49 protein-coding genes and 1 pseudogene (2 of these 50 cut by a window edge) are annotated in these 57671 nt (G+C 59.2%); 8 read left to right on the top strand and 42 right to left on the bottom strand.

All coding sequences use genetic code 11. The features are described from left to right. From gmd to leuS, 28 genes are all read right to left on the bottom strand, one after another. Positions 1-455, bottom strand: partial view of a GDP-mannose 4,6-dehydratase gene (gene gmd, locus K0F86_RS00775; protein WP_219132508.1) — the start only. The gene continues 664 nt to the left of window position 1, outside the view; the window shows 455 of its 1119 coding nt (coding positions 1-455); it begins with the start codon at positions 453-455; its stop codon lies off the left edge, out of view. Between the two features lie 169 nt (positions 456-624). Continuing rightward, complete coding sequence (locus K0F86_RS00770; protein ID WP_219132507.1) at positions 625-1551, bottom strand: transketolase family protein; 927 nt, start codon at positions 1549-1551, stop codon at positions 625-627. Continuing rightward, the gene (locus K0F86_RS00765) at positions 1548-2357 is read right to left on the bottom strand and encodes a transketolase (protein ID WP_257571926.1); all 810 of its coding nucleotides are present in this window, start codon (positions 2355-2357) and stop codon (positions 1548-1550) included. Before K0F86_RS00765 ends, K0F86_RS00770 begins: the two co-directional genes overlap by 4 nt. Positions 2358-2368: 11 nt before the next feature. Next, positions 2369-3454, bottom strand: coding sequence for an NAD(P)-dependent oxidoreductase (locus K0F86_RS00760; RefSeq protein ID WP_219132506.1), 1086 nt, complete (start codon positions 3452-3454; stop codon positions 2369-2371). A 10-nt stretch (positions 3455-3464) separates the two neighbouring features. Continuing rightward, complete coding sequence (rfbH, locus tag K0F86_RS00755; protein ID WP_219132505.1) at positions 3465-4790, bottom strand: lipopolysaccharide biosynthesis protein RfbH; 1326 nt, start codon at positions 4788-4790, stop codon at positions 3465-3467. Between the two features lie 18 nt (positions 4791-4808). Then, on the bottom strand, positions 4809-5876 hold the full coding sequence (rfbG, locus tag K0F86_RS00750) for a CDP-glucose 4,6-dehydratase (RefSeq protein WP_219132504.1): 1068 nt from the start codon (positions 5874-5876) through the stop codon (positions 4809-4811). Next, complete coding sequence (gene rfbF, locus K0F86_RS00745) at positions 5876-6646, bottom strand: glucose-1-phosphate cytidylyltransferase (RefSeq protein WP_219132503.1); 771 nt, start codon at positions 6644-6646, stop codon at positions 5876-5878. Before rfbF ends, rfbG begins: the two co-directional genes overlap by 1 nt. 567 nt (positions 6647-7213) lie before the next feature. Beyond that, entirely contained in the window at positions 7214-8392 is a 1179-nt protein-coding gene (locus tag K0F86_RS00740) for a glycosyltransferase family 4 protein (protein ID WP_219132502.1), read from the bottom strand. A 36-nt stretch (positions 8393-8428) separates the two neighbouring features. Further along, complete coding sequence (locus K0F86_RS00735) at positions 8429-9472, bottom strand: acyltransferase (RefSeq protein WP_219132501.1); 1044 nt, start codon at positions 9470-9472, stop codon at positions 8429-8431. Between the two features lie 50 nt (positions 9473-9522). Further along, positions 9523-10797 carry an oligosaccharide repeat unit polymerase gene (locus K0F86_RS00730; protein ID WP_219132500.1) on the bottom strand — a complete coding sequence of 425 codons (1275 nt, stop codon included), beginning with the start codon at positions 10795-10797 and terminating at the stop codon, positions 9523-9525. A gap of 44 nt (positions 10798-10841) precedes the next feature. After that, complete coding sequence (locus tag K0F86_RS00725) at positions 10842-11606, bottom strand: glycosyltransferase family 2 protein (RefSeq protein WP_219132499.1); 765 nt, start codon at positions 11604-11606, stop codon at positions 10842-10844. Positions 11607-11785: 179 nt separating this feature from the next. Beyond that, positions 11786-13024 (bottom strand): Wzz/FepE/Etk N-terminal domain-containing protein, encoded by a 1239-nt coding sequence (locus K0F86_RS00720; protein ID WP_219132498.1) that lies wholly within the window; start codon positions 13022-13024, stop codon positions 11786-11788. Between the two features lie 171 nt (positions 13025-13195). After that, entirely contained in the window at positions 13196-14956 is a 1761-nt protein-coding gene (locus K0F86_RS00715; protein WP_219132497.1) for an SLBB domain-containing protein, read from the bottom strand. A 173-nt stretch (positions 14957-15129) separates the two neighbouring features. Next, complete coding sequence (locus K0F86_RS00710) at positions 15130-18006, bottom strand: YjbH domain-containing protein (RefSeq protein ID WP_219132496.1); 2877 nt, start codon at positions 18004-18006, stop codon at positions 15130-15132. A 424-nt stretch (positions 18007-18430) separates the two neighbouring features. Continuing rightward, entirely contained in the window at positions 18431-19135 is a 705-nt protein-coding gene (locus tag K0F86_RS00705; protein WP_219132495.1) for a DUF4197 domain-containing protein, read from the bottom strand. A 181-nt stretch (positions 19136-19316) separates the two neighbouring features. Continuing rightward, complete coding sequence (locus K0F86_RS00700) at positions 19317-20921, bottom strand: SEL1-like repeat protein (RefSeq protein ID WP_219132494.1); 1605 nt, start codon at positions 20919-20921, stop codon at positions 19317-19319. A gap of 3 nt (positions 20922-20924) precedes the next feature. Next, a complete protein-coding gene (locus tag K0F86_RS00695; RefSeq protein WP_219132493.1) occupies positions 20925-23129 on the bottom strand; it encodes an EAL domain-containing protein in 2205 nt (734 codons plus the stop codon). Positions 23130-23134: 5 nt separating this feature from the next. Next, positions 23135-25288: an HDOD domain-containing protein gene (locus tag K0F86_RS00690; protein WP_257571924.1), complete on the bottom strand. Its 2154-nt coding sequence runs from the start codon at positions 25286-25288 to the stop codon at positions 23135-23137. A gap of 202 nt (positions 25289-25490) precedes the next feature. Next, positions 25491-26771 carry a multidrug effflux MFS transporter gene (locus K0F86_RS00685; RefSeq protein ID WP_219132491.1) on the bottom strand — a complete coding sequence of 427 codons (1281 nt, stop codon included), beginning with the start codon at positions 26769-26771 and terminating at the stop codon, positions 25491-25493. Between the two features lie 151 nt (positions 26772-26922). Next, positions 26923-28125, bottom strand: coding sequence for a class I SAM-dependent RNA methyltransferase (locus K0F86_RS00680; protein WP_374197251.1), 1203 nt, complete (start codon positions 28123-28125; stop codon positions 26923-26925). A gap of 84 nt (positions 28126-28209) precedes the next feature. Continuing rightward, a complete protein-coding gene (locus K0F86_RS00675; RefSeq protein ID WP_219132490.1) occupies positions 28210-28827 on the bottom strand; it encodes a 2-hydroxychromene-2-carboxylate isomerase in 618 nt (205 codons plus the stop codon). Positions 28828-28837: 10 nt separating this feature from the next. Beyond that, positions 28838-29269, bottom strand: a complete 432-nt coding sequence (locus K0F86_RS00670) for a CopD family protein (RefSeq protein ID WP_219132489.1) — start codon at positions 29267-29269, stop codon at positions 28838-28840. Between the two features lies 1 nt (position 29270). Next, positions 29271-29882: a hypothetical protein gene (locus K0F86_RS00665; protein ID WP_219132488.1), complete on the bottom strand. Its 612-nt coding sequence runs from the start codon at positions 29880-29882 to the stop codon at positions 29271-29273. A gap of 6 nt (positions 29883-29888) precedes the next feature. Then, positions 29889-31295, bottom strand: coding sequence for an AAA family ATPase (locus K0F86_RS00660; protein ID WP_219132487.1), 1407 nt, complete (start codon positions 31293-31295; stop codon positions 29889-29891). Between the two features lie 9 nt (positions 31296-31304). Further along, the gene (locus tag K0F86_RS00655; protein ID WP_219132486.1) at positions 31305-32576 is read right to left on the bottom strand and encodes a glutamate-5-semialdehyde dehydrogenase; all 1272 of its coding nucleotides are present in this window, start codon (positions 32574-32576) and stop codon (positions 31305-31307) included. A gap of 17 nt (positions 32577-32593) precedes the next feature. After that, entirely contained in the window at positions 32594-33610 is a 1017-nt protein-coding gene (gene holA, locus K0F86_RS00650; protein WP_219132485.1) for a DNA polymerase III subunit delta, read from the bottom strand. Positions 33611-33620: 10 nt separating this feature from the next. Beyond that, on the bottom strand, positions 33621-34211 hold the full coding sequence (gene lptE, locus K0F86_RS00645) for an LPS assembly lipoprotein LptE (RefSeq protein ID WP_219132484.1): 591 nt from the start codon (positions 34209-34211) through the stop codon (positions 33621-33623). Positions 34212-34213: 2 nt separating this feature from the next. Next, complete coding sequence (gene leuS / locus K0F86_RS00640; RefSeq protein WP_219132483.1) at positions 34214-36853, bottom strand: leucine--tRNA ligase; 2640 nt, start codon at positions 36851-36853, stop codon at positions 34214-34216. Positions 36854-37009: 156 nt separating this feature from the next. On the opposite strand from leuS, the gene K0F86_RS00635 reads away from it, so the two are divergent. Together K0F86_RS00635 and K0F86_RS00630 are read left to right on the top strand one after the other, a co-directional pair. Further along, positions 37010-37774, top strand: a complete 765-nt coding sequence (locus tag K0F86_RS00635) for a helix-turn-helix domain-containing protein (protein WP_257571923.1) — start codon at positions 37010-37012, stop codon at positions 37772-37774. Positions 37775-37851: 77 nt separating this feature from the next. Next, positions 37852-38217: a VOC family protein gene (locus K0F86_RS00630; protein ID WP_219132482.1), complete on the top strand. Its 366-nt coding sequence runs from the start codon at positions 37852-37854 to the stop codon at positions 38215-38217. A gap of 157 nt (positions 38218-38374) precedes the next feature. Here K0F86_RS00630 and K0F86_RS00625 read toward each other — a convergent pair whose 3' ends face one another. Then, positions 38375-39271 (bottom strand): LysR substrate-binding domain-containing protein, encoded by an 897-nt coding sequence (locus K0F86_RS00625; RefSeq protein ID WP_219132481.1) that lies wholly within the window; start codon positions 39269-39271, stop codon positions 38375-38377. A 159-nt stretch (positions 39272-39430) separates the two neighbouring features. Between K0F86_RS00625 and K0F86_RS00620 the strand changes: the two genes are divergently transcribed. Next, entirely contained in the window at positions 39431-40612 is a 1182-nt protein-coding gene (locus K0F86_RS00620) for an acyl-CoA dehydrogenase (protein ID WP_219132480.1), read from the top strand. Then, a complete protein-coding gene (locus K0F86_RS00615; RefSeq protein WP_219132479.1) occupies positions 40612-41859 on the top strand; it encodes a CaiB/BaiF CoA-transferase family protein in 1248 nt (415 codons plus the stop codon). The genes K0F86_RS00620 and K0F86_RS00615 overlap by 1 nt, the downstream gene beginning before the upstream one ends. 113 nt (positions 41860-41972) lie before the next feature. Here K0F86_RS00615 and K0F86_RS00610 read toward each other — a convergent pair whose 3' ends face one another. Genes K0F86_RS00610 through K0F86_RS00600 form a run of 3 tightly spaced genes read right to left on the bottom strand, consistent with a single transcriptional unit; the run spans position 41973 to position 43754 of the window. Beyond that, positions 41973-42299, bottom strand: coding sequence for a barstar family protein (locus K0F86_RS00610; protein ID WP_219132478.1), 327 nt, complete (start codon positions 42297-42299; stop codon positions 41973-41975). An 8-nt stretch (positions 42300-42307) separates the two neighbouring features. After that, the gene (gene dapB / locus K0F86_RS00605) at positions 42308-43117 is read right to left on the bottom strand and encodes a 4-hydroxy-tetrahydrodipicolinate reductase (protein ID WP_219132477.1); all 810 of its coding nucleotides are present in this window, start codon (positions 43115-43117) and stop codon (positions 42308-42310) included. A gap of 19 nt (positions 43118-43136) precedes the next feature. Then, entirely contained in the window at positions 43137-43754 is a 618-nt protein-coding gene (locus K0F86_RS00600; protein ID WP_219132919.1) for an outer membrane protein assembly factor BamE, read from the bottom strand. Positions 43755-43949: 195 nt separating this feature from the next. On the opposite strand from K0F86_RS00600, the gene fur reads away from it, so the two are divergent. Continuing rightward, positions 43950-44381, top strand: a complete 432-nt coding sequence (gene fur / locus K0F86_RS00595) for a ferric iron uptake transcriptional regulator (protein WP_099761922.1) — start codon at positions 43950-43952, stop codon at positions 44379-44381. Between the two features lie 51 nt (positions 44382-44432). On the opposite strand, the gene hrcA is transcribed toward fur, so the two are convergent. Continuing rightward, the gene (hrcA, locus tag K0F86_RS00590) at positions 44433-45449 is read right to left on the bottom strand and encodes a heat-inducible transcriptional repressor HrcA (RefSeq protein ID WP_035822689.1); all 1017 of its coding nucleotides are present in this window, start codon (positions 45447-45449) and stop codon (positions 44433-44435) included. A gap of 114 nt (positions 45450-45563) precedes the next feature. Then, complete coding sequence (locus tag K0F86_RS00585) at positions 45564-46289, bottom strand: HAD family hydrolase (RefSeq protein WP_219132476.1); 726 nt, start codon at positions 46287-46289, stop codon at positions 45564-45566. A gap of 244 nt (positions 46290-46533) precedes the next feature. Between K0F86_RS00585 and K0F86_RS00580 the strand changes: the two genes are divergently transcribed. Next, complete coding sequence (locus tag K0F86_RS00580) at positions 46534-47136, top strand: hypothetical protein (protein WP_219132475.1); 603 nt, start codon at positions 46534-46536, stop codon at positions 47134-47136. A 36-nt stretch (positions 47137-47172) separates the two neighbouring features. Next, positions 47173-47778, top strand: coding sequence for a hypothetical protein (locus tag K0F86_RS00575; RefSeq protein ID WP_219132474.1), 606 nt, complete (start codon positions 47173-47175; stop codon positions 47776-47778). A 179-nt stretch (positions 47779-47957) separates the two neighbouring features. On the opposite strand, the pseudogene mmsB reads toward K0F86_RS00575, so the two are convergent. The 5 genes and pseudogenes from mmsB to K0F86_RS00550 form a co-directional block, all read right to left on the bottom strand. Next, positions 47958-48869, bottom strand: a pseudogene (gene mmsB / locus K0F86_RS00570) (3-hydroxyisobutyrate dehydrogenase); the annotation flags it as partial. A 17-nt stretch (positions 48870-48886) separates the two neighbouring features. Beyond that, complete coding sequence (locus K0F86_RS00565) at positions 48887-50017, bottom strand: enoyl-CoA hydratase/isomerase family protein (protein ID WP_219132472.1); 1131 nt, start codon at positions 50015-50017, stop codon at positions 48887-48889. Then, on the bottom strand, positions 50010-50795 hold the full coding sequence (locus tag K0F86_RS00560; protein WP_219132471.1) for an enoyl-CoA hydratase: 786 nt from the start codon (positions 50793-50795) through the stop codon (positions 50010-50012). Before K0F86_RS00560 ends, K0F86_RS00565 begins: the two co-directional genes overlap by 8 nt. Further along, entirely contained in the window at positions 50792-51952 is a 1161-nt protein-coding gene (locus K0F86_RS00555) for an acyl-CoA dehydrogenase family protein (protein WP_219132470.1), read from the bottom strand. The genes K0F86_RS00560 and K0F86_RS00555 overlap by 4 nt, the downstream gene beginning before the upstream one ends. 9 nt (positions 51953-51961) lie before the next feature. Further along, positions 51962-53506, bottom strand: coding sequence for a CoA-acylating methylmalonate-semialdehyde dehydrogenase (locus K0F86_RS00550; protein WP_219132469.1), 1545 nt, complete (start codon positions 53504-53506; stop codon positions 51962-51964). Between the two features lie 120 nt (positions 53507-53626). Between K0F86_RS00550 and K0F86_RS00545 the strand changes: the two genes are divergently transcribed. Next, positions 53627-55009: a short-chain fatty acyl-CoA regulator family protein gene (locus K0F86_RS00545; RefSeq protein WP_219132468.1), complete on the top strand. Its 1383-nt coding sequence runs from the start codon at positions 53627-53629 to the stop codon at positions 55007-55009. Between the two features lies 1 nt (position 55010). Here K0F86_RS00545 and K0F86_RS00540 read toward each other — a convergent pair whose 3' ends face one another. The 3 genes in view from K0F86_RS00540 to K0F86_RS00530 are tightly spaced (at most 25 nt apart) and all read right to left on the bottom strand, a layout consistent with a single transcriptional unit that may run on beyond the window. After that, positions 55011-56066: an adenosine deaminase gene (locus K0F86_RS00540; protein WP_219132467.1), complete on the bottom strand. Its 1056-nt coding sequence runs from the start codon at positions 56064-56066 to the stop codon at positions 55011-55013. Between the two features lie 25 nt (positions 56067-56091). Next, positions 56092-57036 (bottom strand): nucleoside hydrolase, encoded by a 945-nt coding sequence (locus tag K0F86_RS00535; protein WP_257571921.1) that lies wholly within the window; start codon positions 57034-57036, stop codon positions 56092-56094. A gap of 19 nt (positions 57037-57055) precedes the next feature. Further along, positions 57056-57671: the 3' portion of an ABC transporter ATP-binding protein gene (locus K0F86_RS00530; RefSeq protein WP_219132466.1), read on the bottom strand. The gene runs 416 nt beyond the window's last position; 616 of the gene's 1032 nt are visible here — the last part of the coding sequence; its start codon lies off the right edge, out of view; its stop codon occupies positions 57056-57058.

Here is a 57671-nt window from a genome sequence, read left to right as displayed (position 1 = left end):
GGATAAAAAGGTGTGGTTTCGCGCTGCGGTGTTTCCTGTACCAGACCATACAATTCCGACGTCGAAGCCTGGTAGAAACGGGTTTTCTTTTCCAGGCCCAGCAGACGGATGGCTTCCAGCAGACGCAAGGTTCCCATACCGTCGACATCGGCCGTATATTCAGGCGACTCGAAGCTGACCGCTACATGGCTTTGCGCACCAAGGTTGTAGACTTCATCGGGCTGAACTTCCTGCAGGATGCGCGTCAGGTTTGACGAGTCCGACAGATCGCCATAATGCAGCTTGAAGCGTGAATTTTCCACATGCGGATCCTGGTAAATATGATCAATCCGCTGGGTATTGAATTGCGATGCACGCCGCTTGATGCCATGTACTTCATAGCCTTTTTCAAGCAGGAATTCTGCCAAATACGATCCATCTTGGCCGGTGACACCGGTAATTAAGGCTTTTTTCATTTTATGCAGAATTCAATAAGGAAATTAAAAAATATTCAAAAATCGAAAAATATTCAATTCTTTTCGAGAAAAATAACTGAACGTCCAAAAGTTATTTGGACATGTCAGGAGCGTGCAATACGGTACACATATCAAAACCATGAAGGTGCCGATGGCACTTTCATGGTTTCTATTTTTTTTCAGTTTGTAATACTTCTTTCAATTGCGACAGTAAGGCCACATCGTCGAGCTGGTGTTCGCGTATCAGGTAGGGATAGCTGCCACATTTTTCCGAAAACCGATCTTGCATGCCGTGGCGGATGACCCTGGCCCTGACACCCGATTTGGAGGCGATCAGTTCGGAAACCAGGCCGCCAATCCCGCCGTAAATGCTGTGTTCTTCCAATACCACCAGATTATCCATTTCTGCAGCAAGCTCCAGCAATTGTGCGCCATTGAAAGGTTTGATAGTCGGCATGCTCCACACTGTGCAATCACCAAGTTGCCGGGCCAGCTTCACGGCGGTATTGACCATCGAGCCGGTGGCAATGAAGGCCGTGGTTTTGTTGCTGCCGGCAACGACCGATAACAGATCGCCGATCGGCGCAGTCGGTACGGCCTGGTGCACGCCGCCGACATCCGACTTGCCGATGCGAACATATACCGGCTCCTTGAACTGCAGCGCATGCTTGAGCGCATATTCCATTTCGTGGGCATCCGAAGGCGACAGAATGGTGATGTTGGGCAGCGGGCGCAGCATGGCGATGTCTTCGGTCGACTGGTGGCTACTCCCCAGGCTGCTGTAGACGACGCCTGCGCCATCGCCGATGAAAACCACCGGCAGGTTTTCGTAACAAACATCCATTTTGATCTGTTCCAGCACCCGCACTGGCACGAAGGCGCTCAGGCCATAGACGATAGGCTTGAAGCCGGCCTTGGCCAAGCCGGCAGCCACGCCCACCATATTTTGCTCGGCAATGCCGGCATTGATGAACTGCGCCGGGAAAAGCTTGCGAAACTCGTCGAACAAGGCGTAGCCATGGTCGCCAGTCAATAACAATACTTTTGGGTCGACCTTGGCGGCATCGACAATTGCTTTCGAGAATGCGGATCTCATTGTGCTTGCTCCAACTCGGCCATCGATGCGCCAAATGTGTCTTCGTTCAGACGCGTGTAATGCCAGATGTTTTGATGCTCCATGAAAGAAACGCCCTTGCCTTTAACGGTCTTCGCCACGATGGCCTTCGGTGCGCCATTTTTATTGGCCTTCAACTGTATCAAAGCCTGATCCAGCGCCGCTTCGTCATGGCCATCCACCGTGACGGCGTCGAAGCCAAACGCTTCGAATTTGGCTTGCAGGCTACCCAATTGCATGACGTCCGCAGTGGCGCCCATTGCCTGGAAGCCGTTTTCGTCGACGATCACGACCAGGTTATCGAGCTTCCAATGTTTAGCAAAGAGCATCGCTTCCCATATCGGGCCTTCATTCATTTCGCCGTCGCCAACCACTGCGTAGCAATACTGGTCCGTGTTGGCCAGTTTTGCCGCCAGCGCCATGCCCGTGCCGACCGACAAGCCGTGTCCCAGTGAACCCGAAGTGACTTCGCAACCGGTGATGTGCGCATCCGACAAGCCCTTCAAGCGTGAACCATCGCTGAAATAGTTCTCAAGATCACTTTTCGGCAACCAGCCTTTTTCATACAGGCACGCATATTGCGCCATCACGCCGTGCCCTTTGCTCAGCACCATATAGTCGCGTTGCGCCGACTCCGGATCGTTATCCGGATAGCGCAAATGATTACGATAAAGAACGGCCAAAATCTCGATGATCGAGAAAGCGCAGCCGATGTGCACAGTTGACCCCGCATATGCCATCTTGAGCACGGTTGCTCGGAGTGTAGAAGCGTTAAATTCAGACATCATGAATTTCCGGATTAAGTACGACTGGCGGTCGATTGCATGATCGTCCAGTCAACGGTTTTACGTATGGCCGACGGTAAATCGGTATGAACAAACAGGTTCAAGTCCTTGCAGGCCTTGTCGATATTCGGAATATAGCGCTGCGCCGGCGCGTTTTCAACGGACTCGGCGGCGACGCTGAAACGTTCTTCGCCGAGCACCACGCGTGAAACGGTGGCGGCAAGCTGGCGTATCGTCAACGCCTGGTCCGAACCCAGGTTGTATGCTTGGCCAGGCTCACCCACGACGAGGATGGTCAGCAGCCAGACCACCATATCGGCGGCATATAGATAAGAACGGAAAGCCGTTCCGTCGCCACTAACTTTGATTTCCTGGCCCGCCATGGCATCGCGGATAAAGTTTCCCGCTGCAAAGTGGGCGTCGAGCGGCAAATAAGGTCCAAGCAGCGCGAACACCCTGGCGATACGGGTATCGATCCCATGCCGGGACGCGGCGCATTGCACCAGCCATTCGGAAACGCGCTTGGCCTGGCCATATGCGGTGTTTGGCTGCAGCGTGTCCGGCGCGCCGGCATAATCCTCGAGAATATGTGTCATTTTGCCCGGTTGGCGACCATACACGGCCCCCGAACTAGTCAGCAAGTAACGCTGTGCCTTGCACCTGATGGCCAGGGCCAGCGTTTCCTTGGTGCCATCGACGATATCGTCGAAGACCTGACACGGATCACTGCCGGCATTGGCGACATCGGTTGCAGCATGCAGCACGATATCGACCGGCTCGTTGAAGCCGCCCAAGGCATTGACATTGCCCATGATCAGGCGCACCGCTGGATGTTGCGCCAGGTGCGGCGCCTTGGCAACGAACGCCGCAGGGCGGCGCGTCAGTACCATCAGCTGCAACTCCAGCTGAAAATGCTGGTCGGCCCAAAGCAGCGCCTCCAGCAACCAGCAACCGATAAAGCCGGTTCCACCGGTGATAAAGATACGCTTGCCACGCAAGGCATGCCACACCACCGGTGCGGTTTTTTCAATGATCAGGCGCAAATCGTCTGGCGCGATGCCAGGCGAGTACGGACTCATTGACGTCGGTTCTTGAAACATGGACCGTTTTTTAGAAGTTGACGCCAAAAAACTCTTCGATCTTGCTGATCGAGAAGTCCATCATTTCCTTGGTCAAGCCAGGGAACACGCCAATCCACAGGGTATCGTGCATGATGCGGTCGGTGTTGGTCAGTTCGCCCGATACGCGATAGTTGCGGCCGATCATGTACGGCTGGCGCGTCAAATTGCCGGCAAACAGCAAACGCGTACCGATCTTGTGTTGATCGAGGAAGGTCAACAGGTTGACCCGGTCCACATTGGCCTCTGGACGCAAGGTGATCGGGAAGCCGAACCAGGATGGATCCGAGTTTGGTGTCGCTTCTGGCAGAATCAGGAATTCCTCGCAGCTTTTCAGCCCGTCTTTCATGTACGCGAAGTTGTCCTTGCGCGCCTGTACAAAACCGGCCGCGCGGTCCATCTGCGCCAAACCGCATGCCGCTTGCATGTCGGTGATCTTCAGGTTGTAGCCAAGGTGGCTGTAAGTGTACTTGTGATCGTAGCCTTCCGGCAGCGTGCCCAGCTTGCAGCAGAAACGCTGACCGCAAGTATTGTCCTTACCCGGTGCGCAGTAGCAGTCGCGGCCCCAGTCGCGGAACGATTCGGCAATCGCTTTCAGTTCCGGATTATTGGTAAATACAGCGCCGCCCTCACCCATGGTGATGTGGTGCGCAGGGTAGAAACTCATGGTGCCGATATCGCCGAAGGTACCGCACATCTGACCGTTATACGTGGCGCCCAGGGCGTCACAGCAATCCTCCACCAGCCACAGATTGTACTTTTTGCACAGTGCGACGATGACTTCCAGATTGAACGGATTGCCCAAGGTGTGGGCCAGCATGATGGCCTTGGTCTTGTCGGTAATGGCCGCTTCGATTTTGCTGGCGTCAATATTGTACGTTCCCAGTTCGACGTCGACGAAGACGGGCACGGCACCATATTGCAAAATCGGATTGACGGTGGTCGGGAAGCCGGCCGCCACACCGATGACTTCGTCACCGGGCTGAATCGCGCGCGCACCCAGTTTCGGCGACGTCAGGGCGGAAAAAGCGACCAGGTTGGCGGATGAACCGGAGTTCACCGTGATCAGAAATTCGACGCCGATGAACTTGGCCAGGCGTTTTTCAAATTCGTCATTAAAACGCCCCGTCGTCAGCCAGGCGTCCAGCGACGCTTCGACCATCAGGCCCATTTCAGGAGCGCCGACGACTTTGCCAGCCGGAGGAATCACGGTCACGCCAGGTTCGAAAGGTTTCGGCACGCTGGCCAGCGCACCGTATTGCACCACCAGGGCGGCGATCTGGTCGCGGATTTGTTGTTGGGTCAGTTGTTCGCTCATGATACAGCCTTCAATTTGTTAGGTATTTTGATAAGTCGTGATTTGTGCCAGGCTCAGCTCGCGCATGTCCAGGCCCTCGTCGAAGGCCTTGTGCCATTCAACGATTTTGGCGATCGTCTGCCCGATGTCCCAGCGCGGATGCCAGCCCAGCTGGCCACGCGCCTTGGAGCAATCAAGCTTCAAATAAGTCGCCTCATGCGGATGGTTCTGTCCGTCGAGCGACCAGGACGCGCCGGCGCCCCACTCTTGCGTCATGCGTTCGATAATCCACTCGACCGGCTTGGCATCGGTGTCATGCGGACCAAAATTCCAGCCTTCGGCATGCACAGGACCTTCGGTGTACAGCTTTTCTGCCAGTGTCAGATAGCCGCTCAGCGGTTCGAGCACATGCTGCCACGGCCGGATCGAGTGCGGATTGCGTATCATCACCGGCTGGCCGGCGCCAATGGCGCGCAGCATGTCGGGAATCAGTCTATCCATGGCCCAGTCACCGCCGCCGATCACATTGCCGGCGCGGCCACTGCCTAATGCAATGCCATGTTCCGCATACTTTTCGGCATTGAAGAAGGAACTGCGGTAGCCTGCCGTCACCAGTTCGGCACAACCCTTGCTGTTGCTATAGGGGTCGTAGCCACCCATCGCTTCGTTTTCGCGGTAGCCCCAAGGCCACTCGCGGTTTTCATAGCATTTGTCACTGGTCACATTGACCACCGAACGCACGCCGGGCGTGGCGCGCACGGCTTCGAGCAGATTGACCACGCCCATCACATTGGTCGCGTAGGTTTCCACCGGATTCACGTACGAATAACGCACCAGCGGCTGGGCCGCCATATGGATCACGATTTCCGGCCGCGCTTGTGCCATGGCGCGCTTGAGCGCTTCACCATCGCGCACGTCGCCGATAATCGACACCATGCCGCGCGCCACGCCCGCCACTTCAAACAGGCTGGGGGTGGTGGGTGCTTCCAGCGCATAGCCGGTCACGTCGGCACCCAGTTGCTGCAGCCAAAGACTCAGCCAGCCGCCCTTGAAGCCCGTATGGCCGGTCAGGAAAACCCGCTTGCCTTGCCAGAATGCTGCGTTCATCAGCAAGCCTTCCAGGGAGCTTTACCCGATTGCCACAGCTCTTCCAGCTGCACCTTGTCGCGCAGGGTATCCATCGGCTGCCAGAAACCGCGGTGAAAAAAGGCGTCCAGCTGACCTTCGGCGGCCAGGCGTTCGAGCGGCTGCTTTTCCCAGGTGGTGCTGTCGTCCGCGATGTAATCGATGACTTTCGGCGACAGCACGAAATAGCCGCCGTTGATCCACGCGCCATCGCCTTGCGGCTTTTCCTGGAAGCTATTGATTTTCTGGCCATCCAAAATCAATGCGCCGAAACGGCCCGGAGGCTGGGTGGCGGTCAGCGTTGCCATTTTGCCGTGCGCCTTGTGGAACGCGATCGATTCGGTGATATTGACATCACTGACACCGTCGCCATAGGTGAAACAGAACGCTTCTTCGCCTTCCAGGTATTGCTTGACGCGCTTCAAGCGGCCGCCGGTCATGGTTTCGTCACCGGTATCGACCAGCGTGACTTTCCAAGGTTCCGCATTGCGCGCATGAACTTCCATCTGATTATTCTGCATGTCGAACGTCACGTCCGAGGTGTGCAGAAAATAGTTGGCAAAGTATTCCTTGATGACATAACCTTTATAACCGCAGCAGATGATGAAATCATTCACGCCATGAGCGGAGTAAGATTTCATAATATGCCATAGAATCGGCTTGCCACCGATTTCAACCATCGGCTTTGGTTTGGTGGAAGTTTCTTCACTAATTCTCGTACCCAGACCACCAGCTAAAATAACTGCCTTCATTTCACACAACCTTAAAATTTAATGTATGCCCAAAAAAATGGCGAAATTAATAAATTGAAATAATTTTGAAGTTTATTCTCCATGTGCAAAACATTTTAAATTTCTAAACTTTTCAAATTTTGGCGAAATAAAATTATAATATTGCAATTTTTCTTTTCTTCGAATTCTCTTTACGCTGTATTTTTTTAACAGAGCATATAATTTTATCCGAAATTTTCGTTCACAAATATCGTCGCAAGAAAAATAATTACATGCTCGTCAATTCAATATCGTTGATTTCAAGTACCCTCACGTCCGGCGCTTCAAGAATAGCTTGCACTACCGTCCGGCAAAGCCCCTGCTGTGCCAAACGTTGCACGGCGAAAGTACTCGCAAGACAATCTTTCCACGTCAGCTAGCCAGAAGTCCGGTGCAACAGCGGCGGGCGCGCACTATACCGCAATTGTTGTTGTATTCATGCAAATGCATGCCGGGATCGACATCATCGGCGTTGTCATGATGAGCAGGCCGGCACCGCCAGCAGCACCGGTTGCACTACATGGCATGGGCCAGTCGCTGCATCGAAGCTCAACGCAGCGCCGAGCGTGCGCCAGACTCGAACTGTAGCGCTTTCACCGGCTGCACGCCATTTTTTCGATATACGTCAAGGTGCGACCGAATAAAAATCTCGAACGAAAATAATTTGTTCAGTCGCTCATTTCCACGCTCCCCCATTTGCTTGCACAGAGCGACATCCTCCAGTAGTCTGTCGATATTTTTTGCCAGCTGACCGGCATTTTCATTATCGGATAACAGGCCGCACACGCCATCCTCAACCACCTCCGGAATGGCTTGGGTCTTGGTCGACAAGATAGGCAAGTGATAATTCATCGCTTCCAGGAAGACCAGGCCGAACGATTCCCAGCGGCTAGGCATCAGGTAAACATCGGCTGCGGCATAAAATTCGGCGATCTCGGACTGCCATCCAAGCCAGACGATATGCTGCTCGATCCCCAGCGTTGCCGCTTGACGGTGCAGTTCATCACGCAATTCACCATCGCCGCAGACCAGCACCTTGAATGGCTTGCCGGACTTGACCGCCGCCACGGCATCGAGCATGACGTCGACGCCCTTTTGACGCTCAAGGCGGCCGCAAAACAAAAAGACGGTTTCTGCCTGCGTCAATCCCAAGCGGCTGCGTACATTTTCCCGTTGCGTCGCTTTTTCGCTTCCAGGCGTACGCAACGGCAGCGAGTTATAAATGACCACGGCTTTTTTCGCATTAATGAGATGAATCCGCTTGCCATACTCGACCATGTATCCAGACGGCGAGATATAAGTATCGGTGACCAGGTCGAGAAACTTCTCGATCAGCCAATATACCCATTTCTGCGGACTGGGCGTGAATTCATCGGCGCCATAAGCATGGATGGTATGAATGACCTTGACATCAGTTCCCGACAAAAAAGCTCCCAACCTGCCCATGAAACCGCCAAGGCTGGTATGAGTGTGTACGATCTTGTACTTTCCCGTAAGCAATAATTTTCTGACCTGGAGAACATTTTTAATCAAGCTCAGCGGATTGAAGGACGGCCGCTTCGAAAAGTGATGCACGTCGTCAAAACCACTTTCCACTTCCTTGTCCTGCGACACACCCGACGGATAAAACACAATCTCGCGCGGAACGGATTTGATGCCATTGGACAGCGCGGAAATATATTTACCGGAGCCACCCAGGCTTTTTGAGGTAACAAATAAGATAGACACAACAAGATTCCATAAATTAAAAAAAACTTGACCAGATTAATGAGCGGGCTGTGCTTCGAAATTTCTTTTCAGCGATCTTTTTACAGCGGCGCATAGCGGGATTTCCACCAGCTTGTAAAAAATAATCGCGATCGATATCACCACAAGCAGGGAAGAAAAATACAAGAAAAATAACGGAACATGCTCGAAATAATGCCAATTATAAGCAAGGCGGAATGCGCCATATACAAAGGGGTGAATCAGGTACAACGAGTAAGAAGAGTCCCCCAGCAGCGAAAACAGCTTGATTTCCCGGATCTGTCCCATCATATCCATGCCCGCGAGGGCAAACACCAGCATCGCCGCAGGAATACCGGCACAGACAACGCGGCCAAACTGCTCGTAATAGTCCAGCATGAAGACGAACATCAGTACAGCGCTCAAGACCAGAAGCAGTTGCGCCGGCAAGCCGATATCGATTTTTTTTTCAATATACAAATGCGCGATTACCACACCCATGAAAAACTCCAAGATAATCGGACTGGAAAAGAACGTAATCAGAGCAAAATCATGGTTGAACCGCAGGATCAGGTTGGCGCCGACAACGAAGGATGCAAGGAACAAAAATAGCTTGAGTAGCAGATTCTTTTTTACAGCTAGGAATAACATGAAGGAAAGATAAAAAAACCATTCATACATCAATGTCCAGCCGATCGCATAAATCGGAAAAATGCTGGTCGTTGAATTGGGCGCCCAATGTGGGAAAAATGCCAGACTCAACAGGAAATGCGGAATCGTAAACTGGGCACTTTTAAACACCCCGGGGGAAAGTACAAGGATAAAAGCCAAAAAAAACGTCATTATCCAGTAAGTAGGAACAACACGCGACACGCGATTGATCAGATACTGCTTCGGTGACGGACTGTGACGAGTCGACAGATATAGTACAAAACCACTGATAACAAAAAACAAATCAACACCCATCCCCCCCCACCAAGAGTGAAAGTCATTCAGCACTATTTCGTAGAAATGGCAGTGCACCACCATCAATGATGCCAGTGCTCTGAGATATTGGATTGAATTAAATTTTTGCTTGAGCATGACTATTGAAATATGTACCATGAAATCTGAAGGTGGCGTGGGTCGCCAGTTCAGCCAAATTTAACCTCTGTATTGGCGACTTCACGGCCCCAGGTTTTCCAACCCAACATACGCAAAAGTATCAATGCAATGATAAACATTTGAATCGGAGCTTCATTCATATAGCCGACAATGAATCCGTAAAAATATGTTGAAACTGCAAGAACATAGATAATGGCCGCATTGCCATCCCTCGTAGCCTTGATGAAATAACCATAAGTGACGCTGAGTATCCAGCCGAAAAAAATGCCTCCAATGACAGGACCGAAATCGCCGAGGTACAACACGAATTCGCTCAGATAGCCGAAATTGATACTGACGCCGATGAGCTTCAATTCCGGATAGGTCAGATTGGTCAGGAAGGTGGAAAAATTCGGCGGCTTTTCCGCATAAAACAATCGTGGCACAGGTTGCAGAAGAGCATCAAATATTTTCCATGGATCCATGTAAATTCTTGAGAAATAAGATCCCAGTACCTGATTATCAAAATAATCAAATCGGTTATAAACAATCTTCAACGGATCTTCTAGGAATCTTTCAACAAACAAATTGTAGATCAGCGAAATGTCTGCGGTACCGAACATCAACTGTTCACGGATGATCGTGTATAACGGCGTAAATATCAGTAACGCAAAAAAGACAAAAACGGTCGAAAAGCGCATGATCCTGACCGAATAGCGGATGTTCAGGAAGGACAGGCCGGCGACGAAGAAAAAGACAAACAGTGAGGCGAATCCTGTCGTGAAACAAAAAGCGATAACCATAAACATCACAGCGTGATCGAAGAAACGGGTTTTTTTAAGATAAACCTTGTTGAAATAAGCTATACCCTTGAACTTGAAAAAGAATAAGAAAGTCAGAAAAAAATAAGCCGCGCCACCGCCCTGAATCGACTGACGAAAACCCAGCGGATTGGAAAATGGATTGCCGACCGATAAAAACCCGATCAATATCAAAATTCCAATTAGAGAAAAAAGAATATAATTTAGCTTCTTTTCCAGATGCGCATCAAAGACAAAAATTCTATTTTTGTGTGCATTTTTTTCAGGTTCACCATTCTTGTTCTTTTTATTCGCAACCCACATCCGATGGAAAAAATAGGTAGATAATGCGAAAAATAGGGCAACCATCGAGTCGCCAAACCAGAGTTCCCAATGCGGTGGCATCTGGTTGGTGACATATCGATAATAAAATTTCCCATATATAAAAAACGAGGTAAATGCTATATAAGCAAACCACGGCGAAGATGCTCTTAGCCAGAGAAAGTATTTGTCTTTAAAATTCATAATTCTCTTAAATTTTCTTCATCTTCAATACACGAGTTTCACGACTACTTGAATTTTGCAAGAAACGCACTCAACTTGAAAATAACTATTTTCATATGCACATAGGTGTCATAAAAAATATCGCCTTTTATCTTGTTTTTTCTTCTAGCCGCCAGCATTTCGTTGAGCAGGACAATTTTTGTTTTCGGCGTTCTGGACAAGCCTTCATTTCCCATCGAAACATGGTATTGCTCACAGAATCCGATAGCGGACAACTTGCTCAGCCTGAGCACGAATTCATAATCGCCGGCGATACGGAAATTCGGGCTGAATTTCCCCAGTTCCTTGAAGGTCGACATCCTGTGCAACGAACCGCAATGCGTGAACGGCATCTTCTTGCGCAATCTTCCGATGACATCGCTGATCGGATAGTTTTCCAGCTCGACAAAATTGCCGGCACCATCGACCAAATTGATGCGTGGATAGACCAATCCCAGACTCGCATCTTTTCCTGCAAACGTGAGGCCGCGCGACAGGCTGCCTGGGTCAGAAAAATAATCATCGGAGCCAATGAACGTCACCCATTCCCCGGTTACTCGCTCAAGGCCCTTATTCCAGGCGTCATAAACGCCGCGATCCGGCTCGGAGATAAAATAGGCAATCTTGTCGATAAAATTATTAACAATAAGTTGCGTGCCATCGGTCGAACCGCCGTCAATGACAATAACTTCTGGCCGATTGGTCTGTTCGAATATACTGGCCAGACATTTTTGTAATGTCTTGGCGCTATTGTAGGTGGCGATTACTACCGTGCAGCTGGGGATACTCAATTAAATTTCCTTGAAAAGATGGAACGAATCTGGAAAAAGCATTCAGTCAATCGCTGAGTTGGAAGTCTCATTCAGGCATGCTCTGTCAAATAGAGTTGCATATTGATTGACGGCAATATAAAAAACTTACCGCAGATTTCCTGCGGTAAGTTTTATTAACGAATCGTTGGCAGATAGTCTTACGACGATTTCAGACTGTCAGACAGCTTTCTCAAACGCCTTAACTGGGCCGGATTTTGTTTCATTTTTCGTAAAAACTCGCTGGCAAGTATCCAGAACATCGTCAAAATACCAACAAACAGGATAGTACTGACGACGATCACGCCGCGATTAGGTTTGGATTTCTTGTCCGGTACGATCGCAACATCGAGCGCCTGGATAATCGAGCTATCCTTGGCTTCATCAAGTTTTGCAATCTCGAACTGTTTTGACATCAATTCAAATATCGTTTCCGCATATTTCACATCGCGAACGCGACGCACATATTCCAGTCCAGCTTCAGGTATGCGTCCCGAACCAACCAACAGATCGCCGCTGCCCTGATTCAAGCCGGACTCCATCTTCTTCAACTGCTCGCGCAAGCCCACCAGTTCTTGCCGCGCTCGCATGTATTCCGGATTTGAACCCGTCGCAAATGTCTGCATGGCGCTCAAAGCGACTTCCTTGGATGCAATTTGCGCACGCAAGTCGGCAGACGATTTGATCAACGCTTCAGCCTGACCATTCAGTTGAATCAGGCCCGACTTCTCTTGCATGACCTTCAGACTCACCTCGGCATCAGCCAATAACTGCTTGGACTGCATCAATTGTTTTTCAAAAAAAAGGCGTCGCCGCGAAGCTTCGGTAATCGCCAGTGTCTGCGTCAATCTTTGTAGCTCTTCCACGTAGCCGTTGGCCAGCGCCGCGGCGCGCTTCGGGTCCTTGTCCTTGACATCAATGGCAATGATGCCTTCTTTGCCCGAACCGATGGTGCTGGAACTGGACAGTGTCAGACGGGTATCGGTCAGCGTTTTGGTGCCATACACTGACTGCAACTTGAAGCGTTCAATGATGCGATCAGCGACAGTCCGACTATTGAGCATGCCAATATACAAGTCACTTGGATTTTTCAGCCCTAACGCACTACCCGACATCCCGCCTAGCGCACCCAACTGCCCCAGAATTGCGGAGGAGCCCGATTGCGATTGCTGCGGCGGCAATACGGATGCCGTACCTGTATAAATGTTCGGCATCAGCAAAGACAGTCCGCCAGCGATGATACCGGCCAATAGTGGTATGCCGACGATATAGAATTTTTTTCGTACAATAATCGTCAACAAGTCCAATGAATTCACTTCCTCATCGTCATGCTTGAGTGTCGTGTTACCGTCTGCCAGAACACCGGGGCGTACCGCCTTATCTTCCATTGTTTTATCCATGCCTGTAATTGAAACTATAACTTTACGATTCACAACACCTGACAAACACCTGGCAAGCAAAGCGGTGAAGTGGCCGCGAAGCGCAGCTGTACCAGATGGACAGCAAGCATCGCAGGCACCTGTACCGACGCGCGGCAGGTTTTATCCTATGTTTTTCATATATTCAGGAAATTAATTCTTCAACACTTTCAAACCAGCCGCACCCAAACCAAACTGGTAAAAGATCGACGTCCATTCCTTCAAGCTCTGCATAAACGTGCTGCGATCGATTTTTTCCGGCACCACCACGGTATCACCAGGATTCAAAGCTGTGCCGCCAATACCGCTGAACCAGCCTGTACTTTGTCCGCTCTGCGCCGTGCCGTCTGCGCGTATCACGTACATCTCGGATTTATCCGCAGTGATGGTCAGACCACCGGCTTGCTGGACATAATCGTTCACCGTGCGCTGTGGGCGGTAGACAAAGGCGTTTTGCTGGAATACCGAGCCAAGCACATCCACCGTGCCCGGGCGGCGCGGGATCATGATCGTATCGCCATCCTGCAAGGGCAAGTCGGGTAAATTCTTGATTTGCGTCTCAACTCCTGGCAAATCGAGCACGATGCGGCCTTCCGCCTTGATGCCGCGCAGTTTTTGCACGATGCGACGCTGTTGCTCAATTTCCGCCGTCAGTTTAGCCGCGTTAGCCTGATCGGCTGAGGCGCCCATGCGCTGGGTGGCATTCGACTCCAGATCGCGTTCAAAACGGTCCGCCACTTCATTCAACTTGGCTTGCTGGGCACGCCGTACCGAATCGCGGTTCAACTGGGTGGCGTACAGATAGCCGTTTTCATTCGCACCTCCCACGCGGGCGATCAACTCGCGCAGGGTCTCGCCTTTCTTCAGCAGAAAGATGCCGCTTTGTTTGGCTTCACCGGCCACGCGCACGTATTCATTCTGGATTTGTGCCTGCACCGGCACGGCACCCGGCGCAAATACGCGCAGCACATCGGTCGGTTTTACGGGGATACTCGCCAGCTGGGTGCTGGTGACGGTTTTATCGGCGATCAGTTCCACCACCGTCTTGTATTGATTGTCGACGTTCTTTTCAACGATCACTTGCTTCGTTTCCGCTGCGGAATCGAAGCCGCCGGCCCAGCTCAACACATCGGCCAGGCTGGCATTGCCTTTCAATTCGAAAATGGCGGGCTGCTTCACATTGCCCGTCAAGGCCACCAGGGGACCGACTTCCGGAATGTAAATCACGTCGCCGTCGCGCAGGGTCATGTCGCTGCTCTTGTCGCCTTTGGCCAGCATGTCGTACAAGTCGAAGGTGCTGACGGTTTGTGCGCCACGCTTCAATTGGATGTTGCGCATGCTACCCGTGGCGTCCGGGCCGCCCGAGGTGAACAAGGCGTTCAACAGCGTGCTCATGGCGCTCAGGGTATAGGTGCCGGGACGCACGGCGTGGCCGACCACATACACTTGCACGGCGCGTGTCTGGGCGATGCTGGCCGTCAATTCAAAGTTGTTGTAAATCTTGCCGACGGCTTTCTTCAGGTAACCCTGCAAATCCTTGTACTGCACGCCGCTGACCTTGACGGAGCCGACGCGGGGAATGAAGATCGCGCCGCTGCGGTCGACCGTGGCGCTGACGTCGATATCGACCATGCCCCAGCCGCGCACCTGCAGCTCGTCGCCCGTGCCGATGACATAGTCTTGATTGACCTGGGCCGCATCAAACGGCGCGAAGGTGGACGGCACGTCGCTGAACAGGTCCTTGCCAAAAATGGCCAGGTTTTGTCCTGTGACGCCTGCCGCATAGGCTTGAAACGGCCCTACTTCGGCGGCGGCACGCTTGGCCGGACGGCTGGCGGGCGGGTTCTGCGCCTGGCGCTGTTCGCCGCGGCTGCGAATGGCCGGCAGGCCGCTGCCCGTCTCCATCGATTGCATTTTGGGAATGTCACTCGCCCCAAGGTCTTGTGCAACGGCGGAACCCATTCCCATCAGGCAAGCCGAGAAAATCATGTGTTTAACGAACGGTGAGGAAGTACGAAGTTGCTTTTTCATGCTGGTCTTTGTCTGGATGAATGATGTTGTATGAGTAAAGGGGGCACCATGAGCGCCTAATACTTGCCCTGCCAGGTCACGCTGATTTCTTTCGGTCCCGGATTGATCGACAAACCCGATTTGCTCTGGTCGCGCTGCGCGTGCCACAGCCAGCTGCCCATGGCGTAGCCGACGATGCCGCCGGCGACCGTGTCGGACACCCAGTGCTTGCGGCCAAATACGCGGCCGGCGGAACCCACGGCAGCCACGCTGTACAGCCATGGCGCATCGTATTCCTTGGCAAACGGCGTCACGGCGGCAAAGCCGATGGCGGCATGCGCGGAAGGGAAGGATGAATTCGAACGGGAACTGCCGCTGCCGACACGGCTCCACGCTCCGAGGTCTTCCTCCGGACGGGCGCGGCCAAACGCATATTTGCCGGCCACCGCCACGCCCGTTGCCGCGGCAACCGATTGCAGGGAAATGAGTCCCGTATTTTGCATGCGCTCATCGCCCAGAGCGAAGGCCGCCGCCGCCGCTCCCACTGCCGCGTATGGCATGGCCTTGCCCAGCTTGTCCCAGTTGCGGTAAACCTTGGAATCTTCATGTTTCTTCACGAAACGGTCGACGGGCTTGTCGCTGAGGGCTGACGCCAGCACCACGCCCCCGACCACCGCCGTCGCCTTGAGCCATTCAGGGGCGCTCGGCGTAGCGGATGCGGATTGCTCCAGGCGCGCGCGCATGGCGGGCCATGGGCTGACAAACGGCCGGTCTGGCGGATTGACGGCAGGCAGGTGCTGTTCGTCCGGGCGCTCGGCAAAGTTACCCAGTCCATCGTAGCTGTGCATGTCGGCGCGCGGACGCTCGAGCATGTCGTACAGGTCGCCCGGCGAGGCCACCATCTGCCCCACGTCGCGCGTCCATGGCGCAATGGCGAAGCCGGCCGTCGACTGCGTGTCCATCGGCAACATGCTGTTCAACGGCACGGACAGGAAGATGCCACGGTCCTGGTATGGCTTCGATGGCGTGCCGGGACTGGTGATATCGTTGCCGTTCGTATGCGTGTACCAGGCGCCCACTTCGATGCCGGACTGGAAGCGGCGCTTGAATTCCACGCGCACGCCCGTGTCTTTCGCCAGGAAGCGGCCGGCGCGCGCCGTGACGGTAATGTCGTGCGGCAAGCGGTAGTGCAGGGAGCCGATCGCCGTCACCGTCTTGTAGTCGCGCGAGTCGAGCAAGCCCTTGAAACCACGCTGCTGCAAGGCATCGACGGCCACGTCGGCCGCCCAGCGGCTGTCCTTCGGCAGGTACAGCACCTGGCCGCCCACACCGCGGAACATGTCTTCATACAGGCCGGCCGACAGGCGGGTATATACGCGCTCGGCGGGATTGTCGTATTTGTTCAGCAAGACGCGGCTCAGCGAGAAACGTCCGCCGCGCAAGTATTCCGCGATATCGGTACGCACGTGCGGCAAATTGCTGTTCGATGGCTGCTTGACGCCCGACACCGTTTCCAGCAGCTGCAGGCTGGCGGCGCTATTCAGGTACAGGCCATCGCCCAGGCGGCGGTCATAGTTGGCCACGGCCGAAATCGAATAGCGGAAGGCGCCGCTCGGATCATTGAAGAAGAAGCCCACCTTGGGAGCGATTTTGAAACGGTTCGCCTCCCGGTCCAGCGATTTGATCTGCACCACGTCGCCATCGACGCCGACACCGACGGCCAGCTTGCCATCATCCTTGAGGACATCGGCTGCGGGCGCGGGCACCGCCGGTGCAAGGACAGGCGCAGTGGGTGCAATGGCGAGAGCCGGTGCGGTGGCAACGACCGGTGCCGGAGCCGGAGCAGCGGCCACGACGGGCGCTGGCTTGTCGAGGAATTCTTTCAGCCAGCTTTGCTGATCATCCCGGATGACATCGCTTTTCTCCGGATAGCGCAGCAGCACGACGTCGAGGAAGGCCTTGCGGTCGATCTTGCCTGCCAAATAGTCGTTCAGTTTTGGCAAATCAAAGAATTCGTAGGTGGCGATCGGCTGGTCCAGCTTGGTGTACGTGATGCGCAGGGTCGTCACGCCCTTCGGCATGAAGGCGACGGCAGTGCGCGCGGCGCGGCCAACGGCGCGGCCCATGTTCGAAATACGGCTGTTGGTCAGGCTCAGGCTGAGGGTATTGCCTTCCTGCTCGACACGGATATTCTTGTAGTCCTGCTTCACCAGCGCCTTCACCAGATCGGCGCCGTACACGGCGTCGCGGTGCCACTCTTCCTTGCTCGGCAGCGGTGGTGGATTCTTGTCGTCGACGAAATACGCCGGTTCGTACACCTTGGGCACGAACTCGCGCTCGCCAAACGGAATGCTGACAAAAGCATTCAGGCTGAACTGGTCGCGGTTGCGTGCCGCTTGCAGGGCAAGCCAGCCCCAGCGGTACTCCAGGCCCACGGAGGCGCCCTTGCGGCGCTTGCCCGCATTCGTTTCGCTGGCGCGGAAGTCGCGCAGGTAATTCGTTGTATCGTATTCGGCCACCACCGACCAGCGCGGCAGCGCGGCCGGGGTCCAGCGCGCGCCGGCAAACACGCCGTCCGGGCGTTTATGGGCATAGCCCAGGCTCGCTTCGATATTCTTGCTGGCGCCAAAAGTCTTGGTGGCAACCACGTATTGCCCCTTGAACAGCTCGGTACCGAACAGATCCGTCATGCCGACGGCGACCGACGGCATCCACTCCGTTTCCGTCCACAGGCGCAATTTGCCGTCGACGACTTTATCCTTGTAGCGGCCATAGCCACTGCCATACTCACCGGGCACGTTGGTAAAACCAGGAATGCCCGAGATCGACACATAACGTCCCGTCATTTGCAGGAAAGGCAGGATACTCGCCGTGGCCCACAACTGGCCATACGGGCTGTCGTAGCTATAGCCGACGCTGAAGGTACCGTCCGTTTCCACCACGGCGCTGGGCATATTGATATACCCGGATTGACCGCCATGATTCGACGTCGCGGCAATCGCCGAAGGCGCGCCAAGCACCAAGCAGCCACACCAGGTATATTTAATTGATTTTCTGAGTACGCTTAACAAATCTGGCTACCTAAAATATCCTGCACCTGGAATTCCTGACTATGTCTTCAGAAAATCAATGAGCTTGGGGAAACGTGAATAAAACGAAAAAAGGCCAACCGACGGGCATCTTGCAATGCCACACATCAGTTCGCCACTAAAACTCGGCATTTCCGGGAAATTGCGCGTTGCTTGACCATGCCCAGGAATGTATGTCGCAGAATTTTAACATTGTTTTCTTGTAGCAAATGCTTAACTTGTTTCCCTAGCGCTACACCTGTCAGTGCGGCGCACACGCCGCCTGCGGCTTCGCAGCACGCATCAATACTCACTTCAAACTGCCAAACACTTTGCCGATAATCTTGCTGCCATAAGCGAGCGGATTACTGCGGATGGCTTTTTCTTCCTCGCCTATCATCAGATACAGGCCGTCAAGCGCCCGGTCGGTCACGTAAGCTTCCACCGTCGATTGTTGCTGCGGCACCAGTCCCGTCTTGCCGATCTGGCTCATGGTGCTGTTGTATTTGCCGGCCAGGCCGGAACGGTCGGTCACGGATTTCACGATGGGCAGGAATTTGACGGCCAGCGGTGCCGAGGTCTTCTGGCGGAAAAAGTCAGTCACCGACGTGTCGCCACCGGACAGGATATTTTTCGCATCGGTCACGCTCATCGACTTCACCGCATCGAGCAGCAAAGGCTTGGCCATGGGCACGGCCGACTCGGCGGCACGGTTCATCGCCACCACCAGATCGTCCAGTTGCTGGCCACGGCCCGTCATTTTCAGCAAAGGCTGGGCTTGCTCCAGGATGCGGGGCAGCTTGATTTTGACCTTGTCGTTGTTCAGGAAACCATTCTCGACACCCAGTTTCGATACGGCGGCAGCGGAACCGGCTTGCAGCGCCGCTTTCAAGCCATTGCTGGCGTCCTGGTTGCTGAGGGCATCCAGGGGACTGGCGGCGCCTGCGCCGGACGACAGCAGCGCCAGCGCGCACAGAATGGCAGCCGGACGGCCAGGGAAAGGGTTCAGGCGCATGGTTTTCCTTTTCTAAAGAATAGTCAGACCACCTTCTTCTGGAACATTAGCACATCAAAACTGCAAATACTGCAGCAATTTGTTGTGTCCAGGGCAAACAAGGGGGTCCGCAGACGGCGGAGGGAAAGGACTATACAGCACCTGCTGTTGTATCCGCGCACGCTAACGCCGGCGGCGCAGCTCAGCCTGCTATCGCCGCCAGATGTTCGCGCACCCGCGCCAGATCTGTCTCGCGCATGCGCGCCGCTGTCTGGCGCAAGGATTTTTCCGCACCGGCCACGCCGGCTGCCGCCGCCATCGACAGCCAGATATACGCCTGTTGCAAATCAAGCGGGCCACCCTGGCCGCTGGCCGCCATCAAGCCCAGGTTCATTTGCGCCCGCGCATGGCCCTGGCGCGCGGCCAGCGCGTACCAGTCCCAGGCGGCGGCATAATCCTGCGGCACATCCTGGCCATTGTCGTGCCGCAGGCCCAGCGCAAACTGGGCCAGGCTGTGGCCCTGCGCGGCGGCGCGGCAGTAACAGGCGCAGGCCTGCTGGCTGTCGGGTGCCGGGCCATCGTCGCGGTCGTGCAAGACGCCCTGCATGTATTGCGCCGGCGCGTAATCCTGCTCGGCGGCGCGGCGGTACCACTCCAGCGCCAGCGACAGATCCTGCGGCACGCCCTGGCCATGTTCATAACGCAGGCCCAGGTCGAATTGCGCCCGCACATGTCCCTGGTCGGCCGCCTTGCGGTACCAGAAGATGGCTTCCTGCGCATCGACAGGCATGCCCTGTCCATGCTCATGCAGGAGTCCCAGCTGATACTGCGCGGCGGGAAAACCCTGCCCGGCCGCCTGGCGGTAGAACACCTGCGCCTGGGTATAGTCCTGCGCGCCATGTTCATGGTGCAGGCCCAGGTTGTGCTGGGCCGCCGCGTGGCCCTGCCCTGCCGCCTTCACGTACCACGCCAGCGCCGTCTGTTTATCGCAGGGCACGCCCTGGCCATTGTCGTAGATCAGGCCCAGGTTGAACTGCGAACTGGCATGGCCCTGCTCGGCCGCGCGCCGGTACCAGCTGATCGCCTGCCCGCTGTCCTGCGGCAGCACGTCGCCGTTTTCATAGCGCAGCGCCAGGTTGAACTGGGCCGGCGCATAGCCCTGCTCGGCCGCCTTGCGCATCCAGGCGGTCGCCTGCTGGCGGTCCTGCCGCACGCCCTGGCCATTGTCGTAGCGCAGGCCCAGGTTGAACTGCGCGCGCGCATAGCCCTGTGCGGCCGCCTTGCGATACCAATTGATGGCTTGCACGAAATCCTGTGGCACGCCCTTGCCATTGTCATACATCATGCCCAGATTGTTTTGCGCACCCGCGTCGCCCTGCTCAGCCGCGCGGCTGAACCACAGCATGGCTAGCCCGCTATCTTGCGCGAGTCCCTGGCCCTTGGCATACAGCCAGCCCAGGTTGTACTGCGCCGCCGCGTAACCCTGCTCGGCCGCCTGCTGGTACCAGTGCGCGGCCTGCACAAAATCCTGCGCCACGCCCTGCCCTTTCTGGCACATCACGCCCAGGTTGTATTGCGCGTGCTCGAGCCCCTGCGCGGCGGCCAGGCCATACCAGTGCAGCGCCAGCGCATAGCTTTGCCCGATACCCTGGCCGTTGAAATACATGAAGCCGAGGCTGTGCTGGGCATTCGCATTGCCCTTCTCGGCCAGCCCTTTCAGGCGCAGGAAATCAGCCGTGTAATGAGCCGCCGTGGAATGAGCAGCCGTGAAATGCGCGGCCGTGGAGCGGGGAGCGGCAGGCGGCATGGCTCAGGCCTCGATGGCCAGGGTCTGCGACAGCGCGGGGGCGGCATCGGCGATCAGGCGGTTCTGCTCCTGCAGCACGCCGATGAAGCTGCCCAGCGAAATGGGCCGGTGGTACAAATAGCCCTGCATCGTGGTGCAACCCTTGTCTTGCAGGTAGCGCGCCTGGCCTTCCGTTTCCACGCCTTCGGAGATCAGGTGCAGGCCCAGCCCGCGCGCAATCGAAATGATGGCCAGGATCACGGGATAGTGTCCGTGCTCGTCGTGGATTTCCTTCACAAACGACTGGTCGATCTTGATGGTGTGGATGGGAAAGCGGTGCAGATACGACAGCGAAGAATAGCCGGTGCCGAAATCGTCGATGGCGACCGACACGCCCAACTGGCACAGCTTGTTCAACTGCTCGATCGCATATTGCGGATTGCGGATGCAGATGTTTTCCGTGATTTCCACTTCGATCTTTTCCGGCGCGATGCCGTAGCGCGTCAGCGCGCCGCGCATCTTTTCGAAAAAGTCGCCCCGGTCCAGGTACTGCGGCGACAGATTCAGCGACAGGCGCACGGCTTCGCCGCCGGCCGCGTTCCACTGCACCAGGTCGCGGCACAGGGCGCCCAGCATCCAGTCCGAGATCGGTAGCATCAAGCCGTTTTCCTCGGCAAACGGCAGGAATTCGCCGGCCGTCAGCAAGCCCCTCTGCGGGTGGTTCCAGCGCATCAGCCCTTCGGCGCCGACGATGCGGCCCGTCATCACGTCCACCTGCGGCTGGTAATACATTTCCAGCTGGTTCAGCTCCAGCGCCTTGCGCAGGCTCTGCTCAAGCGCGATCTTCTGGTGCGACACGTCGAGCATGGACTCGTGATAAAAACTGTGGCCGTTCTTGCCCAGCGCCTTGACCTGGTACATGGCGATGTCGGCATGGCGCAGCAGCTCGTCGATGGTCTCGCCGTCGCCCGGATAGATGGCGATGCCGATGGAGGCCGAAATATGCACCTGGTTGCCATCGAGGTCGAAGGGCTGGTGCAGGCATTCGAGGAATTTGTCGGCGATCACGCGCGCATCCTGGCGGTCGCGCAGTTCCGGCAGCACGATGGTGAATTCATCGCCGCCCTGGCGCGCCAGGGTATCGCCGCGGCGCAGGCAATCCTTCAGGCGCAACGCCACCTGCTGCAGCAACTCGTCGCCCTTCACGTGGCCCAGGGTATCGTTGACCAGTTTAAAACGATCGAGATCGATGAACATCACGGCCAGTTCCGTCAGCTTGCGCCGCGCCTGGATCACCGCCAGGCCCAGGCGATCCTTGAACAGCATGCGGTTCGGCAGGTCCGTCAGGATGTCGTGATAGGCCTGGTAAGAGATGACTTCCTCGGCCCGTTTGCGGTCGGTGATGTCGCGCGCCACGCCATAGGTGCCGAAGTATTCCTGCTTGCGGGCTTCCTGATCGAGGCTGTGCATGCCGATCGAATTGAGCGGAATCGTCATCAGTGTGTTGTTGAAGGTACGGTCGCTGCCACTGCCGCTATGGCACTTCAGGCGCAACTCCACATTGCGCGAGGCGCGCTCGTCGATGCGGCGCTCATTGAAGGCATAACGCGCCCGCTCCTGGTCTTCATCATGCACGAGGATCGAATAATGGCTGCCGATCAGCTCTTCGCGGCTAAAGCCCAGCAACTGGTGTACCCGATCGTTGATGAAGGTGATGCGGCCTTCGTGGTTCAGGGTATAGATGATGTCGGGCGAGCTGTCGACCAGGTAGCGGTACATCTTTTCCGAGTTTTCCAGCTGCAGCGCGATGCGCTCGTTTTCCAGCGCCAGCTTGCGCTTTTGCAGCGCGTTCTCCACCGTCTTGAGCAGTTCCTCGCGGCTGTAGGGCTTGCGCAGATAATCGTAGGCGCCGCGCTTCAGGGCGCCGATGGCCGCCTCGATGCCGACGTCGCCGCTCATGACGATCACGTCGCCCTCGATGCCGCGCCGGTTGATGTGGTCCATGATTTCATGGCCGCTCATGTCGGGCAGGCGCAAGTCGAGCAGGATCAGGTCGAAGCGCAGTTTCGACAACTGCGCCAGCGCCTCGCTGCCGCAGGTGGCCGTGTACAGCTGGTAGCCGCGGTCCTTCAGCAATTCGTGGAGGGACGCGAGCAAACGGGGCTCGTCATCGACCAGCAGGATGCGCGGGTTGTTTTCCAGGTCAAATGGAATGGCGAAGGAGTTCATGGACGTTACGAAGACAGGGCGATATTGCCGGGCGCGGGCAGCGCGGCTGCAGCGCTCGTTGGCAAAGGAATGGGCAGTAAAATTTCAAACGAGGTGCCGGACTTGCCGCTGCGGCAGCCGATCACGCCATGCAGGCGCGTGACCAGGTCATGCACGATGGACAAGCCCAGGCCATGATGCGCCCCTTCCTTGTTGCTGCGCACAGGGGAAAACAGATTGGCCAGCACTTCCGGCGCCAGGCCGGCGCCATTATCGCTGACGCACAGTTCCAGGTACAGGCGGCGGTCGCGGTTGACGTGGCCATGGTTCGCCACTTCGATGCGCCCGCCATCGGGCAAGGCCTCGATGGCGTTTTTCAGCAGGTTGAGCAGGATTTGCTTGAGCATGTCGGCATCGGCCTCCACCTCGCATGGCGCGTCCTGCATGCGCGTGACCACCTCGATCTTCGGCGGCAGGAAATCCGTGGCGCGGAACAATCGCAGCACATCGTCGACCACGCGCGCGCAATCGGTCACGCCGCTGGCGGCCGCCGGCTGCAGATCGGCCAGGCCGCCGATCAACTGGCCGACGCGGTCGATTTCCTCGTTCAGGATCGCCATTTCGCCCGACACCGGCTCCTGCTTCTCCAGCTTGTGATCGAGCACGCTCAGGTAGTTCTTGATGATGGACAGCGGGTTATTCACTTCATGCACGACGCGGCGCGACGCGGCGCGGTATTCCTCGGCCACGTGATCGAGCTGGCGCCGTGCCAGCCCGCGCGCATGGACGGCCGTTTCCAGCGCCGTGGCGGCCTGGTTGGCATACGCGCGCAGGAAACCCTCGCGCTTCTGGCAAGCGGCAATCTGCCACGCCGCCACGCCGCCGATCAGCACCCCAAGGCTGCGCTGGCCCGACGCCAAAGGCACGCAGACCAGGCTATCGGTGCCGAGAATGCGGAACAACTGCTCCTCGACGATGCCCAGCGCCGGCATATCGCGTTTCAAGAACGCCAGCTGGCATTCCAGCGCCGCGGCGGCCAGGGGCCCGCCCTTGGCCAGCGGAATCGAGAAGCCGGCCAGACGCTGCTGATGTTCGCCCGCCGCCACGCCGACGAGCGCATGACCGGTGGGGTTTTGCAGCAGGATGATGGCGGTGTCGAAATCGAACAGGATGCGCGCCGAGCGCGTGATGGCTTCGAGCAGGCTGCTCTCGCCCTGCTGCCGGGCAAAGGTCTGGCCCACTTCGGATACCAGCACCATGTTGCGCACTTCGTCGGACAGGCGCTGCTGCACCGGATCGACGGCTGGCGGCGCATACGCGGGCGGGCTGGCGATATCGTCCGCGCCGGCCAGGTCGATGCCCAGGTGCTGCGCGGCCTGTGCCACCTGGCGCGCGACGCCGCCGGCCAGGTTTTCCAGTACCTCCAGCTCCAGCGCGCAGAATTGCGCCGCCTGCGCAATCGATTCCGCATCGTCGGCATGGCAGCACAGCAGGTGCGCCAGGCGCACGATGCGGATCAAGGGATGACTGGCCTCCAGGCGCGCCAGCGGTTCATGGTGATACAGCACGCTGTCGGCCAGGAAGGAATCGAGCTGCCAGCGCTCGATCAGCCAGGCGCCCGCTTCGGCATGCGTGATCTGCAAGGTGCGCTGCTCCACCGCGCACAGGGCGGCATCGTCGCGCGCCGTGAAATTGAACGCGTATTCCTTCGGCGCCGTGGCCAGCAAGGCCAGGCGGCCCACGTTGTGCAGCAAGCCTGCCAGATACGCTTCCTCGACGTGCGGATAGGCCATGGCCTTGGCCAGCGCGCGCGCCATGACGGCGACCGACAGCGAGCTTTGCCAGAAGGCGCGCAAATCCGTGCTGCCGGAATGGGGAAAGCTGTTGAAGGTCTGGAAGACGGATTCGCTGATGACCAGGGTCTTGATCATGTCCGTACCCAGCGACACGAGCGACTGTTCCAGGCTGACGACCTTGCCCTGGCGATGGTAGGCCGAGCTGTTGGCCACGCCGAGGATCTTGCTGGTCATGCCCGCATCCTTGGCGATCAGGGCGGCCAGCTCCGGCATGCCGGCATCGTCGGCCTGCAAGTGGGCGATCAGTTTGATGAGGATCTGCGGCATGGCCGGCAGGCGGGCAATCAGCAGGCGATTGCGAATATCTTGATCAGATTGTTGCATCGTATCAGGCATTGCCGGTTCGAAAAGGATGAGCGCTCAGCAGCGAAGCGCGGCCACGTCCAGAGGAATCCTCCACTCCTGTAACCCAAAAATAGACTGCCTGAGAGGATGCCGGGGAAAAAGTCATCTTATCATAGCATCCAATATTAATTGCAATATAGAAAATTAAGTTGAAATAAATCCAGCGTTCTGCCGTGGAAACTTATGCCTTGAAGGAACCCAGCAAACGGTGGCGGAAGCGCCGCGAGATCAGCCACAGCGTCAGCGCCAGGGCGGTAAATGCCAGCTGGCCCGAGGCCAGCCACAGCACGGAGCCGGACAGCAGGGGCGAGATCACGCCGGCCACCACGGCACCGAGCAAGGTGCTGGCGAACGACTGGCACGAGGCGACAGTGCCGCGGATATGCGGGAACAGGTCCAGCGCCAGCAGGGTCGCGCCCGGCCCCACCAGCGACATGCCGAAGGTGTAGAAGAACAGGGGCAGCACCGACCAGGGCAGCGATGGCGGCAGGAACAGGTGGTACACGACATTGACGCTGGCGGCGCACAGCAGGAAGGCAAAGCCGATGCCGATCTGGCGCGCGAACGTGACCTTGCCGGCGATGCGGTTGGCCGCCAGGGCGCCCATGAAAATCCCGCTCACGCAGGGGATGAACAGCCAGGCGAACTGCGATGGCCCCAGGCCCAGCTGCTTGGGCAGCATTTCCGGCGCGGCCGTGATGAACAGGAACAGGCCCGCGAAATTGAGGGCGACGATGCCGGCCTTGATGTGGAACAGGGGCGAGCGCAGGATCTGGCCATAGCTCGACGCCAGGAAACGGGGATTGAACGGCTGGCGCTTTTCCATCGGCAGGGTTTCGGGCAGGCGCCAGTAGCAGAACGCCAGCAGGATGACCGTGTAAAAGGCGAGGAACAGGAAAATCGAGCGCCAGTCGAACCAGATGACGATCCAGCCGCCGAGAATCGGCGCCACGGCCGGGGCGATGGAAAAGATCATCGTCACCAGCGACAGCAAGCGCGCCGCCGCCGCATCGGCATACAGGTCGCGGATGATGGCGCGGCTGATCACCACGCCGGCGCCGGCCGAGACGCCCTGCAGGATGCGGAAGAACCACAGATAGTGCACCGTGTGCGCCGAAGCGCAACCGAGCGAGCCGATGGCAAACATCAGCAGCGATACCAGCACCACGTTGCGCCGCCCAAAGGTGTCCGAGATCGCCCCATGCCACAGCACCATGCCGGCAAAGGCCAGCATGTAGAACGTCAGCGACTGCTGCACTTCCAGCGGCGACGCCTGCAGCGAACCCTGGATCGCGCCAAAGGCAGGCAGATAGGTATCGATCGACAAAGGCCCCAGCATCGACAGCCCGGCCAGCATCATCGCCAGCGCACCGCGGCTCAGCGGCGCCATGTGGCTCGGGGTGGGAGGCGGAACGGGCGTGACCGGGTCGGGCGGCACACTCGCCGGAGGGATGGGAAACATGGCGGATCCAGGGTGACACATCCGGCTTTCTCAGCTGCCAAAATAGCTGAGAAAACCGTAGCGAGCGGAAGTGAATTGTGGCCGAGAGCGCAACCGTACTTTAGTACGGTGAGCACCGCAGGCCGCAAGTCACGACGCGCAGTAGGTTTAATCAGATATTTTTAGGTTTTGCTTCTTCGCGGCGGTTGTATCCCGCGACCATATCAAAGCGGAACAGACGGCATTCCAGCGCGCCATTGAAGAAAGGCGTCTTGCGCGCTTCCTTCAACCGCAGCAGCTTGGGCAAGCCCAGGTCGGCCGTGAAGAGGAACACGGTCCAGCCGGCGAAGCGCTGCTTCAGGGTCGTGCCCATGGCCGAATAGAAGGAGGTCGACAATTCATCTTCCGGGATGGTGCTGTCGCCGCGCACGCCGATACGCTCGCCGTACGGCGGATTGGTCAGCATGATGCCCGGCACGTCGCTTGGCGGCTTGACTTCCTGCGCCTCGATCTGTTTCAGGGGCACGTCGAAGCGCACGCCGGCGCAACGCAGGTTATGGCGCGTCATGGCCACCATATCGCCCGAAATATCGCTGCCGAAAATCGTCGGTTCAGCCGGCAGCGGATTGACCTTGATGGCGTTTTTCATGGCATTCCACGGCGCGGGATCGAAGTCGTGGAAGTTTTCAAACGCGAACTGGCGCGTGGCGCCCGGTGGAATGCCCTGCAGCATCTGCGCCGCTTCGGCCAGGATGGTGCCGGAACCGCACATCGGGTCGAACAGCACCATGCCCGGCTTCCAGCCCGACACGCGCAGCAGGCCGGCGGCCAGGTTTTCGCGCAGCGGCGCGTCGCCCGTCTCTTCGCGCCAGCCGCGCTTGAACAGGGCTTCGCCCGAAGTATCGAGATACACGGTAAACGTGTGCGCGTCGAGGAAGCCGACGATGCGCATGTCCGGCGTCTTGGTGTTGACCGATGGGCGCTCGTTGAACTGGTCGCGGAAGCGGTCGCAGATCGCATCCTTGATTTTCAGTGTCGTGAATTCCAGGCTGCGCAGCGGCGATTTCACGGCAGTGACGTCAACGCGAATCGTGTGGTGCACGCCGAACCAGTCTTCCCAGGATTGCGCCAGGGTCAGGTCATAAATATCGTTTTCCGTCTTGTAGCCGGAGTGGGCCATGCGCATCAGCACGCGCGAAGCGATGCGCGAATGCAGGTTGATGCGGTAGGAATCGAGCAGGTCGCCCGAGCAATGGACGCCGCCCGGTACCTGGTTGTGGACCTTCATGGTCGAACTATCCTGGGCGATCTCGCCCAGTTCCTCGGCCAGCGCCGCTTCCATGCCGCGCGGGCATGGGCAAAAATATGAAGCCATAATGAGGATACCTTTTATCCGTTGAAAAACAATTAACTAAAAATTTCAAAACTTGTCGGATTACGCGCGCAGCGCTAATCCGACCTACAACGTCTCCAGCGCCCGCTCGACAAAGTCGAGGCGGTCCTGGCCCCAGTACCCTTCGCCATCGACGATGTACCACGGCGAGCCGAAGACGCTGGCGGCAGTCGCCGCTTCCGTATTGGCATCGTATTCGGCCTGCACGCTGGCCGTCTCGGATGTTTTCAGCAACTGGCGGCCTTCGAAGCCCGCATCGACGGCGATCTGCACCAGGGTTTCCTCGTCGCCGATGTTGCGCTCTTCGGCCCACAGGCCGCGCATGATGGCGTGCGCCAGGTTCAGCGATGCTTCCACGCCGTGCGCCAGGCGCGTGGCGATGATCAGCTTGGCCGACGCTTCCGGCGAGACGGGGAAGAACTTCGGCTGCACATTCAGAGGCACTTGCAAAAAGGCCGACCAGCGCGCCAGTTCGGCCAGGCGATACGCCTGGCGCTGCGGTGCGCGCTTGGCCAGCGGCAGGCCGCCCGAAACGCTGAAGACCTTGCCCAGGTCGAAGGGGCGCACGTCGATCTGTGCGCCCGTCTTCGCGGCGATGGCCATCAGGCGCGCGTGACCCAGGTAGGTCCATGGCGAGTGAGGCGCAAAGAAATACTGCACGACTTTGTTCTGGCTTGCACTCATCTCGACTCCCTTAGAAAGGCTTGACCACGACCAGCACGACGACGGCCAGCAGCATCACCACCGGCACTTCATTAAACCAGCGGAACCATTTGTGGCTGCGCTTGTTGAGACCTTTTTCAAACTTGCGCAGGATGGCGCCGCAGGCGTGGTGGTAGCCGAGCAGCAGTACCACGAACGTCAGCTTGGCGTGCATCCAGCCCGGCATCTTCATGCGGCCCTCGCCCCCACCGTACAGCATCCACATCAACGCCAGCCCCAGCACCATCGCCGGCAGCGCCAGCAGGGACATGAAGCGGTACAGCTTGCGTGCCATCAGCAACAGTCGCTCGGTGGCCACCGTTTCCGTCTCCATCGCCAGGTTCACGAAAATACGCGGCAAATAAAACAGGCCGGCAAACCAGGACATGACGAAGATGATGTGGAATGCTTTAATCCAGAGCATATTAAAAACCTTTTAATTTTTCTATTAATTTTTCTTCAAAATTATCGAAAGAAGCAACACCACGAAGATCTGAAAAATCCGTTGTTCTTTGTGTAATTAGCATACGTTGGCGCGCAGGATTAAATTTACTTAAGGCACGACCGGTCTTCTCTGATGCAATAATTAATTTATTGAATAATAACTGCTTAGGATCTTTCAAGCCCTCCCAATTTTTCTTAGCCGGCAAATTCAAAGGAATTTTTCCAGAACGATTTTCTGCGGCGGAGCGAATTGCCACCTCATCTGAAAATAACCATGCTTCGGTCATACGAAGAGGAACAATTGGAACACAATTTTTATGTAAATCATCAACCGCACGAGAAATTTCGTGGAGGCGTAGTTCTGGCGCATCGCCTTCCGCATCCCTATGGACAAATAATATATCGCAAGGAAATAATTTCAATACAGCAGGAACCCGGGCATCTAATGCTAAGCCGACCTTTCCTGTATCACGGGCTAATTCACCAACAATCCCTAAATCAGGACGATGTTGCGCCAATAACCAATCAATGATTGGCATCAATGCAACATCAGAACTACCATCAGCAATTAAAGTATATCTTAGTGATTTCATAGCGCATCAACTTAATGTCAAATCGAGTTGATGCTTATAATCTTGTTTAACATTATGCTTTCCAACAATGGCCTTTTCATGCGTATCATCATCTGCCAAATACGCAAGCAAAGCGCCAAATGCGACTGAACGAACTTTACCATCAGATTCAACTGCCACTTTTGCCCTCCATGTGCCAACAACAGGACTGAATGTCGACAAAGAGGCCCCATCCCGACGATATGCCTGACAAACAACAATATCTTCAGTCTGAAGTCTCTGAATAACCAAAGGTGAATGTGTATTAATAATAATTTGACGCAATGGGTTCTCTTGATTTACCGAACCAGTGGGATCAACCACCATCTGACTTAACAGCTCAACAATTGCTGGAATACGTGCGGGGTGAATACCGTTCTCTGGCTCTTCCAGACAAATTACACCGCCAAATTCTGGATCCGCCCCTATTATGGATAAAGCCAAAAATCTTAAGGTGCCGTCAGACAAAGAGCGGGCTTCATGTGTAATACCGCTAATAGTTTCTAAAAATAAAGATTTTAATTGTCGTTTTTCATCTACATCAACAAATACATTTGCAACGTCCGGCAAAAGATTTGCAAGCTGATTCGCCACTTCTTCATTCTTTTTCAATCGATCCAAAGCAGCTGGCAAATGTTCACCTGTAGCAGAAACAGTACTTGCCGCCGAGAAATCATCAGGCTTTCGCAATGAGCTTGACTCTAACTGCAACAAAACCCAAGACTGCATTTCCCTTCGTGCAGCTAATGCAGTAGGTCTATCAATTGTATTAATATTACTTAGAATCGTGCGACCTGCTTTTGATATGGGAATACTGATTGGTTGACCATTCGTTTGATCTTGCCGAACTTTGACAACACCAACAGCATCCTTATCCATATAAATAAAGTCACTTTTACTTGACCCCAAATATGCCGAATTGAAAAAATCTTTTGAAATATCGAAACCCAACTTTCGCCGAGCCTCACCCTTCTGCACAAAATCCAATGACTCGGACGCCAATTCAATACCTTCGGGATTTGACCCAGAGGCTGGAATATATCTAAGAGCCAAACGATAAGTTAAATATGTAACTTTTGCACTAGCTTCTCGCCCAAAATCATCAATAACGTTTTTATTTACCAAAAAATCAGCCTCAAACTCCATCAAATCAGTTTGATGATTTGCAGTTTTTGTAAACAACGAAGAAATACTTACTCTTTGCTTTCCACTATTTCTGATTTGAGTGGCGGCTTCAATAATTGACGTATCCGCCAAGTATTTCAAAAAAAGAATAGCGTCAAATAAATTCGATTTTCCAGCACCATTCACTCCAGCAACACACGTAAATGGACCGAAAAGCACTTCAATATCTTCTAAACTTTTAAAACCTTTAACTCTCAATCTTGTAAGCATATCGTTCTCCTAAGAACGGACTTCGCCGTGGCCAAAGACCACGTACTTGAGCGATGTCAGGCCTTCCAGTCCCACCGGGCCACGCGCATGCAGCTTGTCGTTCGAGATGCCGATCTCGGCGCCGAGGCCATACTCGAAGCCGTCGGCAAAACGCGTCGATGCGTTCACCATCACCGAGGCGGAATCGACTTCGCGCAGGAAGCGCAGCGCATCGCTGTAGTCTTCCGTGATGATGGACTCCGTGTGCTTGGACGAATACCGGTTGATGTGGTCCATCGCTTCGTCGATGCCGTCGACCACTTTCACCGACAGGATGGCCGCCAGGTACTCGGTGGACCAGTCTTCCTCGGTGGCGGGCACCAGGTGCGGATAAGCGGCGGCGGCCAGGATCGCATGGCTTTCAGGATCGGCACGCAGTTCCACCTGCTTGGTCAGGTACAGTTCGGCCAGCTGCGGCAGCACGGTAGCGGCGATGGCGCGCGACACGAGCAAAGTTTCCATGGTGTTGCAGGTGCCGTAGCGGTGGCACTTCGCGTTGAAGCCAATATCAACGGCTTTTTTCAGGTCCGCCTTGGCGTCGATGTAGACGTGGCAAATGCCATCGAGGTGCTTGATCATCGGCACGGTAGCCTCTGCCATCAGGCGCGCGATCAGGCCCTTGCCGCCGCGCGGCACGATGACGTCCACGTATTGCGGCATGGTGATGAGGGCGCCGACGGCGGCGCGGTCGGTGGTGTCGACCACTTGCACGGCATCGGCCGGCAGGCCTGCTCCCAGCAAGCCCTCGGCCACCAGCTTGGCCAGCGCGCGGTTGCAGTGAATCGCTTCCGAGCCGCCGCGCAAAATCGTCGCGTTGCCGCTCTTGATGCACAGGCCGGCCGCGTCCACCGTCACGTTCGGACGCGCTTCATAGATGATGCCGATGACGCCCAGCGGCACGCGCATCTGCCCCACCTGGATGCCCGTCGGACGGAATTTCATGTTCGAGATCTCGCCGATCGGGTCGGCCAGCGCGACGATTTGCGTCAAGCCTTCGACCATGGTGGCGATGGCGGCGTCGGACAGGGTCAGGCGGTCCAGCATGGCCGGCGCCAGGCCGGCGGCGGCCGCCGCATCGAGGTCGAGTTGATTGGCCGCGCGCAGCAGGTCCGCGTCGCGCACGATGGCGGCGGCGATCAGGGTCAGGGCGCGGTTGCGCGTGGCGCTGTCGGCACGCGCCATGGCGCGCGAAGCGGCGCGCGCGCGCGTGCCCACGTCCTGCATATATTCGGTGATGTCCATGCTTTTATCCATAAAAGTTAACCCTTGGCGATCTTCAGGCCCAGCTGTAGCATGGCATCCCAGGCATCGCCTGCATAGCCCTTGGCGCGCAAGCCCTTGATCATCTTGTCCACCTGCGCCGCCTGCTGCAGCGCCGCTTCCAGCACGGGCAGCGAGATGCGCCGCAGGGCCGGTTCCATCATCCGCTCGCGCGGACCCCAGATGCGGTATTCCTTCAGCAGCGCGCCCAATGGGCGCCCTTGCGCCATGCCGGCCTTCAATTTTAACAGCGTGCGGATTTCCTCGGAGACGGCCCACAGCACCAGCGGCAGCGCCTCGCCCTCGCCTTTCAAGCCTTCAAGCATGCGCACCAGGCGCGCCGGATCGCCGGCCAGCATGGCTTCGGACAGCTTGAAGACATCGTAGCGGGCCACGTTCAGCACCGCGTCCTGCACTTGCTCATACGTCAGCTTGCCCGCCGCGTGCAGCAAGCCCAGTTTCTGAATCTCCTGGTGCGCCGCCAGCAAATTGCCCTCCACCCGTTCGGCGATGAAGTCGATGCTGGCGCGCTCCGCGCTCTGGCCCTGCGCGGCCAGGCGCTGGGAGATCCAGGCCGGCAACTGCGCCCGTTCCACATTCGGAATCTCGATATACACGGCCGCCTGCTGCAGGCTGGCGACCCAGGCCGCCTTCTGCGTGGCCCAGTCCAGCTTGGGCAAGGTGATCAGGGTCAGGTTGTCGGGACTGAGGTTTTTCGCATAGCTTTGCAGCGCCGCCCCGCCATCCTTGCCCGGCTTGCCGGTGGGGATGCGCAGCTCGATCAGTTTTTTATCGCCGAACAGCGACAGCTCCTGGTTCGCCGCCAGCAGTTCGCCCCACTTGAAGCTGCGCTCCACCGTCAGCACGTCGCGCTCGGAATAGCCCTGCGCGCGCGCCGCGCGACGGATCTTGTCGGCCGCTTCCAGCGCCAGCAAGTGTTCGTCGCTGGTGATCACATATAGCTGCGCCAGCGGCTTGGCCACATGCCCGTCGAGCGCGTCTATCCGCAATTGCATGGCGTCCCCGTTACTGCTGCGGGGCTGCCGGCGCGACCGGAGTCACGGGCGCCACCGACATGGCCGGCAGCACCGGCTTGATGGCGGCCAGGCGGCGCATGATCTGCTGCACCAGGTCGTTGCGCATGTCGCGGTACAACGCCGCCTCCTCGGTTTCCTTGGCCAGCACCTGCGACTCGTCGAAGGTAATCGGACGCACCAGGCTGATGGTCGTCGGTGCCAGCAACTGGTTGCCGGCCTTGTCCAGGACGCGGAAATTGATCGAATAGCCGAGTTGATACTCTTGTACGCGGCCATTTTTGTTCAGCGACAAAATGGTCTTGGTACGATTCCTCTCCGGGTCGGTGAGCACGTCAAGGACAGCGTCGGCGCCATCCTTGGTGTCGACCACCTCCGTGCTGCCGATGGCGCGGATATAGCGCTTCAGGCCAATCGCCAGCGGCGATGTCTCGGGCAGGCCGATGTACATCGTCGCGAACGGCAGCATGAAACTGCCATTCGAACCGCGCAAATGAAAGCCGCAGGCCGACAACAGAACAGTCAGCCCCAAAGCCAGCACGGCACGGCGGCCCAACAGCGATACGTGAGAGGAAGTCGTCATGATTACACCACAATGCTGATTAACTTGCCTGGCACGACGATGATCTTCTTCGGCGTGGTCTCGACGTACTTTTGCACACTTTCGCACGCCAGCGCGGCCGCTTCGATGCTGGCCTTGTCCGCATCCTTGGACACCGTGATCGAGCCGCGCAGCTTGCCGTTCACCTGGATCATCATCTCGATCTCGGATTGCTCCAATGCGGCCGGGTCGACCTGCGGCCAGGCGACGTTGAGCAGGTCGCCGTGCACGCCAGCGTAGCCCAGTTCCTGCCACAGCACGTGGGTGATGTGCGGCGCGACAGGATTGAGCAGGCGCAGGAAGATGGAGAAGCCTTCGGCGATCAGCGCCTTCGACTGCGCGCTGTCGTCCAGCTTGGCCGATTCCAGCGTGTTGAGCATCTTCATGCAGGCCGACACCACGGTGTTGTACTGGATGCGCTTCAAGTCGTAATCGGCTTGCTGCAGCAGCTTGTGCAATTCGCGGCGCAGGTTTTTCTGCGCGTCGCCGGTGGCCGGTGCGGCGCCGCCAGCCAGTGCGGCTTGAATGGTGGCCGACTGGGCGTAGCCGAAGTTCCACACGCGGCGCAGGAAGCGGTTCGCGCCTTCGACGCCGCTGCCCGACCATTCCAGCGTCTGTTCCGGCGGCGAGGCGAACATGGTAAACAAACGGGCCGTGTCGGCGCCGTACTGCTCGATCTGCGCTTGCGGGTCGATGCCGTTGTTCTTCGACTTCGACATTTTTTCCGTGCCGCCGATTTCCACCGGCTGGCCATCGGCCACCAGGACGGCGCTTTGCGGACGACCCTTGTCGTCCAGCGACAGGCGCACGTCGTCCGGGTTGAACCAGGTGGTCTTGCCCACCGCGTCCTTGCGATAATATGTTTCGTTGAGCACCATGCCTTGCGTCAGCAGATTGACGAACGGCTCGTCGAACTTGACCAGGCCGAAATCGCGCATGATCTTGGTCCAGAAGCGCGCGTACAGCAAGTGCATGACGGCGTGTTCGATGCCGCCGATGTACTGGTCCATCGGCATCCAGTAATCATTGCGCGCGTCGACCATGGCGTCGTTCGAGCCTGGCGAGGTATAACGCATGTAATACCACGACGAATCGACGAAGGTATCCATGGTGTCCGTCTCGCGGCGCGCCGGCTTGCCGCACTGCGGGCAGTCGCACTGCAGGAAGGCTTCATATTTGTTCAGCGGATTGCCCGTGCCATCCGGCACGCAGTCTTCCGGCAGCACCACCGGCAAATCTTTTTCCGGTACCGGCACCACGCCGCAATCGGCGCAATGGATCATCGGGATCGGCGTGCCCCAGTAGCGCTGGCGCGAAATGCCCCAGTCGCGCAGGCGGAACGTGGTTTTCTTTTCGCCCAGGCCCAGGTCTGCCAGGTCGGCGGCCACCGCATCGACGGCGGAAGCGAAATGCAGGCCGTCGTATTTGCCGGAGGCGATGCAGACGCCGTCCTTGCTGCCATACGATTCCTGCCACGCATCGGTCGAAAATTCCTGACCCTTGACTTCGATCACTTGCTTGATCGGCAGATTGTATTTCTTGGCGAAGCCGAAATCGCGTTCGTCATGCGCCGGCACGCCCATCACGGCGCCATCGCCATAGGTCATCAGCACGTAATTGCCGACCCACACTTCCACTTGCGCGCCCGTCAGCGGATGCGTGACGAACAGGCCGGTCGGCATGCCCTTCTTCTCCATCGTCGCCATGTCCGCTTCGATCACGGAACCGAGCTTGCATTCGGCGTTGAAGGCAGCCAGCGCAGGATTGCTTTGCGCGGCGTGGAGCGCCAGCGGGTGCTCGGCGGCCACGGCGCAGAAGGTCACGCCCATGACGGTGTCAGGACGCGTGGTAAACACATACAGCTTGCCGTCGCCGATCAAGGCGCCATTCGCGTCCTTGATCTCATGCGGGAAGGCGAAGCGCACGCCCGTCGACTTGCCGATCCAGTTGGTCTGCATGGTGCGCACGCGCTCGGGCCAGCCCGGCAGCTTGTCGTCCACATACGCCAGCAATTCTTCCGCGTAATCGGTGATGCGCGCGTAGTACATGGGGATTTCGCGCTTTTCGATCGGCGCGCCGGAACGCCAGCCCTTGCCATCGACCACTTGTTCGTTGGCCAGCACGGTCTGGTCGATCGGGTCCCAGTTCACGGTACCGGTCTTCTTGTAGATGATGCCTTTTTCCAGCATCTTGAGGAACATCCACTGGTTCCATTTGTAGTATTCGGGCTTGCAGGCGGTCATTTCGCGCGACCAGTCGATGGCCAGGCCCATCGATTCCATCTGCTGCTTCATGTGGGCGATGTTCGAATACGTCCATTGCGCGGGCGGCACGTTATTGGCCATGGCCGCGTTTTCCGCCGGCATGCCGAACGCATCCCAGCCCATCGGCATGAGCACGTTGTAGCCGTTCATGCGCAGGTAGCGGTACATCACGTCATTGATCGTATAGTTGCGCACGTGACCCATGTGCAGCTTGCCCGAAGGGTAAGGCAGCATCGAGCAGGCAAAATACTTGCCTTTTGGGAAACGCGGGTCGTGTTCGACGGCTTTGTAGGCGTCGATCGCCTTCCAGTGCGATTGGGCGGCTTGTTCGACGTCGGCGGGACTATATTTATCTTGCATGATGTGCGGCCAATAGTGGATATGAACCGAGCATTATACTGGTTGTCGCCGCCCGATAGCGCGGCGCGCTGGCGGCCCGGGCCGGCAAATTTTGGCCGGCGCACAATTATGCTGTGTAATATATGGGCAATCTTGTTCTTTGCATCAAAGCCGGCCATGATCGTCTATCAGGAATATCTGCCCATTCCCGCCCTGCGGCCCTGGCTGGACTGCGTCTGGACCTGCCGCGTGCGGACGGGCGCCACGCCCGTCACGCACCAGGTCTTGCCCGACAATTGCATCGACATCCTGTGCCAGGACCAGCAAGATGCCAGCTTTGCCGTGGGCATGATGACGGCGCCGATTGCCGTCGCCAGTCTGGGCCTCGTGCAGACGGTGGCGGCCCGCTTCAAGCCGGGCGCGGCGGCGCGCTTCTTCCAGCTGCCCTTGTGCGAACTGAGCGATGGCCGCACGGGATTGCAGCAGCTGTGGGGCCGCGAGCTGGCGGCACGCCTCGGTGACGCGCTGTGGAGCGAGCCCTTGTCGAATGCGCAAAGAGTTTCTGTTTTACAAGATTATCTGCTGCTGCGCCTGCGCACCGCGCCGCCACGGCGCCAGGCCGGTGCGGCCGAACATGCCATCGCGGCCATTGAGGCAGCGTCCGGCCAGGTGCGCGTGGAGGCACTGGCCGCGCAACTGGGCGTGTCGCGCCAGCACCTGGCGCTGCAATTTCGCCAGCACGTCGGCATCAGCCCGAAATTGTTTGCCCGTATCTGCCGTTTCCGCGCTGCCAGCGCCGGCATGCAAAACCTGGCGGGGCAGCCGGACTGGGCGCAAGTGGCCTTGCAATTCGGTTATTTCGACCAGTCACACCTGATCCACGACTTTCAGGAGTTCGCCCGCCGTTCGCCCGAAGCGTGGCTGACGGGCCGGCGCGCTTGAGCACCTTCCATTTTTCCAATCGCCACGCGCGCGCCGGTGGCATGATGGCGTTATTCTTCATTCATCAGGAGCAGAACATGATCAAGGGCTTACGCACCGTCACCTACCCCGTCCCCGACCTGGACCAGGCCAAAGCCTGGTACAGCCAGGTATTTAACGCGACGCCGTATTTCGACCAGCCGTTTTATGTGGGTTTTGCCATTGGCGGCTTCGAACTTGGGCTGCTGCCGGGCGGCGAGCCAGGCACGCAAGGCAGCGTGACGTACTGGGGCGTGGACGGCATCGAGCAGGAAGTCGAGCGCATCGTCGGGCTGGGCGGCACCCTGCACCATCCGATCACGGACGTGGGCGACGGCATCCGCACGGTGGAATTGCTCGACCCGTTCGGCAACCAGATCGGCCTGATCGACAATCCCCACTTCGATACCGGCAAAGTCGTTTAAGAGCCTATCCCAGTAGGGAGCGTCTTCTGCTGGCAGTTCATCAGGAGCGCGGACAAGGCGTGAGGAGGACGCGTGGCGAGCCACGCGACGACGAGCAACGCCGTCCCCGCTTCTGAGGGGCGCCAGCAGGGGATGTATTCATCTACTGGGATAGGCTCTAAGCCGCCTCGTCCTGCAGCCATGCACGCAATTGCTGCAAGGCCGTCTTTTCGTGCGCCGCCTCGGGCGTGATCAGGTAATACGCGCGCTGGCCGCGCAGTGGGTGCTCGCAGACGATGCGCAGTTCGCCACGCGCCAGTTCCGCTTCGACCAGCATGCGCGGCAGCAGGACGGCCCCTTGCCCCTGCACGGCCGCCATGGCCAGCATGGAAAACAGTTCGTAGCGGGCGCCGTAGCGCGCCAGTTCCCCATCAACCTGCATGGCATCAAACCACTGGCGCCAGGCGCCCGGGCGCGTACTTTGTTGCAACAAGGTCAGTTCCAATACATCGTGCGGCTGCCACTGACTGCGCGCCGCCAGCAGGCGCGGGCTGGCGACGGGCACGATTTCTTCATGCATCAACAAGGTGGCGCGCGTGCCGGGCCAGCGCGCCAGCTGCTCGGGCGTGCCCGCGTACAGGGCGCCGTCGTATTCCGTATCGGCAAACATGAACGGTTTTGTATACGCGTCGATATGCACGACGATGTCCGGGTGCAGTCCTGCCAGCGAGCCCAGGCGCGGCATCAGCCAGCGCGTGGCAAACGTGGGCACGGAAGCGAGCTGCAAGGCGCCGCCACCGCCCTGGCGCGCCATGGTGTCGAGCGTGTCGCGCTCGAGCCCATCGAGGCGGGCCGCGATCTGGCGCGCATACGCGGCGCCGGCGCTGGTCAGCAGCACGCCATGGCGCGTGCGCTGGAACAGTTGCACACCAAGAAAGCTTTCCAGCGATGAAATCTGCCGCGAGACGGCGCTTTGTGTCAGCGACAGTTCGCGCGCCGCGTGCGTGTAACTCTGGTGGCGCGCGGCGGCCTCGAAACAATTGAGCGCCTGCAGCATCGGGATTTTGCGTGACATGGGGTATCCGGCCAGTGAAAGAACATCAGTATGCCGCAAGATATGCGCAAAACGCATGTCTGGGTGCGAAAAAATCGTTTGCGCAAGGCTAGGCAAGAACCTACCATGAGCCATATTCAATCTTGCGCCGATCACCGGCGCTCACCTGCGAGGCCTGTGATGAGCAAAACCGTATTCGACTGGAATTCCCCCCTGCTGCTGGAAGAACAACTGACGGGCGACGAACGCGCCGTGCTGGAAGCGGCCCGCGACTATTGCCAGGGCAGCCTGGTGCCGCGCGTCCTCGAATCGTTCCGCCATGGCCGCACGGATGCGGCCATCTTCCGCGAAATGGGCGAGTTGGGCTTGCTGGGTACGACCATTCCCGAAGAATACGGCGGCGCCGGCCTGAACTACGTCTGCTACGGCCTGGCCGCGCGCGAAGTCGAGCGCGTCGATTCGGGCTACCGCTCGATGATGAGCGTGCAATCGTCGCTGGTGATGGTGCCGATCCATGCCTTCGGCAACGAAGAAACGAAACAGAAGTACCTGCCGAAACTGGCGACGGGGGAATTCATCGGCTGCTTCGGCCTGACGGAACCGAACCACGGCTCCGACCCTGGCAGCATGGTCACGCGCGCGCGCAAGGTGCCGGGCGGCTACAGCCTGTCCGGCGCCAAGATGTGGATCACCAACAGTCCGATCGCCGATGTGTTCGTCGTCTGGGCCAAGGACGATGAAGGCGCGATCCGCGGCTTCGTGCTGGAAAAAGGCTGGAAGGGTTTGTCGGCGCCGGAAATCCACGGCAAGGTCGGCTTGCGCACGAGCATCACCGGTGAAATCGTCATGGATGAAGTGTTTTGCCCGGAAGAAAACGCCTTCCCCGACGTGCGCGGCTTGAAGGGTCCATTTACCTGCCTGAACAGCGCCCGCTACGGCATCGCCTGGGGCGCGCTGGGCGCGGCCGAAGATTGCTACCTGAAAGCGCGCCAGTACACGATGGACCGCCAGCAATTCGGCCGTCCGCTGGCCGCGAACCAGTTGGTGCAAAAGAAACTGGCGGATATGTTGACGGAAATCACCATGGGCTTGCAAGGCTGTTTGCGCCTGGGTCGCATGAAGGATGAGGGTTCGCCCGCCGTGGAAATCACGTCTATCATGAAACGCAACAGCTGCGGCAAGGCGCTCGATATTGCCCGCGTGGCGCGCGACATGATGGGCGGCAATGGCATTTCCGACGAGTTCGGCGTGATCCGCCACCTGGTCAACCTGGAAGTGGTCAACACCTATGAAGGCACGCACGATGTGCACGCGCTGATCATCGGCCGCGCCATCACCGGCATCGCCGCCTTCAGCAACTGATGGACGCCTTGGCTTCCACCTTGCGGCCCGCACCGCTGACCGGCTTGCGCGTGCTCGATCTGTCGCGCGTGCTGGCCGGCCCGTGGGCCGGGCAGATGCTGGCCGACCTCGGTGCCGACGTGGTCAAGGTCGAACAGCCGGGCCGCGGCGACGACACGCGCTCCTGGGGTCCACCGTATCTGAAAGACGAGGACGGCCGCGACACCGCCGAGGCCGCCTATTTCCAGTGCGCCAACCGCAACAAGCGCTCCTTGTGCATCGACCTGGCCGCGCCTGAAGGCCAGGCGCTGGTGCGCCAGCTGGCCGCCGAAGCGGATGTCTTGCTGGAAAATTTCAAATTGGGTGGCTTGAAGCAATACGGTTTAGACGCGGCCAGCTTGCTGGCACTCAACCCACGCCTCGTGTATTGCTCGATTACCGGCTTCGGCCAGGATGGGCCGTACGCGGCGCGCGCCGGCTATGACTTCTTGATCCAGGGCATGGGCGGCTTGATGAGCATCACGGGCGTGCCCGACGGCCAGCCGGGCGCCGGACCGCAAAAAGTGGGCGTGGCGCAAACGGACATCATGACGGGCCTGTACGCCACCATCGCCGTGCAGGCGGCGCTGGCCGAACGCGAGCGCTCGGGCCTGGGCCAGCATATCGACCTGGCCCTGCTCGACGTGCAAGTGGCGGCGCTGGGTAACCAGGCGGCGAATTACTTGTGCGGCGGCAAAGTGCCCCAACGCATGGGCAATGCGCATCCGAACATCGTGCCGTACCAGGACTTTCCCACGGCCGATGGCGACATGATTCTGGCGATCGGCAACGATGGGCAATTTTCCCGCTTTTGCGCCGTCGCCGGCCACCCGGAATGGGCACAGGACGAACGTTTCATGAGCAACCCGCAGCGCGTGGCGCACCGGGCGATCCTGATCCCGTTGATGCGCCAGACCACGGTCATGCGCACGACGGCCGAGTGGATCAGCGCGTTCGAGGCGCAAGCCGTGCCATGCGGCCCCGTCAACCGCATCGACCAGGTGTTTGCCGACCCGCAAGTGGTGGCGCGTGGCTTGAAAGTGGAAATGCCGCATCCGACGGCGGGGACTGTTGCGCTGGTGGCCAATCCCGTGCGCCTGTCCGGCTCGCCCGTGCAGTACCGCTTGCCGCCGCCAATGCTGGGGCAGCATACGCAAGAGGTGCTGCAGCAGTGGCTGGGGCTCGATAGCGGCCAGATCGACGGCTTGCGCGAGCGCAAGGTGGTGTAAATGTTGGTCGTCTGGACGTAGGTCGGATTAGCGCTTGCGCGTAATCCGACTTGCACAGCCAACAATGTTGTCGGATTACGGCCCGCAGGGCCTAATCCGACCTACGATTCTATTCACTTGAGTATCAGCTTCAACGCCGGTTTTTCACCGTAATCGTCATAGCGCTCATTGATGCCGGCGATACAGAACGTGATTTCTTCCAGTAAATCAGGCACTTGCGCCTTCATCGCGTCAGCGTCCTGCACCACGATTTCCAGCACTTCGTTCGGTTTCAAACGGAACTGCGTCATGTTTTCGTCATCGCGCAGATAGCTGAGGCAATCGACCCAGGCATCCATGCTGTTGCCGTAGAACGCGGGGAAACCGAAGGCTGGCACGCATTGCGCGTGAAAGCTCGCTTCGTCGGTGATGTCTTTTCCATTCAGGATGGCAGTGGCCATGGTCTTCCTCAGTTCTTCAGCGACAGCACATCCTGCATGTCGAACAGGCCGGTAGGCTTGTCGGCCAGGAAACGCGCGGCGCGCAGCGCGCCGTGGGCGTAGGTGACGCGGCTGCTCGACTTGTGGCTGATCTCGATGCGCTCGCCGATGCCGGCAAACAGCACCGTATGGTCGCCGACGATATCGCCGCCGCGGATGGTGGCAAAGCCGATGGTCGACGGATCGCGTTCGCCCGTCACGCCTTCGCGGCCGTACACGGCGCATTCCTTCAGGTCGCGGCCCAGGGCGCCGGCCACCACTTCACCCATTTGCAGGGCGGTGCCCGACGGCGCATCGACCTTGTGGCGGTGATGCGCTTCGATGATCTCAATGTCGTAACCTTCGGACAGGCTTTTCGCGGCCAGTTCCAGCAACTTCATGGTGACATTCACGCCCACGCTCATGTTCGGCGCGAACATGATGGCCGTCTTTTCGGCGGCGGCGGCAATGGCCGCCTTGCCCGCGTCATCGAAGCCGGTGGTGCCGATGATCATCTTGATGCCATGCTCGGCGCAATACGCCAGGTGCTGCAAAGTGCCTTCGGGGCGCGTGAAGTCGATCAGGTAATCGGCGCCGGCCAGGCCGGTGGCCAAATCGGATGCGATCAGCACGCCGGCAGGCTTGCCCAGAAAGGCGGCGGCGTCCTGGCCGACGGACGGCGAACCAGCGCGGTCGAGCGCACCGGCCAGCACGGCGTCGGGCGCGTTGCTGACGGCTTCGATCAGGATATGGCCCATGCGGCCGCTGGCGCCAGCGATGGCAATTTTCAGTTCAGTCATTTTATTCTCTTACAGCAACTTATTTGGTGGGCTCGGCGGCAGGTGCAGGTGCAGGTGCAGGTGCAACGTCAGGCTTGCTCACAGGAATGGCGGGGGCGGCATCGGCCGGCACGGGCACGGCGCTCGGCGCCACGGGCGACGGCACGGCGGCGGCAGGCACGTCGGCCTTGGCGACCTTGGCGAACGGCGACGGACCGGCGATGCGGTCGATGTATTCTTTCTCGGTCGGCAAGTTGCCGCCTTCGAAACGCGCAACTTTGCCTTCCTTGTCAAAGAACACGACGACGCGGCTGCTGGTGGTTTCGCCACTGCCCCGTGCCAGGCGGAATGGATAATCCCAGCGGTCGGCATGGAAAATATCGGTCAACAGCGAGGTGCCGAGGACGAAACGTACCTGATCGCGCGTCATGCCCACTTTCAACTGGGCCAGCATCTCTTCGGAGACAAAGTTGCCTTGTTGAATGTCAGGACGATACGGCGAGAAAAACCACATGAATTTTTGCAACGGCGTCACCGTGGTGGTCTGCGCACCTTTTTCCGGAACGACTTCCTGGCCTTCCTTGAGCGTCACCGCCGGCTTTTCGCCAAGGATGCCGCGGCTGGCGCAGCCGGACATGACCAGCGCGACACAGACCATGCCTGCCACGACTGGTGCTCGAAATGAAATACGGTGCCAGAGAGATGGCAATACAGCCGGTGTTACGCGCATAAATGACCTCAATTGGATGAACAAAACGCCAGGAGTGACCGGCCTGCCAAAAAATGCATATTTTGGCACTCCCCGACAAAACGCTATATGATAAAGCACCTGACCCACATACGAGCAACAAACATGAGTAACAATCCTAGTGATCTCAAGGCAAGCGGCCTGAAAGCCACCCTGCCACGCCTGAAGATACTCGATATCTTCCAGAGTAGCCCGGTACGCCACCTGACAGCGGAAGACGTCTATAAAATTCTGCTGGCCGACAATATGGATGTCGGTTTGGCAACTGTCTACCGTGTCCTGACGCAGTTTGAACAGGCAGGCTTGCTCAACCGCAACCATTTTGAAACCGGCAAGGCAATTTTCGAACTCAACGAAGGTTCCCACCACGACCATCTGGTGTGCCTCGACTGTGGCCGGGTCGAAGAATTCTTCGACGAAGAGATCGAAATCCGCCAGCAAAAAGTGGCTGAAGAGCGCGGCTTCAAGATCGCCGAACACGCCTTGGCCATCTACGGCAACTGCATCAAGACGGCTTGCCCGCACAAAACCGCCTGATCCACGCCGGCCGTTCCCGCAAGGGGCCGGCCGGCGCAGCATGGAGCAGCATCAATGATGGCTGAGCGCGCTTGACAGCAGTTTGGCCGTGATATCGACGATCGGAATGACGCGCTCGTAAGCCATGCGCGTCGGTCCGATCACTCCCAACGTTCCCACGATCTTGCCGTTGACTTCATACGGCGCCGTCACCACGCTCATTTCGTCCATCGGCACCAGGTTCGATTCGCCGCCGATGAAAATCTGCACGCCCGTCGCCTTGCTCGACACGTCGAGCAGCTGCATCAAGCCCGTTTTTTGCTCGAACATGTCGAACATCTGGCGCAGCGAATGCATATTCGATGACAGATCGCTCACGCTGAGCAAGTTGCGTTCGCCGGAAATGACCATGTCGTCGCTATGGTCAGCCATCGCTTCGCTGCCCGCTTCCACGGCCGCCTGCATCAGGCTGCCCATGTCGTCGCGCAGCTGGCGCAGTTCGCCCTGCAGGCGCACGCGCACGGCGTCGAATGACAGGCCGCCATAATTCTGGTTGATGTAATTGGCCGATTGCACCAGTTGCGCCGGCGTATAGTCGGCTTCCGTCAGCAATAAACGGTTCTGCACGTCGCCGCCCGGGGCAACGATGACGAGCAGGATGCGCTTTTCGGACAGGCGCAGGAATTCGATTTGCTGGAACACGGATTCGCGGCGCGGACTGAGCACGACGCCGGCAAACTGCGACAGCGACGACAGCATCTGCGCCGCGTTGGCGATGGTTTTCTGCGGCTGCGGCGTCTGCAGGCGCATGCGCGATTCCACCATGTGCTCGTCCAGATGCCGGACGGTCAGCAAGGTGTCGACAAAGATGCGGTAGCCGCGCGGCGTGGGGATGCGTCCGGCCGAGGTGTGCGGACTGGACACATAACCGAGCTCTTCCAGATCGGCCATGATGTTGCGGATCGTGGCCGGCGACAGGTCGAGGCCGGAAATTTTCGACAGGGCGCGCGAACCGACCGGCAGGCCGTCGGCGATATATCGCTCGACCAGGGCTTTCAGCAGTGTTTGGGCACGTGTATCGAGTTGCATGGTGTCTTAGTTAAGCCAGTATTTTTAGCAAGTATTTTTTAGGCAAGCGGCAACGAAAGCGGCAGAACGTACAGTAACAGCGCCTATTATGCACGTTCGCCCGTCCGGCGGCGATCAATCTTCCAGTTGCCCCTGCAGCCACAGCAGCAATTCATCAAAGTTGGCGCAGATGGCGTCGGGCTGCACGCCGGCGGCCAGGTGGGCGTCGCTGCCCTTGCGGTTCATCCAGACGGCACGCATGCCCGCGCCTTGCGCGCCCGTCACGTCGAAATACAGGTCGTCGCCCACATATACGGCTTCATGCGGGGCCACTTCCAGCGCGGCGCAGGCAGCCAGGAAGATACTGGCATCGGGCTTGGCCACGCCAAAGTCGCTGGCGGCGATCGATACCTTGAAATGCTGCGCCAAGCCGATAATTTCAAGGTCCGCATTGCCATTCGAGATGGAGCCGACCAGCATGCGCTGGCGCATCCAGGCCAGGCCAGGCAAGACGTCGTCATACGGCTGGACGCGGTTGCGCGCGGCCAGGAACTGCGCGATGGCGCCGTCGACCAGGGCGGCATCCTCGCCGACGGCCTCGAAGGCGGCCAGCAGGCCGGCGCGGCGCAACTCGATCAGGTTGCCATGGAAATGCGGTTGTTCGTTCAGCATGGCCAGACGGTGCTGGCGCAACAGCTCGATGGAAAACTGCTGCGCCACTCTGGGCGCATGCGTGGCCAGCCAGTCGTGCAGCAGGGTTTCTGCGGCGGCAATCACGGGCGCGATGGGCCACAAGGTATCGTCGAGATCGAACAGGATGGCCTTGGGAGGCACGGCGGGTTTGACAGGAGCAAGGGACATGGGACTCACGGTGGATGCCGCGCCACGATGCGCAAGCTGCATGTATTGTCGCACTGATCGCCGCCGTCGGCTTGGCTGCGCCCCCATGAAATGGGGCCGAGCCAGCGCTTCCCGGCGAAAAATTGTTACAGGGTGATACAAGGCAAGATCATTCGGCTTGCCAGATAGACTAAAATAGGCGCCATTCCAATGCGGCGCCAGCGTCCGCGTTGCGCTACCCAACCTGATTCGTTTTGGAGAATGTATGAAAAATTTGTACCTGCGCTCGATGCTGGCGGCGGCTTGCGCCGTCACACTGGCAGCCTGCGGCGGCAGCGGCGGCAACCTGTATCTGAGTGGCCAAGTGTCCAGTCTGGCAAAAGATGGCCTGATTCTCCTGAACAATGGGGAAAGCTTGCCCGTTCCTGCGGGCCAGGCCTCCTTTGTTTTCACCAAGCTGCTCAAGACCGATGAGCGCTACGATATCAGCATCGCGCAGCAGCCAAAGGGCGCCGTGTGCACCATTACCAATGGCAGCGGCAAAGCAACGAGCTATTCCGTGAGCACGGCCGTGGTGAACTGCACGACCAATACCTACCCGCTGAGCGGCACGATCACGGGCCTGACTGCCAACAATCTGCAACTGGTGAACGGTTCCAACGATAGCATCAGCCCGCTGGCTGGCAGCAGCAGCTTTACTTTCCGGCAGGTAGCCGATGGCGCGAGCTACAACATTTCCGTAAAGTCCAATCCTGACGGCCTGATTTGCAAATTCCAGGGTTCTGGCAGCGCGGACGGCCACGATACTATCGGCACCATGGGTTCGAGCGCCACCAACACGTCGACACTGAACTGCGCGCCGAAGTAAGCCGCGCCATTCGTCCACCTTATTTTGGAGAAATATATGAAGTTATCCTGCCTGCGCCCTCTGGCCGCGCTGTTGCTGACCGTGGGACTGGCCGCTTGCGGCGGCAAAGCCTCGTACGATGTCAGCGGCACCATCTCTGGCCTGAACAATGACGGCCTGGTCCTGGCCAACGGCGGCGACACCGTCGCGCGGCCTGCCGGCTCCACCACGTTCACCTTTCCCAAGCGCATAGACTACGGCACCGACTACAACATTACCGTGCAGACGCCGCCAGCCCACATGAATTGCGCCGTTCAGGGCGGCACAGGGTCGGCCGGCCACTACATCAGCATCCAGGCTGCCGTCATCTGCCAGCAAAATGCTTACCCGGTCGGGGGCACGATTACGGGACTGACCGTTGCCGGCCTGGTCCTGGCCAACGGCAGCAGCCTCCAACAGTTGACCCTGATAAAAGACGCTGCCACGTTCGCCATGCCTGACCTGGTTGCCGATGGCCGCTCGTTCGGCATCAGCGTGATCACCAGCCCCGCTGGCCTGCAATGCAAAGTACAGACCGATCCGGCCACGGGCTTGTCGACCGGCGTTGGCACCATGGGCGCGGCGGCCGTTACTTCCGTGAAGATCGCCTGCGTTGCCGCATAAGTGATCGCGGCGGCCGGCGGCCGCTTCGAAGAGATATCACGAAAATCAATAATTGATATTCTAAAGATAAATTGGAGTTATATGTGGCGATGCAGCATAATGCATCTGTCTCCTCCAACTCTTCCAAGAATTGGATTTAGCCCGCTTTTACCAGCGGGCTTTTTTTTGCCCAAAATTTCTCAGGCGGCAGGCGTTTGCAAACCAGGCTGCAGCATGTGCACGATGCTGGAGAAATCCTGCTGCGCATAACCGGCTTGCGCATGCATCTGGTACAGCTGGCGCACCAGGCCGCCCAGTGGCGTAGGCGCGTTCGCCGACAAGGCCGACTGCTGCGCCAGGCCCAGGTCTTTCAGCATCAGCGCCGTGCCGAAGCCGCCCGTGTAATTGCGCGACGCGGGCGTGCCGTCCATGACACCGGGCCACGGGTTGTACACTTCCAGGGTCCAGTTGCGGCCCGAACTCTTGGCCATGATGTCGGACAACACTTTCGGATCGAGGCCATGCGCCACGCCCAGGTTCAGCGCCTCGGCCGTCCCCGCCATCAAGATACCTAGCAGCATATTGTTGCAAATCTTCGCCACCTGGCCCGCGCCCGCCTCACCCGCATGGAAGATGTTCTTGCCCATCTTTTCCAGCAATGGCCGCGCCTGCTGCAAGGCCGCTACGCTGCCGCCGACGATGAAGGTCAGGGTGCCGGCCGCCGCGCCTGCCGTGCCGCCCGAGACGGGCGCATCGATCATGGCAAAGCCGCGCTCGCTGGCCGCCTGCGCCACCTGGCGCGCCACGTCGGCCGCGATGGTGCTGCAATCGATGAACAGGGCGCCGGGCTTGGCCGAGTCGAGCACGCCGCCGGCGCCCAGGTACAGTTCCTGCACGTGCTTGTTGGCTGGCAGCATGGTGATGACGGCGTCGGCCGTCTGCACGGCCGCGCTGGCGGACGCGGCCGCCGTGGCGCCCGCTTCGACCAGCGACGCCACTGCCGCTGGCGCCAGGTCGAACACGGACACGTGGAAGCCGGCGGCCACCAGGTTGCGGGCCATCGGCGCGCCCATGTTGCCCAGGCCGATAAAAGCGATATGTTGCATTTTTAGAGTCTCCTGTTGTTCTTTTACTGCAGGTCGCGCAAAGGATGGCTATCCCATGGCGCCGTGAAATATTCATTGAGATACGCCGCGCTGACGTCGGCCAGGTTGGCCGGCTGCCACTGCGGCGCGTTGTCCTTGTCGATCAGCAAGGCACGCACGCCTTCGCTGAAGTCTGCGTGGGCACAACATTGCACGGCAACGATCAATTCCAGCTGGAACACTTGCGCCAGGCTCAGATGAAGAGTGCGTTCGCGCATGGCCCACACCAGCGCGGCCGAAGTGGGCGCGCCCTTGTGCAGCGAGTGGGCCGCCTTTTGCAGCCAGGCCGAATCGCCGTCATACGCGGCGATGGCGGCCACCACTTCGGACAAGGTGGGCGCTTGCGTCAGCGCGGCGATGGCGTCGAAATTGGCGCGCACTTCGGAGACGGGCAGCATCGATGCCGGGGCCGATAAGCCGCGCAGCAAACGGCTCAGCTGCTGATGGTTCGCGGGCGCATCCACTTGCCATTGCGCCAACGCCAGCGCATTGAGCACCATGGCGCGCTCTTCCTGACGCAGGAAATAATCACCGAGGCCCGCAAACAGGGCATCGGCCGCGTTCATGGGCGCGCCCGTCAAGCCCAGGAACAGGCCGCTGCGTCCCGGCATGCGGCCCAGGAACCAGCTGCCGCCCACGTCGGGAAACAGGCCGATCGTGATTTCCGGCATGGCGATGCGCGTGCTTTCCGTGACCACGCGGTGGCTGGCGCCGGCCATCAGGCCCAGGCCGCCGCCCATGACGATGCCGCCGCCCCACACCAGCAGCGGTTTCACATAGGTATGGATGCGGTGGTCGAGCCGGTATTCCTCGGCAAAGAAGGCCAGCGCCTGCGGATTCGGCACGACACCCGGCTGCTCGGCGACAGCCGAACGCAAGCTGCGCACGTCGCCGCCCGCGCAAAAGGCCTTGTCGGTCGACGATTGCAGCACCACGCAGGCGATGGCATCGTCAGCGGTCCAGCGCACCAGGGCGCCATCGATGGCGCGGATCATTTCCAGGGTCAGCGCGTGCAAGGACTTCGGTGCGTCGAGGGTGATGACGCCCAGCTTCATGCCGCCAGGACAGTCGCGTTCCTCGATTTTCACAGTTTCAATCAGGGTACTTTCAGCCATTCTTCCACTCCGCCGGACGTTTTTCCAGGAACGCTTGCACACCCTCTTTCTGGTCTTGCGTATCGAACAGGCCCAGGAACAGGGTGCGTTCATCGGGCAGGGAATTGACGAGCGGATGGCTGCGCGCGCCCTGGATCAGGGTCTTGCATGCCGTCACGCTGCTGGGGCTCTGGCGCGCCACCTTGGCGGCCAGTGCCAGCGCCGTGGCGGCGGCCTTGCCGGTTGGCACGACTTCCTCGACGAGGCCGATGGCCAGGGCCTTGGCCGCATCGACCCGCTCGCCGCATAAAATCATGCGCTTGGCCCAGCCTTCGCCCACCAGCCACGGCAAGTGCTGCGTGCCACCCGCGCACGGCAGCAAGCCGACCGATGCTTCCGGCAAGGCCATCTGCGCATGTTCTTCGGCGATGCGGATGTCGCAGGCGAGCGCGCATTCGAGCCCGCCGCCCATGGCATAGCCATTGATGGCGGCGATGCTGACGCCGCGAAACGCGGACAGCGCCTCGAACGCCTCGCCAAACGCGGCGGCCATGGCGAACGCCGTGTCTTTATTGCCATCGGCAAACACTTTCAGATCGGCGCCGGCCGAGAAGAACTTGGCGCCGCCGCCCGTGATCACGAGCGCGTACACGTCGGCGTCCGCATTCAGGTCGGCCACCAGCTCTTTCAGCGCGTTCAGGCTGGCCAGGGTCCACGTGTGGGCGGGCGGGTTGTCGAGGGTCACCAGGGCCGTATGGCCACGGCGTTCCAGCAGCAGGTTGGTATACACTTTAGTCATCGTAAGGTCTCCGTGGCGCCGTCTTTCAAAATCGCTCGCGCGACGATCAGGCGCATGATTTCATTCGTCCCTTCCAGGATTTGATGCACGCGCGTGTCGCGCACGTGGCGCTCAAGCGGGTACTCGCGGATGTAGCCGTAGCCGCCGTGCAATTGCAGCGCATCGTTGGCCACATTAAAACCCACATCCGTGGCGAAACGCTTTGCCATGGCGCAATATGCCGTCGCATCCGGGCTTTCCTGGTCGAGTTTCCAGGCTGCCAGACGCACCATCTGGCGCGCCGCCACCAGTTCCGTCAGCATGTCGGCCAGCTTGAATTGCAAGGCCTGGAACTGCGCCAGCTCGCGGCCGAACTGCGTGCGCTCCTTCATGTAGGCTTGCGCCCGCGTGAGGGCCGCCTGCGCCGTGCCCACCGAGCACACGGCAATGTTGATGCGCCCGCCATCGATGCCCTTCATGGCAATCGCAAAGCCTTCGCCTTCCGCGCCCAGCAAGTTGCCAACAGGCACTTTCACCTGGTCAAAGCTGATGATGCGCGTGGGCTGGCTGTTCCAGCCCATCTTTTCTTCTTTCTTGCCATACACGATGCCGGGCAAGTTCGCCGGCACGGCAAAGGCGGAAATGCCGGCCGCGCCCTCTCCGCCCGTGCGCGCCATGACGATCAGCATGTCCGTCTGGCCCGCGCCGGAGATAAACGCTTTCGTACCATCGAGCACGTAAAAATCGCCGTCCTTCACAGCTTTGGTGCGCAAGGAGGCCGCGTCGGAACCGGACTGCGGCTCCGTCAGGCAATAACTGGCCAGCTTCTGGCCGGCTGCCAAGGCCGGTACCCACTCGTCGCACAGGGCTTCCTGACCCCAGCGCGACAGCATCCAGGTGGCCATGTTGTGTATCGTGATGTAGGCCGTGGTCGAGGTGCAGCCGCCGGCCAGCTCCTCGAAGACGATGGCCGCGTCCTGGCGCGACAGGCCCAGGCCGCCCCAGCGCTGCGGCGTGTACAGGCCGCAAAAGCCCATCTCGCCCGCCTTGGCGATGGTGTCCACGGGGAAGATCGATTCCGCATCCCAATGCGCCGCGTGCGGCGCCAGTTCGCCTTCGGCAAACGCGCGCGCCGCCTGCTGGAACTCGCGCTGCTCGTCGCTCAATTCAAAGTCCATGCCAGCTCCTTACTTGAGGCTGATGGTGGTGTTGACCTTGCCCACCGAGGCGGCGTCCGTGAACCAGCGCTGGGTAATCGTCTGCGTCTGCGTGTAGAACAGCACGACCTGCTTGCCGAACGGGCCCAGGTCTCCCAGCTTGGAGCCGCGTGAACCCGTAAAGCTGAACAGGGGAACAGGCACGGGAATCGGCACGTTGATGCCGACCTGGCCTACGTCGATTTCTTCCTGGAAATAACGCGCGGCCGCGCCGCTTTGCGTGAACAGCGCCGTGCCGTTGCCGTTCGGATTCGCGTTCACCAGGGCGATCGCTTCATCGAGTGTGTCGACTTCGACGACGATCAGGACGGGGCCAAAGATTTCCTGGTCATACACGACCATGCCGGGTTTCACGCCGGAGAGAATCGTCGGTCCGACGAAGTTGCCATTCGGATAGCCATCAACCTTCACGTCGCGGCCATCGAGGGTCAGCACGGCACCCTGCTCGATGCCCTTGGCGACCAGGCTGAAGACGCGCTCTTTTGCCGCGCAGGAAATCACGGGACCCAGGTCAGGATTGTCCTTGCCCGCGCCCACCGTCAGGGTTTGCGCCTTGGCCGACAATTCCGGCAGCCACTCGCGCGCTGCGCCCACCAGCACGGCGACGGAGGCGGCCATGCAGCGCTGGCCGGCCGCGCCGAAGCCCGCGCCCAGCAACTGGTTCAGGGTCTGTTCTTTATTGGCGTCAGGCAAAACGACGGCGTGGTTCTTGGCGCCCATCATGCATTGCGCGCGCTTGCCGTTCAGGCTGGCGCGCTGGTACACATGCGTGCCCACTTTGCTCGATCCCACGAACGAGATGGCCTTGATGTCCGGATGGTCGCACAGGGCGTTGACCACGTCTTCACCGCCGTGGATGACGTTCAGCACGCCGGCCGGGATGCCCGCCTGCAAGGCCAGGCGCACGAGTTTTTCCGTCACCAGCGGGTCTTGCTCCGATGGTTTCAAGACGAACGTGTTGCCGCAGGCAATCGCCATCGGAAACATCCACAATGGGATCATGGCGGGGAAGTTGAACGGGGTAATGCCGGCGCATACGCCCAGCGGCTGCATCACGCTGTAGGTATCGACGCCGCCAGCCACGTTTTGCGCGTATTCGCCCATCTGCAGGGTGCCGATATTGGCAGCGTGCTCGACCACTTCCAGGCCGCGGAACACGTCGCCTTCCGCGTCGAGCAGGGTCTTGCCCTGTTCCATCGTCAGGGTGGCGGCCAGGTCGGCCATGTTTTCGCGGATCAACTGTTGCAGTTTGAGGAAGATGCGGGCGCGCGCGCCGATCGGCGTCTTGCGCCAGGTTTTAAAGGCGCGCTGGGCCGAGGCGATGGCCGCGTTGACTTCGTCCGGTGTGGCGAACGGTACACGGGCCAGCACTTCCTGCGTGGCCGGATTGACGACGTCGCGCCAGACGGTGGTTTGGGATTCCACCCACTCGCCATTGATCAGTAAGGGAACGGTCGGAATTGTAGTTTGCGTGGTCACTCGGTGTCTCCTGGTGTGGGTATGGTCTGTTTGCATTATTCGCACAATACGGCCCGCAAACAAGGCGTGAAAATGCGAGATAATGCAAAGCTGAATCTGTTAATCTGCAAATATTGTAAATTTGCAGATTCCACAAACCGGGAAAGAGGAAACGCGATGGCAAAGGTTTTCATGGGCGTGCGCCTGCAGCGGCTGCGCGAGGAACGGCGCATGACGCAGGTGGCGCTGGCCAAGGCACTAAGCATTTCGCCCAGCTATCTGAACCAGATGGAGCGCAACCAGCGCCCGCTGACGGTGCCGATTCTGTTGCGCATCGGCACGGTACTGGGGGTCGATCCGCAAATCTTTTCCGAACACGACAGCGCCAGTCTGGTGGCCGACGTGCGCGACGTGTTCGGCGAATTGCCCGACGCGCCGCCCACCTCGATGGCGGAATTGAAAATGCTGGTGGAAAACATGCCGGAACTGGCGCGCTCGATCCTGCTGCTGCAGCGGCGTTACCGGGTGATGGCGGAACGGGCCGATACGCTGGCCGCGCGCCTCGATGACGGCAGCCGCGGCGCCAGCTCGGCGGCGCCCTCCACGGACGAGGAAGTGCGCGAATACCTGAACCGGCGGCAAAACTATATCGATGAGCTGGATAGGGCGGCGGAGCTGGTGGCGGGCGAACTCGATCCCTCCCTGCGCGCGCTCGACGCGCTGCAAAGCCGGCTGCTGGAGCGCCACGGCATCCAGGTGCAACTGTCCGATGGCGACGCGGGCATGGTGCGCAAGCACCGCTTTGACGCCCAGCAACACATATTGTGGCTGCCCGACACGCTGACGGGCGGCCAGCGCGCCTTCCAGATGGCGGCGCAAATCAGCCTGCTCGAACACAGCGAGCTGATCGACGCGCTGGTGCTGGCGGCGGGACTCTCGGGCGCGGCCGCGCAAACGAGCGCGCGCCTGGCGTTCTCGAATTATTTTGCCGGCGCCCTCTTGATGCCGTATCAACGCTTCCTGCAGGCGGCGGAAACGCGCGCCTACGATATCGAGCGCCTGGCGCACCAGTTCGGCGTGGGTTTCGAGGCCGTGTGCCACCGTTTGAGCACCATGCAGCGCCCCGAGGCGGCGGGCTTGCCGTTTTTCTTCGTGCGCGTCGACCGCGCAGGCAATGTCTCGAAGCGCCAGTCGGCCACGGACTTTCACTTTTCACGGGTGGGCGGCACGTGTCCGTTGTGGATCGTCTACGACGCCTTCAGCCATCCGGGCCAGGTGCTGACGCAAGTGGCCAGCATGCCCGACGGCTGCACCTATCTGTGGATCGCGCGCCAGGTCAGCACGGCCTCGCCGGGCTTCCGGGCGCCCGGCAAGACTTTCGCCGTGGCGCTGGGCTGCGACATCTCGCAGGCACATCGGCTGATCTATTCGAAGGGACTCGATCTGCACGACCCTTCCAGCGCCACGCCGATCGGCACGGGCTGCAAGGTATGCGAGCGGCAGGCGTGTCCGCAGCGGGCGTTTCCGTCGCTGCTGGCACCACCACCGGCGTCGGCCTGATTTACTCGACGACTCTTGCCCGCAGCGCGTCGAACTCGCGCGTAAATTCCGCGCGCCAGTCGCGCCGCGTGGACTCGTCGATCCAGGCCGCGTCGAGGCCATTCAACATAAAGCCACGCATGTCATCGAGGCCGAAACCGAATTCACGCATCATCATCCAGGCGCCCGTCGGCGTCACGTGGTGCAGGGTCGGGTCGTCCGTATTCGGATGCAGTTTCAGGCCCAGCTTGGCCATGGCGCGGATCGGGTGATCGAGCGCCCAGCGCTCGGGCGCCAGGGTGCGCAAATAATAGGAATTGGTCGGCACGACCGTAAACACCAGGCCACGCTCCACGCAGCGCTGCGCCAGTTCTGGATTGTCGACGATCGTATAGCCATGGTCGACCCGGTCCACCTGCAATTGCTCGATGGCCGTCGCCACGTTCATCCACGGCATGCCGAACTCGCCCGCGTGCGCCGTGCACTTGAAGCCGGCCTCGCGCGCGGCGCGGTAGGCTTCGATGAAGAGTTCGGGCGGACGGTCGTTTTCGCGGTAGTCGATGCCGATGCCGATCACTTCCGGCGCGCGGTGCGCCTTCATCCACGCCACCATCTGCACGGCTTCGGCAGGACTGGCTTCACGATCGATGCTGGGGATCAGACGGCCGATCACGCCGAAGTCGCGCTGCGCGTCGCGGATGGCGGCCACGATGGCGTCTTGCGCCGCGTCATAGCGGATGCCCGACACGCGCACGGTGCCGGTCGGGTTCCAGAAGAACTCCGCGTAGCGCACGCCGTGGCCATGCACGTCTTCCAGGTATTCGTAGGCGAGGCAATACAGGTCGGTGGGCGAGACGATCAGGTGCGCATCGAGCGCGCGCAGCACGCGCAGCACGCCGACGGGCTTGTCGCCGCGCGTGTAAAACGCGTCGATTTCCTCGGGGGTGACGACATTGCCCGTCTTGGCGGCCAGCGCGCGGAAAGTCGCCTGGCGCACCGTGCCAAACAGGTGGCAGTGCAGCTCCACCTTCGGCATGGCGCGTACAAACTGTTCGATGCTCAGGGGGGAATTAGACATGAAGCTCGTTTCGTAGTGAAGTGGGTCAGACGAGAATGGCGGCCAGGCGGCGCATCAGGCGCTCGATGGCGGCCGGGCCATCGGCCAGCATCGCCACTTGCGTGTTGATGGGCGCGCGGCGCGGCACGCGAAATTCGCACACCGTCATGCCGCGCGTCAGTTCGCCCGTCAATTCGATGGCCACGTGAGCCGGCTGGAACTGGAACAGCTGCGGCGCTTCCAGGTACAGCGCCACCACCGGGTCGTACATGGGCATGGGCACGGAGCCGTCGGCGCTGCGGATGCGCACATACGCCTCCAGGTAGCCGGCCAGACGCAGCGCGCGCGGCGTGCCGATGGCGCGCAGGCGTGCCACTTCCGCATTCGTCACCAGCAGTTGGCGGCACAGGTTCAGGCCGAACATGCGCAGCGCAATGCCGGAATTGAACACCTGGGCGGCCGCTTCCGGGTCGGCGTAGATATTGAATTCGGCCGCCGCCGTGTGGTTGCCTTGGTCGGTCGAGCCGCCCATCAGGATGATTTCGACGATTTTCCCGGCGATGTCGGGCGCCTTGGCCAGCGCGGTTGCGATATTGGTCATCGGCGCAATCGCCATGATGGTGATCTGGCCAGGATGCTTGCGCACGGCGGCGATCAGCGCGTCGACGGCGTGGCCGGCCGCGTCAACGGCGGCGCCCGGTGGCAGGATGTCGCCCGTCGTCGGCATGCCGCTGTCGCCGAGGATGCGCTGCGCCGTTTCGATCACGCCGGCCAGCGGTTCTTCGCAGCCCCGGTAAATGGGCACCATCAAGCCGTCATGCGCCTTGATGCGCAAGGCATTGTCGTAAGTGATGGCGACGGGCGCATTGCCCGCCACCACGCTCACGCCCAGCCACTCGATGTCGGGATTGCTGCCAAGCAGCAACATCGTCAGCCAGTCGTCGAAACCGGGATCGGTGTCGAGCCAGATTTTTTTCAAGGCTTGGGTCATGATGCGCTCCATTCAGAAATCACGCGCCCAGCCACAGGGCGCTGTCGGACGGCAGCACGAACGACACGGCCGTGCCTTCGCGCCAGGTGGCGCCACCGGCCGCGCAAATGCCCTTGACCTGGCCCAGCGGCGTTTGCAGCAGGTATTCGACGGTGTCGCCCAGGAAGCCACGCGCCAGCACGGTGCCAGGATACTGTCCTGCCGCGTCGTCGGCCGCGCAGACGCGCACCTTGTCCGGACGCCAGCCCAGCACCGTGGTGCCGGCAGCGACGGCAGACGTGTACGGCAGGCTGGCGCCCGCGTGGTGCAGCGCGCCGTCGCGGTAGTCGAACAGGTTTTCGAAACCCATGAAGTTGGCGACGAAACGCGTCGACGGCGTATTGAAGACGGCTTCCGGCGCGGCCAGCTGCTCGATGCGCCCGCCGTTCATGACGACGATGCGGTCGGACAAAGCCAGCGCTTCTTCCTGGTCATGCGTCACGTACAGCATGGTGATGCCCAGTTCGCGCTGGATGCGGCGCAGCTCGGCGCGCATCTGCACGCGCAGCTTGGCGTCCAGGTTTGACAGCGGTTCATCGAGCAGCAGCAGGGCCGGTTCGACGACGATGGCGCGCGCCAGCGCCACGCGCTGCTGC

It is taken from the genome of Janthinobacterium sp. UMAB-60, assembly GCF_900095235.1.
Taxonomy (GTDB): Bacteria; Pseudomonadota; Gammaproteobacteria; order Burkholderiales; family Burkholderiaceae_D; genus Janthinobacterium.
The sequence above is the reverse complement of the archived record's forward strand: the minus strand, read 5'-3'. Positions and strand labels throughout refer to the sequence as shown.

Excerpts from the sequence above, each read along its gene's own strand:
- K0F86_RS00770 (WP_219132507.1), bottom strand. The coding sequence starts at position 1,551 with ATGAGATCCGCATTCTCGAAAGCAATTGTCGATGCCGCCAAGGTCGAC.
- K0F86_RS00765 (WP_257571926.1), bottom strand. The coding sequence starts at position 2,357 with ATGATGTCTGAATTTAACGCTTCTACACTCCGAGCAACCGTGCTCAAG.
- K0F86_RS00760 (WP_219132506.1), bottom strand. The coding sequence starts at position 3,454 with ATGTTTCAAGAACCGACGTCAATGAGTCCGTACTCGCCTGGCATCGCG.
- rfbH (WP_219132505.1), bottom strand. The coding sequence starts at position 4,790 with ATGAGCGAACAACTGACCCAACAACAAATCCGCGACCAGATCGCCGCC.
- rfbG (WP_219132504.1), bottom strand. The coding sequence starts at position 5,876 with ATGAACGCAGCATTCTGGCAAGGCAAGCGGGTTTTCCTGACCGGCCAT.
- rfbF (WP_219132503.1), bottom strand. The coding sequence starts at position 6,646 with ATGAAGGCAGTTATTTTAGCTGGTGGTCTGGGTACGAGAATTAGTGAA.
- K0F86_RS00735 (WP_219132501.1), bottom strand. The coding sequence starts at position 9,472 with ATGCTCAAGCAAAAATTTAATTCAATCCAATATCTCAGAGCACTGGCA.
- K0F86_RS00730 (WP_219132500.1), bottom strand. The coding sequence starts at position 10,797 with ATGAATTTTAAAGACAAATACTTTCTCTGGCTAAGAGCATCTTCGCCG.
- K0F86_RS00720 (WP_219132498.1), bottom strand. The coding sequence starts at position 13,024 with ATGGATAAAACAATGGAAGATAAGGCGGTACGCCCCGGTGTTCTGGCA.
- K0F86_RS00715 (WP_219132497.1), bottom strand. The coding sequence starts at position 14,956 with ATGCAATCGATGGAGACGGGCAGCGGCCTGCCGGCCATTCGCAGCCGC.
- K0F86_RS00710 (WP_219132496.1), bottom strand. The coding sequence starts at position 18,006 with ATGCCCAGCGCCGTGGTGGAAACGGACGGTACCTTCAGCGTCGGCTAT.
- K0F86_RS00705 (WP_219132495.1), bottom strand. The coding sequence starts at position 19,135 with ATGCGCCTGAACCCTTTCCCTGGCCGTCCGGCTGCCATTCTGTGCGCG.
- K0F86_RS00700 (WP_219132494.1), bottom strand. The coding sequence starts at position 20,921 with ATGCCGCCTGCCGCTCCCCGCTCCACGGCCGCGCATTTCACGGCTGCT.
- K0F86_RS00695 (WP_219132493.1), bottom strand. The coding sequence starts at position 23,129 with ATGAACTCCTTCGCCATTCCATTTGACCTGGAAAACAACCCGCGCATC.
- K0F86_RS00690 (WP_257571924.1), bottom strand. The coding sequence starts at position 25,288 with ATGCAACAATCTGATCAAGATATTCGCAATCGCCTGCTGATTGCCCGC.
- K0F86_RS00685 (WP_219132491.1), bottom strand. The coding sequence starts at position 26,771 with ATGTTTCCCATCCCTCCGGCGAGTGTGCCGCCCGACCCGGTCACGCCC.
- K0F86_RS00680 (WP_374197251.1), bottom strand. The coding sequence starts at position 28,125 with ATGGCTTCATATTTTTGCCCATGCCCGCGCGGCATGGAAGCGGCGCTG.
- K0F86_RS00675 (WP_219132490.1), bottom strand. The coding sequence starts at position 28,827 with ATGAGTGCAAGCCAGAACAAAGTCGTGCAGTATTTCTTTGCGCCTCAC.
- K0F86_RS00670 (WP_219132489.1), bottom strand. The coding sequence starts at position 29,269 with ATGCTCTGGATTAAAGCATTCCACATCATCTTCGTCATGTCCTGGTTT.
- K0F86_RS00665 (WP_219132488.1), bottom strand. The coding sequence starts at position 29,882 with ATGAAATCACTAAGATATACTTTAATTGCTGATGGTAGTTCTGATGTT.
- K0F86_RS00660 (WP_219132487.1), bottom strand. The coding sequence starts at position 31,295 with ATGCTTACAAGATTGAGAGTTAAAGGTTTTAAAAGTTTAGAAGATATT.
- K0F86_RS00655 (WP_219132486.1), bottom strand. The coding sequence starts at position 32,576 with ATGGACATCACCGAATATATGCAGGACGTGGGCACGCGCGCGCGCGCC.
- holA (WP_219132485.1), bottom strand. The coding sequence starts at position 33,610 with ATGCAATTGCGGATAGACGCGCTCGACGGGCATGTGGCCAAGCCGCTG.
- lptE (WP_219132484.1), bottom strand. The coding sequence starts at position 34,211 with ATGACGACTTCCTCTCACGTATCGCTGTTGGGCCGCCGTGCCGTGCTG.
- leuS (WP_219132483.1), bottom strand. The coding sequence starts at position 36,853 with ATGCAAGATAAATATAGTCCCGCCGACGTCGAACAAGCCGCCCAATCG.
- K0F86_RS00635 (WP_257571923.1), top strand. The coding sequence starts at position 37,010 with ATGATCGTCTATCAGGAATATCTGCCCATTCCCGCCCTGCGGCCCTGG.
- K0F86_RS00630 (WP_219132482.1), top strand. The coding sequence starts at position 37,852 with ATGATCAAGGGCTTACGCACCGTCACCTACCCCGTCCCCGACCTGGAC.
- K0F86_RS00625 (WP_219132481.1), bottom strand. The coding sequence starts at position 39,271 with ATGTCACGCAAAATCCCGATGCTGCAGGCGCTCAATTGTTTCGAGGCC.
- K0F86_RS00620 (WP_219132480.1), top strand. The coding sequence starts at position 39,431 with ATGAGCAAAACCGTATTCGACTGGAATTCCCCCCTGCTGCTGGAAGAA.
- K0F86_RS00615 (WP_219132479.1), top strand. The coding sequence starts at position 40,612 with ATGGACGCCTTGGCTTCCACCTTGCGGCCCGCACCGCTGACCGGCTTG.
- K0F86_RS00610 (WP_219132478.1), bottom strand. The coding sequence starts at position 42,299 with ATGGCCACTGCCATCCTGAATGGAAAAGACATCACCGACGAAGCGAGC.
- dapB (WP_219132477.1), bottom strand. The coding sequence starts at position 43,117 with ATGACTGAACTGAAAATTGCCATCGCTGGCGCCAGCGGCCGCATGGGC.
- K0F86_RS00600 (WP_219132919.1), bottom strand. The coding sequence starts at position 43,754 with ATGGTCTGTGTCGCGCTGGTCATGTCCGGCTGCGCCAGCCGCGGCATC.
- fur (WP_099761922.1), top strand. The coding sequence starts at position 43,950 with ATGAGTAACAATCCTAGTGATCTCAAGGCAAGCGGCCTGAAAGCCACC.
- hrcA (WP_035822689.1), bottom strand. The coding sequence starts at position 45,449 with ATGCAACTCGATACACGTGCCCAAACACTGCTGAAAGCCCTGGTCGAG.
- K0F86_RS00585 (WP_219132476.1), bottom strand. The coding sequence starts at position 46,289 with ATGTCCCTTGCTCCTGTCAAACCCGCCGTGCCTCCCAAGGCCATCCTG.
- K0F86_RS00580 (WP_219132475.1), top strand. The coding sequence starts at position 46,534 with ATGAAAAATTTGTACCTGCGCTCGATGCTGGCGGCGGCTTGCGCCGTC.
- K0F86_RS00575 (WP_219132474.1), top strand. The coding sequence starts at position 47,173 with ATGAAGTTATCCTGCCTGCGCCCTCTGGCCGCGCTGTTGCTGACCGTG.
- K0F86_RS00565 (WP_219132472.1), bottom strand. The coding sequence starts at position 50,017 with ATGGCTGAAAGTACCCTGATTGAAACTGTGAAAATCGAGGAACGCGAC.
- K0F86_RS00560 (WP_219132471.1), bottom strand. The coding sequence starts at position 50,795 with ATGACTAAAGTGTATACCAACCTGCTGCTGGAACGCCGTGGCCATACG.
- K0F86_RS00555 (WP_219132470.1), bottom strand. The coding sequence starts at position 51,952 with ATGGACTTTGAATTGAGCGACGAGCAGCGCGAGTTCCAGCAGGCGGCG.
- K0F86_RS00550 (WP_219132469.1), bottom strand. The coding sequence starts at position 53,506 with ATGCAAACAGACCATACCCACACCAGGAGACACCGAGTGACCACGCAA.
- K0F86_RS00545 (WP_219132468.1), top strand. The coding sequence starts at position 53,627 with ATGGCAAAGGTTTTCATGGGCGTGCGCCTGCAGCGGCTGCGCGAGGAA.
- K0F86_RS00540 (WP_219132467.1), bottom strand. The coding sequence starts at position 56,066 with ATGTCTAATTCCCCCCTGAGCATCGAACAGTTTGTACGCGCCATGCCG.
- K0F86_RS00535 (WP_257571921.1), bottom strand. The coding sequence starts at position 57,036 with ATGACCCAAGCCTTGAAAAAAATCTGGCTCGACACCGATCCCGGTTTC.